The organism is Lysinibacillus sp. DFXJR4 (assembly GCF_057196045.1).
The window spans coordinates 396,240-440,688 of the sequence record NZ_JBXUNW010000002.1 but is presented as its reverse complement, the minus strand read 5'-3'; the positions used below and the strand labels follow the sequence as shown (position 1 = coordinate 440,688).

The 44,449-nt window shown below is 32.1% G+C and carries 41 protein-coding genes and 1 other annotated feature (1 of these 42 running past the window's edge); of the genes, 8 read left to right on the top strand and 33 right to left on the bottom strand.

Features of this window, described 5'->3' with window-relative positions:
* The first annotated feature begins 309 nt into the window (after nucleotides 1-309).
* Nucleotides 310-1,512, top strand: coding sequence for a transposase (locus AC2CGN_RS10205; RefSeq protein WP_484513672.1), 1,203 nt, complete (start codon nucleotides 310-312; stop codon nucleotides 1,510-1,512).
* 696 nt (nucleotides 1,513-2,208) lie between these two features.
* On the opposite strand, the gene AC2CGN_RS10200 is transcribed toward AC2CGN_RS10205, so the two are convergent.
* The 3 genes from AC2CGN_RS10200 to AC2CGN_RS10190 all read right to left on the bottom strand — a co-directional run bounded on the left by AC2CGN_RS10200 (nucleotide 2,209) and on the right by AC2CGN_RS10190 (nucleotide 5,986).
* Entirely contained in the window at nucleotides 2,209-3,120 is a 912-nt protein-coding gene (locus tag AC2CGN_RS10200) for a hypothetical protein (protein WP_484513671.1), read from the bottom strand.
* A gap of 242 nt (nucleotides 3,121-3,362) precedes the next feature.
* The gene (locus AC2CGN_RS10195) at nucleotides 3,363-4,589 is read right to left on the bottom strand and encodes a hypothetical protein (RefSeq protein WP_484513669.1); all 1,227 of its coding nucleotides are present in this window, start codon (nucleotides 4,587-4,589) and stop codon (nucleotides 3,363-3,365) included.
* A 14-nt stretch (nucleotides 4,590-4,603) separates the two neighbouring features.
* A complete protein-coding gene (locus AC2CGN_RS10190) occupies nucleotides 4,604-5,986 on the bottom strand; it encodes a hypothetical protein (RefSeq protein WP_484513667.1) in 1,383 nt (460 codons plus the stop codon).
* Nucleotides 5,987-6,322: 336 nt separating this feature from the next.
* On the opposite strand from AC2CGN_RS10190, the gene AC2CGN_RS10185 reads away from it, so the two are divergent.
* Complete coding sequence (locus AC2CGN_RS10185; protein ID WP_484513665.1) at nucleotides 6,323-11,338, top strand: sacsin N-terminal ATP-binding-like domain-containing protein; 5,016 nt, start codon at nucleotides 6,323-6,325, stop codon at nucleotides 11,336-11,338.
* A 211-nt stretch (nucleotides 11,339-11,549) separates the two neighbouring features.
* Here the strand turns inward: AC2CGN_RS10185 and AC2CGN_RS10180 are convergent, their stop codons facing one another.
* From AC2CGN_RS10180 to AC2CGN_RS10125, 12 genes are all read right to left on the bottom strand, one after another.
* The gene (locus AC2CGN_RS10180) at nucleotides 11,550-11,702 is read right to left on the bottom strand and encodes a hypothetical protein (RefSeq protein WP_484513663.1); all 153 of its coding nucleotides are present in this window, start codon (nucleotides 11,700-11,702) and stop codon (nucleotides 11,550-11,552) included.
* 188 nt (nucleotides 11,703-11,890) lie between these two features.
* A complete protein-coding gene (locus AC2CGN_RS10175) occupies nucleotides 11,891-12,769 on the bottom strand; it encodes an S-4TM family putative pore-forming effector (protein WP_484513661.1) in 879 nt (292 codons plus the stop codon).
* The gene (locus tag AC2CGN_RS10170) at nucleotides 12,762-13,763 is read right to left on the bottom strand and encodes a hypothetical protein (protein ID WP_484513659.1); all 1,002 of its coding nucleotides are present in this window, start codon (nucleotides 13,761-13,763) and stop codon (nucleotides 12,762-12,764) included. The genes AC2CGN_RS10175 and AC2CGN_RS10170 overlap by 8 nt, the downstream gene beginning before the upstream one ends.
* 930 nt (nucleotides 13,764-14,693) lie before the next feature.
* Nucleotides 14,694-15,530, bottom strand: coding sequence for a hypothetical protein (locus AC2CGN_RS10165; protein WP_484513657.1), 837 nt, complete (start codon nucleotides 15,528-15,530; stop codon nucleotides 14,694-14,696).
* 66 nt (nucleotides 15,531-15,596) lie between these two features.
* Nucleotides 15,597-15,722 (bottom strand): DUF1413 domain-containing protein, encoded by a 126-nt coding sequence (locus AC2CGN_RS10160; RefSeq protein ID WP_484513686.1) that lies wholly within the window; start codon nucleotides 15,720-15,722, stop codon nucleotides 15,597-15,599.
* A 279-nt stretch (nucleotides 15,723-16,001) separates the two neighbouring features.
* On the bottom strand, nucleotides 16,002-16,940 hold the full coding sequence (locus AC2CGN_RS10155) for a hypothetical protein (protein ID WP_484513655.1): 939 nt from the start codon (nucleotides 16,938-16,940) through the stop codon (nucleotides 16,002-16,004).
* A 212-nt stretch (nucleotides 16,941-17,152) separates the two neighbouring features.
* Nucleotides 17,153-18,115 (bottom strand): FRG domain-containing protein, encoded by a 963-nt coding sequence (locus AC2CGN_RS10150; RefSeq protein ID WP_484513654.1) that lies wholly within the window; start codon nucleotides 18,113-18,115, stop codon nucleotides 17,153-17,155.
* A 965-nt stretch (nucleotides 18,116-19,080) separates the two neighbouring features.
* Nucleotides 19,081-19,812 carry a hypothetical protein gene (locus tag AC2CGN_RS10145; RefSeq protein WP_484513652.1) on the bottom strand — a complete coding sequence of 244 codons (732 nt, stop codon included), beginning with the start codon at nucleotides 19,810-19,812 and terminating at the stop codon, nucleotides 19,081-19,083.
* The gene (locus AC2CGN_RS10140; protein WP_484513651.1) at nucleotides 19,805-21,475 is read right to left on the bottom strand and encodes a site-specific integrase; all 1,671 of its coding nucleotides are present in this window, start codon (nucleotides 21,473-21,475) and stop codon (nucleotides 19,805-19,807) included. The genes AC2CGN_RS10145 and AC2CGN_RS10140 overlap by 8 nt, the downstream gene beginning before the upstream one ends.
* A 5-nt stretch (nucleotides 21,476-21,480) precedes the next feature.
* A complete protein-coding gene (locus tag AC2CGN_RS10135) occupies nucleotides 21,481-24,156 on the bottom strand; it encodes a hypothetical protein (protein WP_484513649.1) in 2,676 nt (891 codons plus the stop codon).
* 3 nt (nucleotides 24,157-24,159) lie between these two features.
* Nucleotides 24,160-25,425, bottom strand: a complete 1,266-nt coding sequence (locus tag AC2CGN_RS10130; RefSeq protein ID WP_484513647.1) for a hypothetical protein — start codon at nucleotides 25,423-25,425, stop codon at nucleotides 24,160-24,162.
* A gap of 84 nt (nucleotides 25,426-25,509) precedes the next feature.
* Complete coding sequence (locus tag AC2CGN_RS10125; protein ID WP_484513645.1) at nucleotides 25,510-26,199, bottom strand: ATPase, T2SS/T4P/T4SS family; 690 nt, start codon at nucleotides 26,197-26,199, stop codon at nucleotides 25,510-25,512.
* A gap of 299 nt (nucleotides 26,200-26,498) precedes the next feature.
* On the opposite strand from AC2CGN_RS10125, the gene AC2CGN_RS10120 reads away from it, so the two are divergent.
* Entirely contained in the window at nucleotides 26,499-27,236 is a 738-nt protein-coding gene (locus AC2CGN_RS10120) for a helix-turn-helix transcriptional regulator (RefSeq protein WP_429982407.1), read from the top strand.
* Between the two features lie 117 nt (nucleotides 27,237-27,353).
* On the top strand, nucleotides 27,354-27,596 hold the full coding sequence (locus tag AC2CGN_RS10115; protein WP_024361272.1) for a DUF2626 family protein: 243 nt from the start codon (nucleotides 27,354-27,356) through the stop codon (nucleotides 27,594-27,596).
* Nucleotides 27,597-27,706: 110 nt separating this feature from the next.
* Here the strand turns inward: AC2CGN_RS10115 and yidC are convergent, their stop codons facing one another.
* The 3 genes from yidC to AC2CGN_RS10100 form a co-directional block, all read right to left on the bottom strand.
* On the bottom strand, nucleotides 27,707-28,357 hold the full coding sequence (gene yidC, locus AC2CGN_RS10110) for a membrane protein insertase YidC (RefSeq protein WP_484513642.1): 651 nt from the start codon (nucleotides 28,355-28,357) through the stop codon (nucleotides 27,707-27,709).
* A 30-nt stretch (nucleotides 28,358-28,387) separates the two neighbouring features.
* Nucleotides 28,388-28,624 carry a hypothetical protein gene (locus tag AC2CGN_RS10105; RefSeq protein ID WP_286927262.1) on the bottom strand — a complete coding sequence of 79 codons (237 nt, stop codon included), beginning with the start codon at nucleotides 28,622-28,624 and terminating at the stop codon, nucleotides 28,388-28,390.
* Between the two features lie 340 nt (nucleotides 28,625-28,964).
* Complete coding sequence (locus tag AC2CGN_RS10100; protein WP_286927263.1) at nucleotides 28,965-29,609, bottom strand: MBL fold metallo-hydrolase; 645 nt, start codon at nucleotides 29,607-29,609, stop codon at nucleotides 28,965-28,967.
* A 169-nt stretch (nucleotides 29,610-29,778) separates the two neighbouring features.
* On the opposite strand from AC2CGN_RS10100, the gene AC2CGN_RS10095 reads away from it, so the two are divergent.
* A complete protein-coding gene (locus AC2CGN_RS10095; RefSeq protein WP_031416957.1) occupies nucleotides 29,779-29,958 on the top strand; it encodes a DUF2759 domain-containing protein in 180 nt (59 codons plus the stop codon).
* Between the two features lie 152 nt (nucleotides 29,959-30,110).
* Here AC2CGN_RS10095 and AC2CGN_RS10090 read toward each other — a convergent pair whose 3' ends face one another.
* The 6 genes from AC2CGN_RS10090 to AC2CGN_RS10065 all read right to left on the bottom strand — a co-directional run bounded on the left by AC2CGN_RS10090 (nucleotide 30,111) and on the right by AC2CGN_RS10065 (nucleotide 34,026).
* The gene (locus AC2CGN_RS10090) at nucleotides 30,111-30,365 is read right to left on the bottom strand and encodes a hypothetical protein (RefSeq protein WP_484513640.1); all 255 of its coding nucleotides are present in this window, start codon (nucleotides 30,363-30,365) and stop codon (nucleotides 30,111-30,113) included.
* Between the two features lie 238 nt (nucleotides 30,366-30,603).
* Nucleotides 30,604-32,499: an LTA synthase family protein gene (locus tag AC2CGN_RS10085; RefSeq protein ID WP_429987676.1), complete on the bottom strand. Its 1,896-nt coding sequence runs from the start codon at nucleotides 32,497-32,499 to the stop codon at nucleotides 30,604-30,606.
* A gap of 276 nt (nucleotides 32,500-32,775) precedes the next feature.
* Entirely contained in the window at nucleotides 32,776-32,988 is a 213-nt protein-coding gene (locus AC2CGN_RS10080; RefSeq protein WP_283868673.1) for a YqgQ family protein, read from the bottom strand.
* 1 nt (nucleotide 32,989) lies between these two features.
* Nucleotides 32,990-33,574, bottom strand: coding sequence for a 5-formyltetrahydrofolate cyclo-ligase (locus AC2CGN_RS10075; protein WP_484513638.1), 585 nt, complete (start codon nucleotides 33,572-33,574; stop codon nucleotides 32,990-32,992).
* A gap of 65 nt (nucleotides 33,575-33,639) precedes the next feature.
* Entirely contained in the window at nucleotides 33,640-33,789 is a 150-nt protein-coding gene (gene rpmG / locus AC2CGN_RS10070) for a 50S ribosomal protein L33 (RefSeq protein WP_008408521.1), read from the bottom strand.
* A 102-nt stretch (nucleotides 33,790-33,891) separates the two neighbouring features.
* A complete protein-coding gene (locus AC2CGN_RS10065) occupies nucleotides 33,892-34,026 on the bottom strand; it encodes a hypothetical protein (protein ID WP_429985676.1) in 135 nt (44 codons plus the stop codon).
* Nucleotides 34,027-34,213: 187 nt separating this feature from the next.
* Between AC2CGN_RS10065 and AC2CGN_RS10060 the strand changes: the two genes are divergently transcribed.
* Nucleotides 34,214-34,636 carry a hypothetical protein gene (locus AC2CGN_RS10060; protein ID WP_484513636.1) on the top strand — a complete coding sequence of 141 codons (423 nt, stop codon included), beginning with the start codon at nucleotides 34,214-34,216 and terminating at the stop codon, nucleotides 34,634-34,636.
* Nucleotides 34,637-34,639: 3 nt separating this feature from the next.
* The gene (locus AC2CGN_RS10055) at nucleotides 34,640-35,125 is read left to right on the top strand and encodes a hypothetical protein (RefSeq protein ID WP_429982414.1); all 486 of its coding nucleotides are present in this window, start codon (nucleotides 34,640-34,642) and stop codon (nucleotides 35,123-35,125) included.
* Nucleotides 35,126-35,174: 49 nt separating this feature from the next.
* Here the strand turns inward: AC2CGN_RS10055 and AC2CGN_RS10050 are convergent, their stop codons facing one another.
* The 9 genes from AC2CGN_RS10050 to AC2CGN_RS10010 form a co-directional block, all read right to left on the bottom strand.
* Entirely contained in the window at nucleotides 35,175-35,747 is a 573-nt protein-coding gene (locus tag AC2CGN_RS10050) for an anthranilate synthase component II (RefSeq protein WP_484513634.1), read from the bottom strand.
* Nucleotides 35,744-37,129, bottom strand: coding sequence for an anthranilate synthase component I (gene trpE, locus AC2CGN_RS10045; protein ID WP_429982416.1), 1,386 nt, complete (start codon nucleotides 37,127-37,129; stop codon nucleotides 35,744-35,746). Before trpE ends, AC2CGN_RS10050 begins: the two co-directional genes overlap by 4 nt.
* 165 nt (nucleotides 37,130-37,294) lie before the next feature.
* Nucleotides 37,295-37,501: a binding site (T-box leader), on the bottom strand.
* Nucleotides 37,502-37,540: 39 nt separating this feature from the next.
* Nucleotides 37,541-38,614: a mechanosensitive ion channel family protein gene (locus AC2CGN_RS10040; RefSeq protein WP_484513632.1), complete on the bottom strand. Its 1,074-nt coding sequence runs from the start codon at nucleotides 38,612-38,614 to the stop codon at nucleotides 37,541-37,543.
* A gap of 71 nt (nucleotides 38,615-38,685) precedes the next feature.
* Entirely contained in the window at nucleotides 38,686-39,558 is an 873-nt protein-coding gene (locus tag AC2CGN_RS10035) for a vWA domain-containing protein (protein WP_484513631.1), read from the bottom strand.
* A gap of 172 nt (nucleotides 39,559-39,730) precedes the next feature.
* Entirely contained in the window at nucleotides 39,731-40,390 is a 660-nt protein-coding gene (phoU, locus tag AC2CGN_RS10030) for a phosphate signaling complex protein PhoU (protein WP_427541653.1), read from the bottom strand.
* A 13-nt stretch (nucleotides 40,391-40,403) separates the two neighbouring features.
* Complete coding sequence (pstB, locus tag AC2CGN_RS10025) at nucleotides 40,404-41,237, bottom strand: phosphate ABC transporter ATP-binding protein PstB (RefSeq protein WP_286927280.1); 834 nt, start codon at nucleotides 41,235-41,237, stop codon at nucleotides 40,404-40,406.
* 12 nt (nucleotides 41,238-41,249) lie between these two features.
* On the bottom strand, nucleotides 41,250-42,128 hold the full coding sequence (pstA, locus tag AC2CGN_RS10020) for a phosphate ABC transporter permease PstA (RefSeq protein WP_054771004.1): 879 nt from the start codon (nucleotides 42,126-42,128) through the stop codon (nucleotides 41,250-41,252).
* A 7-nt stretch (nucleotides 42,129-42,135) separates the two neighbouring features.
* Nucleotides 42,136-43,083, bottom strand: coding sequence for a phosphate ABC transporter permease subunit PstC (gene pstC / locus AC2CGN_RS10015; protein ID WP_286927281.1), 948 nt, complete (start codon nucleotides 43,081-43,083; stop codon nucleotides 42,136-42,138).
* Nucleotides 43,084-43,147: 64 nt separating this feature from the next.
* Entirely contained in the window at nucleotides 43,148-44,122 is a 975-nt protein-coding gene (locus tag AC2CGN_RS10010) for a PstS family phosphate ABC transporter substrate-binding protein (protein WP_286927282.1), read from the bottom strand.
* Nucleotides 44,123-44,351: 229 nt separating this feature from the next.
* Between AC2CGN_RS10010 and AC2CGN_RS10005 the strand changes: the two genes are divergently transcribed.
* Nucleotides 44,352-44,449: the 5' portion of a hypothetical protein gene (locus AC2CGN_RS10005; RefSeq protein ID WP_286927283.1), read on the top strand. The gene runs 97 nt beyond the window's last position; 98 of the gene's 195 nt are visible here — the first part of the coding sequence; it begins with the start codon at nucleotides 44,352-44,354; its stop codon lies beyond the right edge, outside the window.

Sequence of the window (44,449 nt, the reverse complement as noted above, 5' to 3'; positions counted from 1 at the left end):
ATCTGTTTCAGCAAATGATATTTGAGCGTGTATCAATATTCCTAAAAAACACATGTAAATAATAACTCTTAAATAATTCATGATTCATCACCCCTCGAATAGTTATTATTCAAAAAGAAGGGGGCTTTTATGCTAACCTTTATAACAATCTGGCCCGTTTGAGGAATACTGACTTTTTATAAAAACCCTTTAGTCTAAGCGTATCTAAAGGGGTATAACTTCGCCCTTTTTTATAAATATCGCGACTTTGTTTTAAACATCGTGTCTTTTTTATAAACATCGCAACTTTATTTCAAAGCCACACCGATCATGTTGGTGAAAATCTTATTGATTCAGTATTTAGAAGGCTTTCGTTCAGTTCATTTTACGTGTAAGCAAGTGAAGCAACACACAACGTATCGCTGGTTTTTAGGCATTTCTCCTACAGAAAAAATTCCAGATCACTCAACCATCTCTAAGTTTCTTTCGCAACGTCTGCAGGGTGTGACGTTTTGGGAGGAACTTTTTCAACATTGTCTTCTTTCCATTCACGATGAAGGATTTATTGCGAACGAAACATGGGTGGCAGATGAAACGGAATTAAAAGCGAATGCCAATAAACGGGTGCGTAACGTACAGATTGAAGAGAAAATCATAGAAGAAAAAGAGGATGATTTAACGCTTATTAATGAACACCGTGCGCGTCATGGGAAGAAATTTCTTATGACAAAAGAGCCAAAGGTAGAAGAAAAGCGAACAAATAGTAGCCTTGTGGATCCGGAAGCACGTTTGTCTGCTAAACATGATGAACGTGGGCGCTTTGCGTATTTTGAGCACCGTATTGTGGATTCGTTACATAACTTTATTATTGCGACAGATGTCACAGCTGCGAATGTACCAGGGCATCGTAAATTAGTAGGACAAGTGGATCAATTAAAGCAATTATTTGGGCAATACGCGAAGGAAATAGCGCTCGACTCAGGTTATTACAATGCCCCTCTTGCCCGAAGATTGTTTGAAAGGAAATTCTTCGTTTATATGTCTTATCGACGATTCGCAACGAAGGACCACCCGAATTGTCGCCGTTATCAGTTTAAACAGGTGAATGAGGATCTCTATGCCTGTCCATGTGGTGTACCATTTTATTATAAAACAACGAATCGACAGGGCTATCACGAATTCAAACCACCAAAAGGAAGTTGTCAATTCTGCCCTTTTGTAAAAAGGGAAAACGAAGACCGTGTGTTACGAATTTCGATTCACCAAGAAATTTATAATCAATTACGAGGGCAACGCTTGTCCTATCGGGGGAAAATCCTTCGTTCTGTACGTCCAGCCACTGTCGAACTTAGCTTCGCACATAGTAAAGAACTCCACGATTTACGCTATGCGCGATACCGTGGAGTCCAAAAAGTAAAAAGACAAGTTTTGATGACAGCCATCATACAAAACTTGAAAAAGTGGACCAAACTCCGCTCACTCAAGCAAATTGGTCTACACCTAACACATGAAATTATAGAAGAATCTGTTTAAAAAAACAAATAGAATCATAAAAATGCCATAAAAAATTTGTGACATTTTCATTGACATAATCCTATTTCAACACTATGATAGCTTGTTATTTTTATAATCACAAGCTATTTTCACATTTTTTAGATAATACCACCCTTTTTAATGATAATCCCATAGTTCACACTATTAATCATTTAAATTATTGATGTTAAAAGGGAGTCTGAATGGTGATAACAAAAGTTAATAAGATTTTAAATCGAATAGATTGGAAGCATATGATGATTAATCTTCCAACAAATAGAATTGATGAAATCAAAGGATCGAAGATCGGATATCAATTCCAGTCTTTTAATTGAAAATTCATAAACATCAAAATGATATTCCTCATCAAGTTTATTTACCAATCCATAGTCTTTTAAAGAAGGAGTAAAATTAACTTGTAAAAATCAAATTGACTTAATGCCTGCTATCAAATTTTTAAGCTTATCTTCCTTACTACAATCTATAAATGAATTCGTGTGAACTAAGGTTCTCAGAAGAGGTATTTCAAAACTTTTTCGTTCAAAAGGATTAGTATTTATAATAGCAGCCCTAAATTGCAAATTCATCCAATGGCGATTTAATATAACCTGCTTGTTTTAATACTTTATAGTTCGGCTGTTAATCACTTGTTCAACAGTTTTTAATAACGTCCCACCTCTTTTTTCTACTTAGATTTCAATCATTCTTTTCTGTATGTAATATCGAATATAAATAATAATGGATTATGTATGAAAATGCTCCAATTAGAAATACCATTAATATAAATTGATCACTATTAATTATTGCTTCAGCTATACTTTTTTTTTCATCTTCAGAAACAAATCCTTTTTTCTCTCCTACATAAATTGTATCTGTAAATACATAGACTGTGACTATAGCAATTAAAATGTTTATAGTTGCTGAGAAATTATCTTTTTTTTTCTTTACTAATTCTAAAACAGCTTGTTTTCTTTTTTTAATGATTGTATCAATACCTCTTTCAGATATATTTGTAAATACAATAGTTAGTAATATAGATAAAATCATTCCAATGTTGAATAAATTTCTTTCTAATTCTATTGGTGGTTTATAAAATAATAGTAATATTAGTACTCCAACATAAATAATACTCAAGATAAATACATATTCTAAATTTCTTTTTGCTGCATCCGTCCCCTTACTATTCTTTTTAAATAGTATAATAAATGAAATTAATCCTAATATAGATAAAATAGCTATTAACATAACTTTAAAATTCTCTGCTGATATTAATTGTATAGTTAAAAATACAACCAATATAATCCACATTGAATTTACTACATACTTCAATAAATTTATTAAAGTTATTAAAAAAACATCGATATCACTATATCCCTTTACAATAGACGTTGAGTATTCAATACACCCTAATAATAAATTAATACACGCACAAATAATTACCAATAGTAAAATAGTGTACGTAACTTCACCAAATAAAGGTAGTAGAAAATCATATATTTTTGCGAAATTATAACTCCCTAACATTATAAAAAAAACTAACAATAAAATAGTAACTACCGAGAAACTAAGCTTTATATACTCTTTTATTGATTCAATTTTCTTCTCCATATATTTTCCTCTTAATTTAATATAATACTATCATTTATATTTTAATGTATTTAAATTAGTTAAACCTAATATTTAATTTCCTATCCTTTGAAGCTAAAAAACGCACCTCCAATCGTTACTTTATATCTAACAATTGACAATGCACTTCATTCTAGTAACTCTATACCTTTTTTAATTATTTGCTAAAATTAAAGGGATTATTATTATATACATCTTTTAGTACCTGTAAGATGTATAGTTGGTCATGTTTTATCTTTTTCTATTGATTTTAACATTTCAAACATAACTTTTGCCCTGTTACTATCGTTTATGAATAAATTAAACCTTACTAGTTCATCTAACTTTGAAGTCATTAAACTTGCATTAGTTTTTACAATACTTTTTTCTAAACTAATTCTATACTTTTTGGGTAACATACTATAAATCCCTCTAAATAAATTTTCCGTATTTTCATCCCAAAAGTATATACCTTTATTGCCTTCAATAAACTCTCTCATTTTTTTTAATATAGCATCATACAAACTATTTTTGTATGATTTGTAGCCATGTGATTTTCTTTTAATGGACTTTATAATAAATAACAAATTGTAAATATCATCAAGAGTTTTTATCTTACTAGATTTTATTTCTTTGACAAGAAAATTTGTCAAATTAATCTTCATCATTTCTTTAGTTAAAAACGCCGGTATACTCTTAGCTCTTTTATTTGTAAGAAAATAATTAATTAACAATTCTCCTTGAAATTGTAATGGGATATTTTTAAATACTCTCTTAAAACTTTCAACTTTATTATTTATATCAATCTTTTCTTTCTTTGTTTCCAAAGTCGTCGTCGATAAGAGCTGTTCAATGGGATGTATTAATAAATAAAAGCCTATATTTCTTCTTAATGCATTTGTTTCATCATTTAATAGCTTAGTTAATAATACTTCACTTGTAATCCAGTTCCTCTCCCCATGTAAGTAATTTAATAGCAGTAGATCCGTATGATCTTTAATCAAAATTGATTCAAATTTACCAACATCCTCTTTAATTAAAATTGATACTGTTATAAACAAATCTATGATTTCCCAACGTTTAGGAGCTGGAAATCTTTCTATAAATTCATATTTATTCTCAAAAGTATTATCGTTCCAGCTAATTTGAAATTTAAATGTATCAGATTTTCCATCTAATAATTTTATTAATCCTCCATATAACAAATTAATCAATTTATATTTTCTTAATAACTCTCTTACTTCTTCATCACAATCTAAATTCCTACGAATTAATGCAAGAGTAACTATTAGTACAGCCTTATTCTTATCCACAAATTTTCTATGTTCAATTGCTTTTGATAATTCAAATATCACATTTTTATTAGATTTTCTTCTCAGCAATGAATTCAAGTGAGATTCGATGTTAATCTCTTTATTCTCCCAATTATTAAGTAGCCCATCAGCTAATTTTTGAAGTAATATATTATCCATTGTATTTTTACTCCTTAAATAATACACTGTCCCACTATGTTTCCATCATTTAAATAATTGTCTAGTTTATATAAAATACTCTTAGTAGATGTATGGTTGATGTAATTTATACAGAAGTGATTGCTATCAACTGAATTTAAAGAGGTTCCTATCGTCAATCCAGAAAATTGATTATCATTTAACTCACCAAAAATAAATCTATCATGTATAGGCGATTTCGTTTCTATAAAAGTCCAATTTAACATTTTATTCTCCAAAGTTTTGTATAAAATAGAATCTTGTAAAACTGCTGCTTTGATAGAATTATAATTATATGCTTTATCTTCTTTACAGTAATAAATAATGTTAATCTTATTAATTGGAAGTTCATTAAAAATCCTTAACCAATCTAGGGTTTTATTAAATCTACTCTTATCTGTAAAGTAAGGATCATAAATCCAAATTTCTTTAAAAGGCTTATTTAAGAAATTTGTAATTATTTTTAGAGCTGTATTTGTTTCACCCGGTTTAATAAACGTAATATTACCATCTTCTTGTGTATTCTTTATCTGTCTTGACATTTCAAAATTAGATTTTTTGTATAGTTCTTCTATAAAATTGCGTTCCTCACCAATTATTGACTCAGATAAAGAAGGTTCACTTGGTATTTCAAAGTTTGATGATAAATGATTTAATTTCACATTTTTAGGTTTATTAACCACACCCATACTTAAATGGAGTGATTCCATATAAGCAATATCATAATTTAAATATAGCAATTCATTATTTCCATAGACTTCAATATCGAAAGAAATCCAATCAACATTCGGATTAATCTCTAATTCCAGTACTCCATTTTCACATGACTCTTTATGCGTATGAACTATTAACCCATTACGTTTAAATCTTATAATAACTTCAGAATTCACTTCTAGGTTTTTTATAGTTATTCCGTTTTTAACATTTTTCAACAAATCGATCCCCATCGGTTCATATACGAATGTGTCACCATAAAAAATCGGATTCTTATTTAAATCTATACCAGTATATTTTTTTACAAATTCATTTATCAATACTATGGTCTCTATTGGTAACCTAAACTCAAATTTATTTTCCAATGTTCTAATAATTTTTCTAGGTTTTATTCCTGAAACATACCTTGTAACTCTTGCACATACTCTACCGGAATAGATATTTAAATTATCTTTTGGTGTTAGAAAGCCTTCTTCTACAGCTATTATTGAATCTAAATCTCTTATTATATCATCGTTAACTATGAATTGCTCAAAGACTAAATTATATCGATTAACCTTTTCTTTAATAACTTTTCTTTCATACGAGCAACCTTCATCTTCAATTCCCCTATGTAGAGCGGTAATAATTATTTCACCCGCATATGACACTCTATTAATTATCATATTATCACCCAATACTAATTTTATTTTAAAAATACATACTCAGCGGAATAAGTAAATTTTATTCCATTAATGAGAAAAATATCAAGCGTTTAAGATTTCATTAAAGAACAATCGATATAAAGTAATGGACCCTTTAAATACAAGGCCAGCTGTTATTGAAATAAATATACATACCTTTAGTCATACATACGCCAAAGGGAATTATCCAATATTTAGTGGATAAATGTTATATATTAGGTTATTATTACTTTATAAATGCGTTAATCTAACATAATACGACATCATATATAATACATTTAAAATATCTTAAAGGATAGAAGTGAAAGGCTGATAAAAATGAATCTAAAAACAGATATTGAGCAAATCTTTTCAAACAACACTAATTATACAAATCCTAGTCAAGCAGTTAATCAAGCGAGTTCTCTTAATGCACTCTCTGGAGACTTGTATACAGATTCTAAGAGGTTTATTTATGAACTTTTACAAAATGCAGATGACTCTTCTCAAAAAGGAGAGCCAATTAAAGTATGGATAAAAATTTTTGACGAAATTTTAGTTATCGCTCACTCAGGAAAACCCTTTACTTCTCGTGACCTTCAAGGAATATGCAACGTTAACAATGGCACAAAAAAATCAGACTTCACAAAAACAGGTTATAAAGGTATTGGCTTTAAATCGGTGTTTGGACAATCGGATAAAGTTACAATTTATACAAAAGATGAATATTTCAGATTTGATTCTTCCTATCCTTTTGAATGGAAATGGTTAGATTCAAAGGAAGTTTGGGAAAAGAATAATGATAGAGCATTCCAGTTCCCTTGGCAAATAATCCCTATATATACAGAGCGTGAAGAAATACCAATCCCTATCAATCAGTTCCTGAAACAAATCAATGCAAATGTTGCTACAATAATTCATATGACTAATGTAACTGAAACGATTCAAGCGACACATAATCTATCTCAGAATTTAAATATGTTTTTATTCTTAAAAAATATCTCTGAAATTAATTTTGATTTAACAGAGTTAGTTACTATTGAAATTAATCGTAGTGGAAATGATAGAATCACTTTAAAAAAGGGAAACAATTCAGAAACTGAATGGCTGATTAATACCGTCAATTTATCAATTCCTACTGAATTAAAGGCTGTCTTACAAGAGGAACGCAATATCCCTGAGAAACTTTTAAACGCTAATACTATAGAAATGTCATTGGCAGCTAAATTAGATAGTGAAGGTATTACGAAACTTTCTCGTCAAGAAAAACTTCTATATTCTTATTTACCAACTGAAGAATCAAAATACCCCTTCCCTGTTCTTGTTAATACAAGTTTTTTAACTAGTTCAAATCGAGAGTCACTTCATGTTGATTCTAAATGGAATCAATGGATTTTTAAAATGATTGCCATGGAAATTTTCAAGTGGATTTCAAAATTAGTAACTAGCGAGTTTCAGTTCCAAGCTTATAAATTAATACCTGACGAAATACACTCAAATGCATTAGCAAACGCATTTAACGAAGGAAGAAAAGATGCTCTTAATACCATCCCCTTTGTGGTTTCAAAAGAAGGAGAATTAATTAAAATTTCTGAAACAATAGTAGATTTTTCATTATTGTCTGAAAAAACATTTATAGGTGCAGATTCTATTAAAAACTTTGTTATTCAAAATAAAGTAAAAGAAAACGGAGCTTTAAAAAAATTCGCTAAAAGCACTAGCAACTTTACTAAATTTAGAGAACTTGGTTGCTCATATTTTGAATGGGAAGATTTAAACTCTTTTCTAACTTCGAAACATTTTTTAAAATCACATACAATCACACTTAATATTGAACTTATAAAATATTTTAAAGAGTTATGTGAATCAGAAGAGATTTCAATTAATTTCATTAGAAATCTCCCATTTATTTGGGATCATAAGAATGTTTTAAATTATCCTCCTCATGTTTGTTTCCCAACAGTTGAAGATGAAAATTGGAACAACCCAAGTAATCAATTATCATTTTTACATCAAGATTTACAAATTTGGTTGATTGAAAATCCAGAGATAAGACATTGGCTTGAGAGTATTGGAGTTAAGGAAAAGACTGATATCACATTTATATACCAGACTATTATTCCTAAAATCGATACTTACATATCATCTGAAAACGCATTGCAGGCAATTAAAGATTTATTTAGTTTATACAAAAAAGAAACTCTTAAAGAAGATTTGTTAAAAAAATTATCTAAATTAAAACTCCTTACTCAAAAAGGATCCTTAATTCCAGCGAATGAGTGTTTTCTATCAAACTATTTTAAACCCAGATTACAAATCGAAAAAATAATAGACAATGATATTTTTGTAAATGAATCCTACTGTACAAATATTTTAGAGAAAGACGAATGGAAACGTTTTCTAAAATTATTAGGAGTTCAAGAAGGAATATCAACTGAAAATTATTCACAGAGACATGAAAAATTTCATTTTATTAATAATGGATTTAAAAATGCATATTTTGAAAGTGAAGACCAAAAATTCTCTCCTTATGTTAATACTTTTAGATCCGAAGCTTTTAGGAATTTAACAACTCTGAACTACATCCAATATACAGAAAACAATCCTGAGTTTGCTTCTAAATTTTGGTGCGATTATATAGAAAACTACTCTCCAGATAAAGTCAAAGCTCTAGCAACTGCTTATTGGGGAAGGCGTGGAATGGAGGGGCAGAATACAGGAAGTACGGTCGAAAACTATGTTTCATGGTTTATTAAAAATATTAAATGTATCCCCACTCTCTCTAGAGAATGTAAAACTTCATCTACTGTATTACTTAATACAGTAGATATAAAATCGATTTCAGGAAAATATTTGCCTGTGTTTAACGGTCCCGAATTATCTCCTGATTGGAAATCTTTTTTTAATTTCCGAACAACACTTGAATTACAAGACTACCTAACATTACTTAGTGGAATCTATTTAGATGTCATGGAAGACAGAAATATAGAAGATGATAATTTAAAAAGAGTTCAAGATATATATACAGCATTGTTAAATCAGTGCGCAAATTGGAGTAATGAAGAAATATTAATAGTTGAAGAATGGACCAATACTGGGCTTCTATTAAATACTAAAAATCAATTTACTGAATGCTCGAATTTAAAATACTTTTTAGATGGTAACGAATCAATTTTTCAAGATCAATATAGTTTTATTAAGCTGAATACTATAAATAAAAACCATCCAGACCTTGAAAAACTATTAACTCACTTTAAAGTAAAATTATTAAGGCAAAGTGAATTTGAATTAATTCATAATCAAGTAGAAGAATGTTCAATTTTAAAAAATAAATTAAATATTATTATTCCTTATTTTAAAATTTGGATTGAAAATGAAGAGAATGATGCCACGACAATAAAGAATTTAGAGAACTTACAAGTTAAAATTGAAGCTTTGCAAATATATCAAGCTGAAGATCTCAAGATTACATACAAGGGAATTGAATTTATTAAAAGTGTAAATATTCATTTTAACGAAAACAATTTATTTGTAACCAATCCGTGGGATTCAAACAGTGTTTTATTAAAACTATCAGAAGTTCTATGTCGTTATTTTGAGTTAGTTGGACACGATAAAAAGCTAGATTTTTTACTTAGATCTAATGATATCGAGATTCAAAATTATTTTGAAAATGAAGAACTTAGTATACCTCAGGAACTCTTAGAACTCAGACATACATTTGAAACAGAAGTACAAAATATAAAATCTTTTGCAGATATTAAAAATGCTATTGATGAAAAAAATATATCTCCAGAATTCTTTCACTTATCAACAAGTGATTACAATCTATTGAAGTACATTGAACCACTAATTTCAAGAGCAGTAACCAATGTTATTGAATATCTCAATAAACTACCAGCATATGACTGTTCAAATTACTATATGATTGCTGATAGTATCATCGGTGGTATCGTTAAAAACGGAAATCAAATCACTATTGTTGCGAGACCATCAGATAATAATCAAGTATTAATATATTATACTTCTGAGTTCGACGTACTTGAATATGTAGATGCTGAATTATGGTGTGAAGATGGCGTTAATACACCTATACAAATAACTTTCGGACACCTTTTAAAAGAAACAGAAATTAATAGAATTCCTATACGGAACATTAATATTGAGAAAACAGAGTTAGAATCGTTGATTAATGAACCCAAATCTGAAATATTAGAATTTAATGCAATACCATATGTTCCACAAAAAATTGCAAAAATTATTTCTTCTTTTGCTAACACCAATGGAGGAACATTAATTTTCGGCCTTAAAGAAAGCTCCCCCAAAATAAATGAAATTGTAGGACTTAGCCATGATTTTAAGGTTGTTGAAATTACCAAAAAAGCAATTTCTTTACTTTCACCAATCCCAGAGATTTCTTATGACTGGTTTAAAAAAGATGATAAATCCATTTTTAAAATCAAAATAAAAAAAGCAGAAAATAATATATTATTTGAGGACAAAAAGTATATCAGAGAAGGAATTAATAGTTTCTTCGAAGAAGACTTATCAGAGTATAAACCTATATTAAATAATCCCCAATTTAAAAAAACTATAGCAATTATTATTGCACTAGAAACATATGCACCTAGACAAGATAATCAAATACGAGAAGTAAAATACGCGAATAATGATGCGTGTAGATTTAAAGAATTGTTAATTAAATCAATGAACGTAGATGAAAATGACATTTACATGATTAGAAATGAAGAAGCTTTAAAAAGTACTCTAGAATATGAATTTAAAAATTTATTTTATTCTCTAACAGAAAAAGATCGCTTAATTTTTTATTATGTAGGACATGGTTTTCATGATGGCGTTACAAATTACCTATCAACATACGATATGCACCAGTATAATATTGCGGCTACTGCAGTTTCGTTACGTAAAATTCTACTTGATCCATTACGTGAGTCTAAATGCAATAATGCACTTATTTTTATAGATGCTTGTGCGCAAACTTTCCAAGATGACAATATGCGTAGTCAGATTAACAATATTAATGACGAAGAATTAATATTACTTACAAATGAATTCCCTAACTATTCAATTTTCCTTTCTTGTCATCCAGGACAAAAATCTTATTCAAGCGATATATTGAAAAATGGAATTTGGACTCACCATTTAGTTACAGCAATCAGTGGCGCTGTAGGTGAAGTAATACACAGCAATAAATATATTACTGACAGATTATTAACGGACTATCTTTCTAGTAAAGTATCTGCATACACAAAAGAAGAACTTGGATATATTCAACATCCTAAAGCAATTTTAGACTCAAGCTATGAAAATATTATTATAAAAATTAAAAACTAATAATTAATTCTAACAGGGGATATCAAGGTTCAGAACTACGGACTATAAAGTGGACAGTTTAATAAAAAGGGAGTGCCGTACTATGCGGTAATCAGATGACTTCGCTTTGCGGCCGGAGTCATCTTTTTTAACGTCCATTGTTTTTACGATAATCTATTCAAATGACTAAAAAATGATTCTATTGGGGCATTATCTAGGCAATTCCACTGCACTAAGCAATTTCATTAATATTCCTTATTTTTTCCATTGCTGTTCTCACAATTACTTTTTTAGTTTTTTCGGACTCTAGTTCTTGAACCGCAGCCTCCAGTAACTCCACCGCGTCTTCTTTATCTAAAGTAGAAATAGATGGATCTGCAAACAAAGCTTGAGTGTACTCTTGTGCAATGTCTTTTACTGCCTGACATCAGCTTCATTGTAAACTTGATTAGCAGTAATTGTGGCTTGTCCTTCAGCATACAACTATATTTTAACCCCGTCCTAAATTTAGAACGGGGTTATGCTAAATAACTTTATTGTCTTTTTACACAATAAACGGAGGATTTTTGTTTATTATTTATCGCTATGTGCTTCATTTGTCTCTTTTGCTATTTTGTCATACAGATTTCTCTTCAACCAGTAAATTTTATCAGATATCATATTCACGTTAGAACGTGCTAAAAAAATAATATCTTGGTAACCCCTGATGTTATTTACTATGCCGTCATCAGTTTTTGAATAATTTTCAATATCTGCTGTAACTTTCGATAAAATTTTTTCTAATGATTCATGTCGCTGCTTATGCCCGATTGCTGTCTCATATAAGTGCAGAATCAAAGGAAAGGATGGAACTAAAAAAGAAATAATCAATGTTTGAGTAGGTAATTCCATAAAGAAGCAAATACCGAATATAATTCCAATATACAAACCAAGAATAATGTATAATATCCATTTATAAAGCTTCCTTAGTTCTATATCCCAAATAATACTTGTTTTTTGAGCCAATAAAACATTAAAAAAATGATCAGAACTTTTTAAGCCAGGGTACCAATCTTTAAGATTTCCCTCTTTTTCCTGTGACTTTTCATTCAACTTTCTTATCCGTTCAATAGGAATCTTCTCACCGACTAAAAGGTTATTCCAAGAAATGTTGAATAAATCCACATCAAATTTTTCCTGGATTTTTGCTGCATCTTTCACCATTCTTTTTTCAATTTCTATAAAGAAAACCCTGTTAAGAACCAGCCAAATTGCAGCTACGAAAGCTAATACTTCCTTAAAATTAGGAAAATAGTTTAAACTTAAAATACCTACAATAGGAAGCATTACTGTTATACAGACTCTAAAAGATCTTAAAATCTTAGCTCTGCCATACAGATACCGCATGGCCGCCAAAAGACGCAATGATTCAGGTTCATTTTGTTTTACATTAATAGGAATAATTTTATTCATAGTCAGGGAACTCACTTCCAAAAACTTTTTTCCATTCGTCATGGGCTGCTTTATGGTCACCTTTAGCCACGAAATCAATAGCATTTTGTGCATATGAACAAGCTTTTGTAGCTGCTTCAGAGAATTTTTGTCTGGTTTCAAAAGGAAGTGTATTTAAATCCCCTTGTATTTCTTTGGGATCATAACAACTAGAATAGATGCTATTGCTTAAATAATAGAAAACATCTCTTAAAGTAAACTGGTCAGTTACAGATACCTCGTTAGAATCAAAGTAATTTAAAACTAAATTTTCTATAAGGTAAGAGCCAATGCCCGGAACAATCGGTCTTTTTTGCCAATACTTTATAAGCCTTATGATCCTTAATACTTTCCCGTCCCTCTTTTGATTTATCTCAGTTGCTCTTTTAGCATCTACTCGCGGATCAGTTTTTTTCCATTTACCATTACCATCGGGAATCAGATAAAATGTCTTTTGAAGGCTATCTGGAGCTGTTATAAAAGCCGGAACTATATCAAAATTCCAATCATAGCTAGTTAGTTTAAGCGTTATAGCTTCTTGATTACGTTTAATATCTGCAGCAGAATACTGTGGGACATTTTGTAAAGAGCTTTTTAACTTATTTAAAAGCTTAATCGAGTTTAAGGTATAGTCATCATTTGTCAAACGCCTTAAATTGGTTGCCTTCTCAGGAACGGAAATAGTAATTTCATCGTTATTAAAAGTTGTGTTATAAGTACTTCCGTTTCCTGTAAATACTATAATAAAATCAATGTCATCCAACGGGCGAATTTTTGTCTTTCTTGCGAATGACCCCATTTGCACGTTGTTTTCTTTGGTGTAAATTTCCGGAAAGTTTTCATCGTTATTTTCGAATTTTTCAATTTTTTCAACCAACCAATTTCGACTACTTCTTGCTGTTCCCAGCCTAGTCGAATCTAAATCAACACAGTTCTTAGAAAAATCGCTAATAGATGTAAATATGCTTTTCGCCACTGAATTATCTCCCTATTTAAAATAAATTATAACAATGCTCACCCTTTTTCGCTAACTTTTACCATCATATTACATTTCCAATATAAAAATATAATCATATCAAGTCAGATTCTAAGATTATTAATCTTTTCCGAGAAGTTATATTCTAATTATTTTTAACCTAAAGGTGACATTAATAAGAGAGACCCTTTAAAAAGGATAGGCTTCCTAGCTATTCTTGTCCCCAATTGATATGTAATGAACTCTAGTTCTTTAAAAGTTTTATCTTCATCTTCAATACCTTATAATAGGTGGTAAAATCGAAAATTGATGTACAACTTCCAAATTCGTTCCAAACTCATTTTTTTCAAAATAATCGATTAATAAATATGCATATAAATTGAAAAGACTGTCTATTAAAGTTCTTACATCTTCTTCAGTTATCTCTCTTGTAAATTGGGTATGAGTACACTTCGAACCCATTTTATTAATAGCTTTTATCGCATTTAATAGTAGGGGATTATTTTTTTCTTTAATTCTTGATATAATTCTTTCATTACCTAATGTAACTTTGGCTTTTTAGGAAGGCTTAATATTCTTCTCACCATGACTTCTGCATATTGTCTGCGATTTCCCCTCCTTGAAGCACCTTCAAGATAAAAAGCATCATTTATTAAATCATTGACTAGTGCCTCGTAAGTTCATTATTAAATCTAGTCATTATAGTTGCTCCTTTCTAAGTTTCCATGATGTAAATAGTTAACAGTAAAAGACTGCCCTACAAATCTCAAATTTTCCAAACCCATTGGCATACATATATCCTATAAACTATCCTTGTCACTAATAGATTAGTCAAATGCTGTTCCACTTCGTCTTCCGGAATAGGTTCTGAACCATAAAATATATTATTGGATACAATTCTTACCTTTTGTATCTGAAATTGCCCCCACACTATTCCTTTTTTAAAGCTGGTAAAACCATCTCCAAATACTCATGCCAATAATCATTATCGCCTTCCATGTCATGAAGCCAATAGTACATTAACAGTATTTCAAATTCCTGCTTCCTTCCTTTAGTAAAGGATTTTTTCGGCATCTTTCTATACAGAGAATCCAGATTAAAAAGATTACTTTTTTGCTTGTAATCATAATCGTACTTTCTCCAGGTGTTATTACTTTTCTTTCTATGAGTTGTAGGCCAAATGTCTTCATTTTCAAAAAAGCGGTTTATCCAACCATAAGCAAATGCAAGAAGATTAACCTGATGTTTTGCCCATGTCTTATCAATCCAATCAGTGATTTCTTCTGATATTGAGGGTATTCCGAAATTAAACTTTTGCTCGCTCTCCACTCTGTGATAATCCCTTATTAAAAGAAAAAGCATTTCGGTTTGATCCTTAAGAAATGGTAACTTTTTAATGAGCTGTGAATAGCAATCATATGATGCATTTCTAAATTCACTTTCCGCATTATACAGAAAGAAAAACTCGTTCTCCTTCGTAACTTTCCCAACATGTTTGTGTATTTGTCTCCCATATTCATTGTAAACGCTGACAAGCCACTCCCTAACTTCAGGCCCATACTCCTTAAGTTGTTTACGATACTTCTGTAGCTTTTCACTTTGCAGAATTGTTTTTTCTTCAGCTTCCGTGATATTCAGATAGTTGGTGAAATACTCGAATACATAATCAACACAAATTTTCATATTTTGAGTACGTGCGTCAATATCAAATTCATTAAGCTTATCTTCTTTTTTCCTTCGGGAGATATAATCCTCTATACTTAGCATTCAAGCACCGCCTCTAATATTTGGTTTGGCTATCTATAGTAAGGTTTTCAAGAATTCATTACAGCATTAAATATTAATCTTTTTATACCTCTGCTGATTTGATGAAGTTTTTTCAATTGCTATTAATTGGCCATCCAGCTTATTTACATAGTTAAATAAAGTTCCAAGCAGAAGTCGATCCTTTCTTGGTATTCTGTTCTATACATAGCCATTGAACAAGGAGGCTATTACGATGACAAGATACAATTTTTTTTGATTACTAAGGCTTAATGGCTTTTTCAAGAGGACTATATGGCATCTCATCAATAACTTAAAAAAATAACAGCAAAAGCAGACGACACATTATAGGTGCGATACTAGCACTTCTAAACCGTCTGCTTTTCTACTTCAATCTAAAAATTAAGCTAACTCCAACCAAACAACAGCTTTACAATGCATACTGCCAGTTACTTTTTATTTTTTAGGAGAGTCTTAATGTATTAATTTTAGCTTTAATTTTTTTATTTTTAATTTACAAAATCCCCTTATGCCTCCTTTCCAAGTTTTAACCTTAGGAAATATATGAGCGATTTCATAGAATGATTTTTTGCTGTTTTCATCACATTCAGACCAATACTTAGGATTTATTGCTATGTTATGATCAAACGCCACTGCAATTTTCTCTATATAGGCAATGAATTTTTTTTCATTACTTTTAGATAATTTTTTCAGTCTAGAGCAAAGTCTCTTGCTACTAAAGGAAAACCCTCCCTTTAAGTATGATAATAATATTATTGTCTCGTTATTTACAGGGAAAATATTCATCGAAATATTTCTTCCCATTCCAAGATTTCCTGACCAACAAGTGATGAATTCACATTTTCTATTTAATCTAATAATTTCTGTTTCCACCCCACTCCAATTTTTTTCCTCTATCAATTTTTTGTAGTTCTCAAATATTTTTCCACTTATTTGCAGGTGTCCTTTTGCAACTATGTTTAATTTGTCATCAACAATTTCATTAAACTCTGGATTATCTTTTAATAAATGTTCTGAATATGAAAATACAAATGCTCTAAATGAAAATTGAAATACCTGCTTCTTATTTTTTTCGTCGAATTTGTTTCCGTTTTCAATTTCATCAAACAAATAGTTGTCGTGCTTCTGGCAAAACATACGAAATTTATTAGCATTTCTGATGTTTCTTTTTTCTAATTTCCCACCACTTTTCGAATAACTTCTATTTTCAAAATCAAAAACCAAAACTTGATTATTACTCGAAATTCTGCTTAAATAGTTTCCTTTTGGGATTAAATGATTTTCTGCAGTATTATGCTTTTTACTTTTTTCACACTCAAATATTAAACCTTCACACAAACACTTGTTATTATTTCTAATGTTTTTAACTTTAGCGTAATTATCCTTCGCCACAAATTCATCTCATTTCATCCTTATTTTTCACCTTCTAACCTACATATACGAAAAAAATAAACTCTTAACTAACAAACTCCCTACTGATTTTACATTTTTAATTCCATGTTGCAAACAACTTCAACATGCAATAAGTGCTGAGCGTGGACAAATATAAAAAGATGTACCTTCACTTTAAAATACATTAAATTATACTTGAAAATTTCCATTAACTAAAAAATAGTAGGTGAAGGTATTCCTTTATACTTCAGTTTTAATCGTTTTATTTCATCTACAAATGCACTTGAAGCTTTACCTCTTATATCTTTTGAGAGAAAATCTAAATTTGAATCACCATAAATAGAATTATCATCTATACCTAAAGTGTCTAAAATCATATTTAATTCTTTATATACTCCATAAGGTATAAAAATTTTATGTATCAATTCTTGTGCTACTGGTTGTAAATCAATCGGCCATACCATTCTTCCATGAATCGTAAAATTACCTGATTGCCTACATATACGTCTATCAATAGCTGAACTTGTAACGCAACAAGGTAACATTCTATTCTCTTCATATTTTTCCAATAAATGTTCGTGTTTCAAAATATCTAAGGGATAATCTATAGGTTCCCCCGTTTCTTTATTTATAAATTCAGAAAATATGCTATTTATTTTTCCAGGATTAATCACAAAAATTGCAGCCCCTAAATCACTAAAATGATTCTGTTTAAAATTTTCTATTGAATTCTCTATTGAGTTACTCTCTATTAATTCTTCCCTCGGCTTAGAAAAATGTAATGCTACCAATGGATCTGTGCTCCAGTCTAAAAACAAAGTAGGTAAACCATAATGCTGTGCCAAAGCCATCCATTCGAGATTATTCTTAGGAGTAATCCTTAATTCCTTTTGCGCCAATTCTTTAAACTCTTCTAACATTTTATTTGGATTTGAGTACAAAACTCTGGTTCCTCTAGTATGAAAGTTATTTTCTAAAGGTCTAGGTTCAAAATGTTCACCAAATTGATTAGCTACCTCCCAACCATTTCTAATAGCACTAGGTAATAATCTATAAGATGCATTCGCTTGTCCTCGAAACCAAACTGTATCCTCTTGTTCCCGAATTGACTTTATAGCAACCATAAAATCATCAAAATCTCTTACAATGTAATTATTAAATGAACTATTGCTCATTAAATTTATCCCCCTCAAATTACTTTACAGATAATTTTTGTATTTATTTTAATTTTTCACTCAACAAATTCAACCCACCACTTTATGCCTTATCTAAAAGCGTTCCTTTGATTTTTTCACTTGTCTCTATATATAATTTTCTCATAAAATTTGTCATCACTATTTTTGCATACTTATCTTGTATATAACTACCTAATGGCTTTAATTCTTTACTTTCATAGTACTCTTTTCTTCCAGATTATATCTAACTCTCAATTGAAGATTCTTTTTCGGAAATCAGAACCATTAATACCAAAAAATGTAGTATTAGTTAAAGTTTAACACCGACAGAGATTACAGAGATATCCTGTAATCTCTTCTTTTTTACCTTCTTATTTGAATCTACTCATAAATAATTATTCCCCAAGTTCCCCTTTACTTATCCTTCAATAAACCTAATGCTTTTTGTTAAACCCCATACAAAAAAAAGCTGCCCTAAGAAAACTCTTACCTTCAAACTACTTTAGCTCGCTTCATTCATAAAGCAGAAGGCCATATTAGAGGTCCATTATGATACTTCTAAACTGTCTGCTTTTTATGTTTAAACAAATATTAAATTAAATATTCCTAGGACACACCCTAATAAAGCTTTATGTGAAAAAGCATGCTTAAATTTAGTTTAGTCATCTAATTTAATCCACTCATAGGCATTTACAATGTGCAGAATATATGCGCATGTGGGTGCTGATCGGTTTAATCAAAATGATTAGTCTACTTAGAACCAAACATTTTATTATCTGATTTCCGAATAAAATCATTTAAATAAAAAGGCCTCTTTTATTAATTATATCTAAATATTCTAAATATGGATGGCAGGTGTCGCTATCTTTTTACCATCACCATATAAAATTTAAATCATAGAGTCACTTAGTAATAAACATAAAATACAGATTGAGCCTTATACATTTGCTTTAAATTATCTATTTTTATATTTCATCTTGTAGTAATTTTTTTATCCTAGATTCTTCAAATTTTACTACCTTTTCATTTTCAACTGTCAATTTGTTAAAAAATTCATTTAAGTATAACTCAAAAAATTTTGTTATCTCTACTTCTTCATCAAACAATTTATTAAAAGAAAATTGAAGAACAGGACTTTCTTTAAAATTAGTACTTTTAGTTATATTAAATAGTGAATCATTAGAAATATGGCTAGCTAAAGTCCATGAAAAAATGATTTTCTGATATTCAATCAATTTTTCTTTAAGTGATTCAATTTCATTTCTCAATTTTAACTTATCTTCTTCTATTCGGGAAATTTTCCTATTCAATACAATGACTTTTTCAGCTTGTTTTTCATTTATTTTCAAAGAACTAATTAATTGTTTTTTTATTTTCTTATCAATATTTATCAATAGTTTATCAACTATTTGCTCTGTATTTACTATCTTGCTTAGCTGATCATTTGTATTTTTTATAGAATTTACATATAGATGATTCGCTTTAACAATAGCTTCAGTTCCTTGCCTCCCAGGTTTTCTCCAAAAATCTTCACTATATTTATTCTTTATAGTTCCATTTTCAAAAAGTTCGATTGCGTATCTGTAAATTTCCAATGGTTTAAGTAATCCTGGGGAATACTCACTGGTAAAATTGTATAATATCATATTAATCTCTTCAAATGGATACACTTTGATCTTTCTTCCTCTTTTACTCATCTATGATACCCCCTTTTGTTTTAAGTTTGTTTAAGTCAATAAACTTCGAAATTGTTGAATCAAATTTTCTTGCCATATTGTTTAACTTTATTTTCTCGTTTCTTATTGATAAGTCAAAATTGGTATTATTAACACCTAAATTTGAATAAATCTCAGAATAAAGTTTTTCAAATGATGAAATAATTTCCAAAGCTTCATCTCTTTTTTGATTTATTTTCTCTTCTAACAATCCCTTCTTTAATTCAAATTCTTCAACTGTAATTCTCCAATATTCACAAACCCAACATTCTTCAACTCTACAATTCATTTCAGGATCAGTACAATATCCATAATCTAATTGTGTTTTGTGATCAGTCCTCACTGGCTTTAATACAAATTCATTTATAAAATTGAAGTCTATAGATTTTTTTGATTCAACAATTTTGTTATTAGAGAATAGAGCAATAACCTCTAAATCAAGAAAATTATTAAGATGACTAAAATAGTGTTCCTGTGACCTTAGTGATGAATGCCCACCAATTCTTGCAACTTCTACTGGATGGTAGCCCTGTCTTTTTAAATTAATAAAAGCAAGATGCCTAGTATCATTAGGTAGCAATTGCCTTTCAATAGAGAAATTTTCTGAACTATCTCTATTTAATCTAAAATTATATTTTCCATATACTATTTCTTCGTAAAATAATGCTAGTAAATTATTTAGTCTATTTAAATTAAAGTCAAATCTCTTAATATTAAAAATACGTGATTTGGTAGCTTTTAAAATTGATTTAAAACATATAAAAGTATTAGACTTATTCGTTTCTTTTGTTAATTTTAGATATTGCTTCATTTCTAAATATAACTCTTTTGGAATTGAAATTTCTGATAGTGGGTCAAATTCTCTAACATTTTGGTTTGCTTTTACCCTAATAATCTTTAAATAATAAATTTCACCTTTAGAATATATACAATCTTTTCTTAACTTCGCAAATTCAGATGTTCGCATAGGAATAATTATAGTTAACCTCCACCAAAAATATATTGGAAGCCATTTCTTTAATGTTATTAAATCCAAATCTTGTTTAAAATAATCATTAATTACATTATCAAAAATTAAAATATCTTTAGTTTTAGGGAGTTTTCTAACTCCATGGCTATTGTTATATGTTTTAGAAAAATGATTAATGAGAGAATAAACCTCGGTTGAATCCCCTTGGAAATAATCCCAAAAGTAATCCATTAAGTTTCCAACGGAATTACAAATCTCATTTTTAGAAGATATAGATAAGTTATTAAATTTAACTTGTAAATTTTCTAATTTAAACTCTGTGAACTTATTAGTTAATTTTGCAAATTTAATCAACCCATTAAAGTAAGAAATAATTGTAGTAGAAGAAAAACTACCCATTAAACTTGATACCCAACATTTTAATATTATTTTATTTTTTTTATCAAAATTAACATTCAATTCTATTTCATTAAATAGCTTTTCAAATTTAATTTTTCTATTATTATCTCTTAAATATTGATCTAAATGCCAAATATCATCTTCAAATTGGAACAAAGGAACATCATAATTATTCTGATATTCATCTAAAATTTCCTTAGCTTGCTCAATTGAATTCATTTCATCAAAATGATATTCATTAAACTCATCAAGTTCACTTCTTAATATGCTTATCATTTTATTTACTCCTTATATGTTAATGGATCAGGTAACTTAATTAACTCCTTTGCATATTCTTCAAATGATTGTTCCAATAACAATTCAATAAGTTCCTTTCCATATGTTTTTGAACCTTGAATGATTTTATCCAAATCCAGGAGTATTAAATTATAAATTTTCTTTAATTCTCCTATTTGATATTCTGAATTTATTAGTGCATTTTTATAATTTAAGATATTCCTTCCCATTCGATTAATAATAGTAACAAGTTCGTACCAATTAGGTATAGCAAAAGGGCATTTATTGCAATCATAATTAATATTTAAACAATGATTGAAAAGACATTGATAGTTGTGGTCTTTAATAAATGCTAAACCCAGTGAAAGTTGTTTAAGTTTTTCATCAATTTGCTCTCTATTCAAAGAATCAATATAATTTTTAGACTCTCTTCGTTGCTGCTGTATAAATGTGATCTTATTTAATAATAATTCGATTTGAGATACTCCTCCAAATAACTCTTTAACATGGTAAATAAACTGAATTTTTTCATCTTCATTACATTCTTTATTTGAATTTTTATTTTTGTTATACAACTCTGTATAAACGTAACCAAAAGAACCAATTTCAAACAATTGATTAACAACCATATCAAAATGCTTTTGAGGAATAGATATATAAAACTTAGTAGTTTCGATAGTAACATGACCTCTTAAATGTCGAGCAACATTTATCAAATCAAGATTACCATTTTTATTTAAAACAGTATTTATTAGGGTAAGAACTGTTTTAGTCATCTTTCTGGATTCAAATAGAAATTTATTATTAGAAAAATCTTTAAAAAAGTACCTATTTATCACTTTATTAGGAAGATTAGCTGCAGTACTAAAAGTAATTAATTTTCCAGTATCTATATTGTTCATACTTGCTATAAATTCACAATAAAGAACACAATAAGAAAATGACAGTGCTAACATTTCAGAACAATAGAAAGGGGATTCTTCTAAATTCTTATTATGTTTATACCATTTCACTTGATACATCTTTACAATATATCGTGCTTGTTTTTTATCAATATTAATACTCTCTAATTGCTCTATTGTATGAACATCAAGATAAGTTAAAACACTTTCATTAGATTTCGGAAAATTAATTACCTCTCTTTTCCTAAAGCCATTATTTAAATGTATTAATATGTATAGCCAATAAGAGGTATAATCTTTATAGACAGAAGATTTTCCTATTAATTGCTCCTTAATAATTTGCAATGCTCGTTCTTTATGGTAATTATAATCTGATATAAAGTGGCATAATTGAATATACTCCTCTAAGTCATATATAGCTTTATCTTTTTCACTTTTTCTAATACTAACTCCTAAATTATCAGTACTGATTATCCTATTTTTTCTTTCAATTAATACTTCATTGAATTCCCCTATAAATCTGAATATCACATCTCTATAATTTCTATAAATTTTTTCGTTAAAAATTCTTAATCTTAATTCTTTTTCTGTAAAGTCAAATAACTCTCTAGAATCATTAGTAATTTCGTCCATTAAAAGTGTGATTTTTGCGTACATACTAATGTTATTTATTAAAGTCTCATGGGTTGCACTACTTTGCTCAATTAGTCTTAACAAATATTTATGCCAATAAAACATAGTTATTGTATTATTATTTTCAAACTTGTAATCATAAATATCTAAAAAATCATAAAGCAAATTAATATAATCAGTAGAAGTAATTTTTAGTAAATTCGAAATCCTATTCTCTCTCTCTAAATTATTCTTGTGATCAATTACTTTGCTTTTATCATATAAAATGGCTTTATTCTTAAATTCTTTTGTTTTAGCTATAATAGGTATTGCTATTTTTCGGAATTTCGAGATTTTTTCAGGTACTTTTGATCCTAATTCTTTTTCAAAAATTTCTCTTAAATCATCTAAGCTATAAAAGTTTTCCCTAAGATAGCTTAATACTTTTTTTTGCTCTTTCAGTAAAAAATCCATATCTTTATTTCGTATATAATTTTTTTTATATTTACCTCTATACGAATCTATTTTATAAATATGTAATACTATTGAAAAATTTTTTTTAGAATCACTTAGATCTAACTTCACTCTTGCATCTTCAAAACTTACATCGTCAGTTGAGCTTTTAATAATCAAATTATTCACATTATTAAAATCATTTCTATTAATGTACATGTAATTAAATTTAGGATAAATATCAATAATTTCTACATTTTCTTCCTTTAGCTCTTTGAAAAAATTTCCTTCTAAAGCATGGAAATTTTGTTGCTCAAACAACTCTTTAAATTTAATGTATTTATGTTTAAACAATTCGTAATCCCTCTTAGCTATATATTTGTGTGGTTGATTTAAGGGGATATATTGATGTTTAGTTACTTTAATACCTAGTTTATTAAAAAATGCTGCTATGTCTCTAATTTGTTTTGCATATGGTTTTATAGCAAACTCTTCTATTGCAAGTGCCTTTAGGGATATATGTTCTTCAAAAAAAGAATCTAACTCTTTTATATAAACTTTTATATCTTCAACACAATAATATAAAGCATTGTTTTTAATATTTGTTCTTACAACATCTTTTTTAGCCAATTCCTCTAATTTTCGTTTATTTAAAAAATAACCTGCAAATAATTTATTTTCTTTTATATAATTAAAACTTATATATTCTTGCAAATATTATTCCTCCAGCCAATTCTCTTGCGAATTTTTAATAATAGATTCTAGTTCGTTAATAGCTGTTTTTGTTTTTATAATAATGTTATTTTCCTCAATATAGTCATTGGCAGAATCTAAAGATTTGTCACCTCTATATAAAGCAACTTCCGAGGGTAACAACTTTAAATTAAATACAAGAATATTTGTAAAGATACCTCTTCCTATATGTGTAGACCAGGGTTTAGAAATCAGATATTTATAATCACTTATGCTATTATTTAAAACTATTTCTAAAAATTTATCTTTTACATTATTAAACTTTTTTCTATATGTTTGTGCTCTTATTGGTTTTCCGTTTTTAGAAGAAATAATTAAAGCTGCTTGGCTTTTATTTTTAGATATTCGTTTCATATGTTTTTTATACAATCTGTCGACAATCTCAACTCTAAAAATAATTTGTTCTCTCTCAAACTTTACCTGCTCTCCATTCAAGTTAGAATTACCTGAGAATAACTCTTCCCAATTATCGAATATTTCCACTAACAAAGGTGTATATTCGGCATATACTTCTTCTTTAAGACTATCTTTTTTTAAATTTAATACCTCTCCTAACCTTAAGCCCCCATAAAATTGTAAAGCTACTCCAAAAGCTATATCTGGCTCATTTAATTCTGCAACTTGTAAAAATAGATTTACCAAATCTAATTTCCCAGGACCAAAATTATGTAATCTTGTTTTTATAGTTCTGCTTTTAATTCGCTTAGGCTTATTAACACCTAAATCTAATCTATGAAATGGGCTTCTTAATATTTCCATTCTTTTATTATTAATAATTACATTTTTGGTTTTAAATTCAATTTTCTCATTTAATATTTGCATAGAGGATACCCAATAATAAAAATTCATTAATAAGTTTTCAGCAAAGTGAAAATTGCTTCCTTGAATTTCTTTAGATTTAACTCTAGCTGATAATATTTTTAAATATCCGGCACCATGCTCTAATTTAAGTCCTGACAATCCTTCAAATTTCAGATTTACGTATAAAACATCATTTTCTTCAATACGTTTCATAATGAAATTTAAAAATTTTTTCAACTCTTCTGCATACCTTTTTTGACTATTCAAAGAGAGATTCCCATAGTTAATGTCAATAAATATACTTATAAAATGTGGAATAATTAGTCCATTTTTATTAACTGTACATATGAAGGTTGAATACACTTCTTTATAATCTTTAGATGAATAATCAATAATTCTTTCTTGCCTAACAACAAACCTTTTTTGCATATTATTTCCTCCCATATCCCTGTGTAATATATCTCACAATTATAACCCTTAATAATTTAGAAGGTTGCAATTATTATATATAAATCAACATTTATTAAAAATAATTATTCCCCCCATATTATTATATATAACATCAGGTGAGTGGCGTAAAATGGCCTTTAAGCCTGCAGCATATGTAACACCAGCTCGTTCATTTACTTGAATTTGAAGAAGATTCGCTTGATTATTTTCTACAGGATCTTCCAAGGAGATAACATGACGATGTAATTCTGTTGAGCAATAATGAATGAGTGAATATAGCGAAGTTGATTTTCCAGACCCGGTTGCCCCTGTGAAGCATAGGAGCCCTTGTCGATGTTTCACAAGCTCCATTAAGATGTTCGCTGCGAATTTGGAATAACATAAAGAAGTAAGTGGAAAAGCATGGTTTTGTAGAAGAAGTCGGATAATCAGACTTTCTTTTAAAAACACTGAGGGAAGTGTAGATACCCGGAAGGCATATGGATCTTTCTCCATTGATTTCTGAAAGGAGCCGCTTTGGGGTTTGCGACGCTCACTAATATCTAAGGCTGCTAAAAATTTATAAAAGGAAATCATTCGTTCTGCTAGATCGTTCGGTAGCTCACCAGCCTGAAGTAGCTTATCGTATTTCCGAAAATAAAGACGATACCGTTCCATTTCAGGTACTAATAATAAATCTGATGCACCGAAATGATAAGCCCTTAGTAAAAGTTGCTCACATTTTTGTTCGACAACTGTTTCGAAATTCTGCACATTTGCACCTCTCTTCTAGTTCATTCGAATATGACCGCCCTATTCGTTATTTCCTAGTATAGTTACGAATGCGCCACGAGAAAAGCCCTTTTCTCAAAATAAAATTTTGCTGTTAAAACGCCTATCAAATTAGTTTTTTGGTATAAAAATGTGGATAACTTGCAAATTTCCACTAAAAAAGAACATCCCCACATGAAAAAGTTAATATTTATGCCGAAAGGAACTGTATCTTTTTCAATAATACAATATAATAGAATCAACATGATTATTTTACTAACACTTGGTAGACTAAATAATATTTGAAAAATTCAATTGAGGTGAAGCAAATGATCCATCCATTAAAGATTACTAGTACATTAGCCGATGAAACTAGATACTCGATTTATGAGTACATATTGAAAGAGAGAAAAACAGTAACGGTCCAAAATATTGCTGATAAATTCGGCATTCATCCCAACGTTGCACGTCTGCACTTAACAAAACTTTCAGAAATTAATATAATTACTGCTGATTTTGCTAAGACAGGTAAGGGAGGGCGACCTGGCCGTGTATATAAGGCTTCCGAAAAAGGAGTATCATTAACATTCCCAAGGCGTGATGAGGATCGACTATTGAAGTGGGCTATACAATTAATTCAGGAATTTGGTCCATCTGCTTTAACAAAATGTATGGACATCAGCTATCAAGATGGATTCCAGCAGATGAAAAATTATGTAAGTGCTGAGTTAAAATTAAATAATACCCTTTCCTTCGACCAAAAGCTTCAACTATTATCAGACAATGCTGCATTAATTGGCTATATTCCACAAATACAGCAAACAGAGCATGGCAAAAAGGTGATATTCTCCATATTTAATTGTCCGTTCCAGGAACAGCTTACTACCCATTCAGAAATTGTATGTTCTTTACATGAATCCTATTTAAAGGGTCAGTTAGATGCATTATTTTCTAGTAATGAATTTGTACAGATTGAAAGTATGATACATAATTGTGATTTATGTAAATATGAAATAAACGTGACAGAAATAGATCGCTAATTTAAAATTCCATTTGTTTGTCACAAAGAAGGAGAAGTTCCAGTTTACAGACACCTTTCATATCATTTATAATGAGTAAGAGATTATTGTGTCGTGGGCAAAAGGAGGGGAAATTTCATGGATAATATGTATAAAGTTATGGCATTCTGGACAGGTATTTTTGCAGTTATGTTCTACCTTGGTGGTATGAACGAGGTATCGCTATTATTCGTAGGTAATACAGGTTTATTCTTATTATTAGGCTTCTTAAACCTTTCAGAACGTATGTACATGTACATTTTCGGAGCATATTTAACTGTATTCTTCGCTGGCTTCACGTACTATACAACATTTATTCACGTACCTGGTGGCGGTCATTAATACAGAGAAAATCGCGTGTCTCATTTAAAATATGAGGCACGCTTTTTTTGTCTCTATCTCTTTTATGAGCATAATAAAATCCCCCTTTAGAGATGAGGGGGATTAATATTTTATGAAGTTAGTTTAGGTTTGTATTGATTAAACACAATTGTTTGTACAATCATCCAAATAGAGGACACGGTCCAATAGAATGGGATGGCTGACGGCATGAAAAGAGATGAGAATACTATCATAACAGGCATGATCCCTATCATCATTTTCATTTGTGGATTACTATTTTTTGCTAGCTTAAATGATACATACATTTGAATCATCATCGCTAACCCTGCAACAGCTGCCATAAAAATATCTGCAGACCCAAGATTAAACCATAGTAAGCTCTCATGCATAATAGCATTGTTTTTAGAGATGGTTAAATACAAGCCAGTTAAAATCGGAAATTGTATAAGCGCTGTTAGGCATCCCGTTTTCATTCCTGAAAAGTTTTCCATCATTAATCGAGACATTTGCAATTGATACTCTTTACGTTCTTCATCTGTTTTAGCTTGGCTTAACTTTGTTTGGAGCGCTAATAATTGCTCCTTATTTCCTTGGGTAGTTTGCGTGACCACCTGTTGGGATTTAAAAGACTTGAAATTTGGATACATTAAAATTAAACGTGTAAGCACCGTCAGAAGTACGATTGCAAAAACATAGCTCCCTGTAAAATGAAAAAAAGCCTCTAACAAAATTGTCAATGGTTGTGTTAATAATTCAAGCATTAATGATTATCTCCCCTTTTATAATTTTTCTTATAAAAGGGATACTAATTCCTCATCATTATCGGATTTACTGTAAATTACTTTTCTCAGCCATTTATTAAGTGTAATATGAGATAAATATATCTTCGTTTCAAAATTAACATTGACTGTTAAATCAATTGTTACTTCAAAATTCGTATCAAAAACAGAAATTTTATCAAATATAGTATAAATATATACTTTAATAAACGGACTATGTTGAATTAAATAATTAAAATCAGTAAGCAACGATAAAAGTAAAATTAATTCCATTTACATCACCTATTTTTATTTTAACACAAGTAGATGAAATTGTTTAATTTATCTTTATTCAGCTGAATACTCCCAACTCTATAGGGTGGGGAGATGAATGTTGTTTTTTCTTATTTAGTGGATGTACAAACGCCCGCTGAATCAAGATAAAGCCTCTGGCGGATGTCACGGATTTTGAAGAGGAGCATTTCGAGCTCGAAAAAAATCCAGACGCATTGTTTATCTATGCGAAAGCAAAGCGACAGCTACAAATGTTTTCTGTAGCGAAAGCAAAGCGGCAGCTACAATTATGCTGAGGCTAATTGATCTACCATTTTTAAAATCCATTTAAAAATGGGTTTGTTTCCATCTCTGCTCCGACCGTCGTGTAATTACCATGGCCTGGATAAACAATCATATCCTCTGGTAACGTTAATAATTTATCATGGATGGATGCCAAAAGCACCTTAGTTGAACCACCAATTAGATCAGTTCTTCCTACACCTTGTTCAAATAGCGTATCTCCTACAATGGCAAAGCCATCATTTTCAAATATATAGGAAATACTGCCAGGTGAGTGTCCTGGTGTAAAAATTGCTTTAAAAACAAAATTATTCATTTCAAATAGACGCTCTTCTTTTATTATATTTTCTTCATTCGGTACAGCCACAACATAATCTGGTAAGGCAGCATATTTGCTAGAGCCATTCTTTGATGGATCCCCTAACCAGCTAACTTCCTTTTCATGGATCCAAACGGGAATATTAAAAGCTTCACGGACAGCATCCACTGCACCAATATGATCAAAATGTGCATGTGTTAAAAAAATAGCCAATGGTGTTAAACCATTACTGCGTATCGCTTTAATTATTCGCTGTGCTTCCTCTCCTGGATCAAATATTAAGCATTCCTTCTCTTTATTCGATACGATATAACAATTCGTTTGGACAGGTCCAAGTGAATAACTTCGTACGTTCATCATTGTCATCACCTCAACTTCCTATTATACAGCCTTTGCCGCAATTTGACGATAAATGTTCATAGTTTACGCTATTTTAGTTCTCGACAAAAACAGGTAGAACGTTTACAATTAAGGAGGAATATTGTTTACGACATTCATTTTCTGATGTCGAAAGGAGTGTCAATTTTTAATGAACTTATTAATGGTTATTTTTGGTCTAGTAGCTATTTTAGCTGTAGTTGGTACATTCCAAGCAATTAAAGAAAAGAACCTTTTAAGTGTTGTTTTCAACTTATTAAGTGCTGTAGTATTCGGTTGGTTCGTCATTATGACAATCGTTCATAGTGGTTACCCACCAAAATTACACTAAAATCTAGACGGAAACAAGGGCAGTCTCACTACGAGGCTGCTCTTTTTCTATGTATGAGAGATACATCCTCTTTTAACCGAGCGGATTTTCCACTTACCTGAGCGATTTCTTTCGCCACTTGAGCGGATCTCCCGCTCACCTGAGCGACTTTTTCACTGCCCGAGCGTTTTTCTCCTTAACCGAGCAGTTTTCTTGGCTACCCGAGCGGATTTTCCCACCACCTGAGCGATTTCACCTTCTACCTGAGCGATTTCTTTCGCCGCCTGAGCGTATCTCCCACTCACCTGAGCAATTTTACGCGCTACCTGAGCGTTTCTTCCTTTCACCTGAGCGATTTTTTTCACTGCCCGAGCGTATATCTCCTTGACCTGAGCAGTTTTCGTGGCTACCCGATCGGATTTTTCCACACCCGATCGATTTCACCCGCTACCTGAGCGTTTCTTCCCTTCATCCGAGCGTGTTTCCTCACCACCTGAGCGATTTCACCCAATACCTGAGCAGTTTCTATCCTCACCCGAGCGGATATCACTTATCTGGGCAGTTTACCCGCTATCCTAGAGAAATTTCTTCTGCTCTACCCGAACAGCAGTCTTTTCCAAACTTAAACAAAAAAGAGATCTCCATAAATAGAGATCCCTCTTTCAGTTATTTCACAGCTTCTTGTTTCAAATTACCAGTTTTTTCATCATAGAATCGAAGCAAGTCACCGTTAATGATGGCATCGGAATTTTCTAATTCCATTGTAGCACGATCAGCGTATGGCTGGCATGGCTCGCCATCAATCTCTTCACCAGTAGCTTTGTCATAGCAAGCTTCTCCAGCATAAACATATTTATCTGTTATAAATCGACCATCGCGGAATATAACAAAGTCTTCATGCTCTGGTGAGAATAGATCTGCGCCCATTTGCATATCTTTTGATGTTTCAACGCCAAGAAGGTGTAAGATTGTTGGACGTAGATCCATTTGTCCAGCTACCTCAGTCATTTCTTTACCATCGCCAGCTCCAGGGATATGGATGAATAAAGGTACTTCTTGTAGTATTGCATTATCAAATGGTGTGATGCTTTCTTTTCCTAGATACTGTGCCATCGCCTTGTTGTGGTTTTCTGAAATACCGTAATGGTCACCATACATCACGATAATAGAGTTATCATATACACCTTGATCTTTTAAACTTTGGAAGAAGTCTTTCAGTGCTTCATCCATATAACGAACTGTTTGGAAGTAGCGATTTAATGTACCTGAATTTGAAGTATATTCAGGTATCATGATATCATCTGGGTCCAATGTGAACGGATAATGGTTCGTTAATGTAATTAGTCGAGAATAGAATGGCTGTGGCATATCTTTCATTAATGCTGCAGATTGCTCTACGAATGGGATATCTTTCATTCCCCAGTTAACAGCTTCCCCTTCTCCAATAGTATATGAATCTATATCATAGAATTTATCGATATTTAAAGATTGATACATGATATCACGGTTCCAGAATGATTTATTATTTGGATGCATGACATTTGTAAAGTAGCCGTTTTCTCCAAGACGATCTGCCATTGAGTTGTACGTATTTCCACCATGTGTGAAGAATACAGCACCACGACCTAAGCCGAACAATGAGTTTTCTAAGATAAACTCTGAATCAGATGTTTTACCTAAGCCTGTTTGGTGATAGAAATTACTGAAATAAAAAGTATCTTTATCTTTTGTTAAAGAATTTAAGAACGGTGTAATTTCATGACCATCCATCTGATTATTAATGACGAAGTTTTGTAAAGATTCCATTGACACAACAATTAAGTTACGCCCTTTGTATTTACCAAACATTTCTGGGTTAATGGCTGCCTGGTTAGAGCGAATATAGTTATTCACCTCTACTAGTTCACTACCATCTGCTAACGCACGTTGAGCAGAAGATTTTGATTGAATATAAATATCATATAAGTGATAGTTGTACGTACCAATATTTTTTACAAGTAACTCGCGGTCAAAGCTACGTGTTAACAGTTGTGGGCGCTCTGTTTCTGCTAGTCCTAAGTTTAAGAAAGACATAGCAATTGCTAAAACGAAGAACGCACGACGGAATTCCACGTTAACTTTTACTGCTTCTTTCATTCTAGGTAGATATTTATTAGCTAAAATTAGAATAAGTACATCAACAAAATACAACAGATCCCATGGGTTTACAATTGCTGCTACAGAAGTTCCTAAATCACTGAAATTACTTGTCTGGAATAATACCGGTAATGTAATAAAGTCATTGTAGAAACGATAGAATGCCACATTTCCATATAAGACAATTGATAAAAGAACACTGACAGTAATAATATATCGGTTTTTAGCCTTTGCTGATTTAAAGAATAATGCTAATCCATAAGCAAAGAGTAAGAAACTTAATGGATTAATAAACAAGATAAATTGTTGCATCGCATTTTCAATTTTCATCTCAAAACTTGTGTGATAAACAATGACCGTTTTTATCCAAGTTGCTACAATTGCTAGTATCATAAATGAATGTTTAGGCCACTTAATTGATTTCATTCCTAACATCCTCCCTACTTTCTTACCCAAAAAAATAATAATTTTTAACATTTGTTACTGAAACAAAATATATCTTAATCTTTTTTTTACAGATAATCAACAGATATATTTTTTTAAAAACTTTTATCCTTACTCCTATGCGCTGGATACTTATATATACGTTTTGCATTGTTAAAAGTTTCATAAAATCATAAAAACAGTGGAAAGCCACTGTTTCTTTGAATATTACAAACATGTTACACTATTTTTACAATACCCAAATTCGTAATCTTTCAATCAAGATTGATTATTTTCTTTCATACGAAGTTTTGTAGTTTCTTGTCGAATTAGTAACAATGCCATTTGGTAATCTTTACTATCTAGCACATTTGCTTTATACAACTCACGAATTTCATCCTCCATTAGCATTAAATCCCCAATAGGATCACGTGTGTAAATATAAGTGCCGTATGTTTTCAATAATTCATAAATATCTAACATTTTATCCATTTTAATTCGCTCCTCGTTGTGCAACACAATCTATACGTATTGTGGGCGTCACAATGATATCAACTGGGCAATCATGTGCTTCTGTAGGAACACGATCAACTAGCTGCTCATCAAATAGCAATGATATGAGCTTACCCTTTTTATAGTTTAATACATAGCGGTCATAATAACCACCGCCATAGCCTATTCGATAGCCATATTGGTCAAAAGCAACACCTGGAACAAGTAGGACATTCATCTCATTTGCGTCAACAAACTCACATTTTTCTAGAATTGGCTCACGTAAATGCATATATACAGTTTCAAGCTGTTCAAAAGAATTAATAACGTAAAATGTCATTTCTCTTGTTTTTGGGTTACATTTTGGAACAGCAACTTTTTTACCAAGCTTCCATAATTCGTCTATCAGATGAATTGTGTCGACTTCTGGTTTATTGGAAATGGTAATACCAATCGTTTTTGCTTCTATTATATATGGTTCCTGTAGCACTTTTTTTACTATAGCTAAAGACTGCTCATGATAAGCTTCCTCACTCATAGTTGCAAGCGCTTCCTTTATCCTGTTTCGCAATATTGATTTATCCATGATAAGCCACCCCCTAGTAAAATGTAGAAAGCCAAAACCACTTGTGGTTTTGGCTTAATGAGCGATTACTTAGTTTCACGGTGAAGAGTGTATTTCTTCTCGCGAGAGCAATATTTTTTAAGTTCAAGACGCTCTGGATTGTTACGCTTGTTCTTTTTAGAAATGTAGTTACGTTCGCCGCAATCTGTGCAAGCTAAAGTAATGTTTACGCGCATCATTAACCCTCCCACTCTATATCAAGAATTTAAATTTGAGCATGATTTATACGACTAACCCATTATAACACAAACTGAAAAAAAATCTACCTTCATTTCATATTAAGTTTGCATATGGTAAAATACCTTATAAAGTGAAACTTCAATCGGTGGGTTTTTCCTCATCCCACCTGATTGCTGTAGAGGAACACAAGCTAAGTACTCCTCATCCTGCGGAAATGCTTGTGTGACCAACATCTTGTTGGCCTCAATCGGGATTTACGGTCAGTAATCTCTCACTTATATTTTTTGTTTCACTTAAATCTTGGAGTGGGAATCTTGTATCTGATGCTTCGCTTTCAGTACAGATAACTGACTGCCTGTTTATGCGGGATAATTACATACTTTTAATGGGGTGAAACTAGTGGATTTATCCATCATACTTATGAGCGTAGGTATTGTTCTTATCATTGTATCGTTCTTTTTCAAAAATAGTGCAAAAAAAGTCGAACAGGATGTGGAAGAATTATCGATCTCAATTTTCCAGGAAACCAACAAATTGAAACGACGACTTAAAATTGTCGAAGAGGAGCTACTGCTTGAGCCCGAGTTTCAGGTTAAAACACCGTCAGCAATAAATAACTCAGTATCCAATCAAAAGGTTCAACAGGTCATGCAAGCTGTGCAACAAGCAGCTCAAGTATCCAAAAATGGACAAGTAGCTGCCAAAACAAAACCCATTCATCAAATTATTGTAAGTCAGGTGCTTGAACTTAATAAGCAAGGAATGTCCATAGCAGATATAAGTATTCGCTCTAATTTAACTGAGGAACAAGTCCGACAAGTGATTGCAAACGGAGGTCGTTAATTGATGAATAATTCTGCAATCCGTGCATTTGGCATTGCCTTATTTCTTGTAGGAGCTTTGATAGCTTTAGCCACTCGTTTCGATTTCAGCATCGGTCTTCCGACAAAGGCCTCCACAAATGGAGAGCAAGTAATGGAACTTCAAAAAAAGCTTGCACAAGCAAATCAAGAAATTGCTTCGTTAAAGGAGCAAATAAAACAGGCTCCTAAGGAAAATACTGAGAAGCCTAAGCCATCTGAATCTATAAATAAATCTGTAGACAGCACTAACAATACGGCTACCATGACGCTTCAAATTTATAGTGGCATGGCCCCATATACGGTGGCAAAAAAGCTGGAAGATGGCGGTATCATTGACAATAGTGTGGAGATGGAGCTCTTACTTGCCAATGCAAAATACGCACGAAGCTTACAAATAGGTTCCTATGAGGTCAATTCCTCGATGTCCTTAGAGGAAATTGCAAGGCTAATTACAGGAAAAAAACAATAAATAGGAAAAGGGGCTGTCAATATTAGAGTGACAGCCTTTTCTATTTACTTTATGAAATATGATTTAAGAAGGCTTGCATCATGAGACTGCCCTCTTCTGAACCGATGGATTCTGGATGGAATTGCAGACCAAAAAGCGGATAATTTTTGTGTTGCATTGCCATAATTTCGCCATCATCACTTGCGGTAGCTAAAATTTTAAAGTCCTCATGTAGAGTACTCCTCTCAATAATAAGCGAATGATAGCGCATGACCTCAACTTCACCGTCTAATTGTGCAAATAATCCTGCTTTTTTATATTGAAGTGTAGATAGCTTACCATGCATAATATTTTTAGCCTGCACAATATTGCTTCCGAAAGCCTGACCAATAGCTTGGTGTCCAAGACAAATACCTAAAATCGGAAACTTTTTATAAAGCTCTTCTACTACTTCCACTGTTATACCTGCATCTGTTGGCGTTCCTGGACCAGGGGATAAAATAATCGCCTCTGGCCGCATGCTCTCAATATCAGCTACAGTAAGCTCGTCATTTCGTACAACTGTTACTTCCTTTCCAAGTATTGATATTTGCTGATATAGATTATATGTGAAAGAATCGTAGTTATCGATTAGTAGAATCATTTTTTTACCTCCAATAGTGCGCGAGCTTTATTCAATGTTTCTTCGTATTCAGACAATGGTACAGAGTCATACACAATACCTGCGCCAGCCTGAACATGGGCACTTTGATCCTTAATAATCATCGTACGAATGGCCAGTGCCAAATCCATATCCCCAGTTGTAGAAATATAGCCAACTGCTCCAGCATAAACACCACGCTTCACAGGCTCTAGCTCATTGATAAGCTGCATAGCACGAATTTTCGGTGCACCTGATACTGTACCTGCTGGCAGACAGGCACGGAGAACATCTAAAACATGCACATCCTCACGTAATTCTCCGATAACCTCTGAAACGATATGCATAACATGCTTATAGCGTTCAATATTCATATACTTTACAAGTTTTACAGTTCCAATTTTTGAAATTCGCCCTAAATCATTACGACCTAAATCTACTAACATCCGATGTTCAGCAATTTCTTTTTCATCATTTAATAAGCCCTCTGCAATAGCATGATCCTGGTCCTCTGTTTGACCTCTAGGCTTTGTGCCCGCGATTGGATTTGTCGTTACTTTACGATCTTTTACCTTCACTAAACTTTCTGGGGATGTTCCCAAAATAGTGTATGTTCCATAGTCCATATAGAACATATAAGGCGAGGGATTAGATGTGCGTAATTGACGATATAAGGCAAATGGATTTCCAGTAAAGGATGAGGTAAAGCGTTGGGATAAAACAATTTGAAATATATCACCCTTAAGAATATGCTGTTTCGCACGTTCAACTAATGCGATAAATTGTTCTTTTGCAAGTATCGGCTTGAAATTTAGCTCTCCAAGCTGCATCTCTTTAAACGTCGCTCCAGCGTATAGTTGCTCTTCAATCCGGGTGATCTCCTCTTCCATTTCCTCAAGGGAACGCCCGTCAGCAAATAAATCAATAGCTGCCAATGTAATCTCCTGCTTTAAATGATCGAACACAATAAACGTATCATAGAAAAAGATATGGACGTCTGGCATTTCTAAATCATCCTGTAAGTATTCACCTATTCTCTCAGTATAAAAAGCAGTTTCATATCCAAAGAAACCAATGGCACCCCCAAAAAAGGCAAAGGGATAGTGCTCTTGATGGAACGGCATGACCTGCTTTAATTTTGCAAGTACATTCTCGCTTCCCTTTTCTATATGAAGATCTCTGGTAAAAGTATAACCATCCCTATCACCAAATAATTCTGCAATTGGGTTAACGGCGATAAATGAGTATCGACCGCTCTCCTCGTGCTTGGCAGACGATTCGAATAGCATTTTATGCTTTCCTTCAAGTGATTGATAGACGGAAATAGGCGTCATCATATCCCCTTGCAATACCTTCATGGTATACGTTCTAAGCTCAACTGTCATAATTCTCTCTCCTTCTCTAGGCTCTACTCTTCTACACCTTAAAACATAGCTTAATTGTATCCGGATTTTTTCGAGCTCACTCGAAAAGCCCCTCTTCAGCATTCAACCACCCACTTTAGAGATGAGGGATTTTTGCTGATTCAAGAAAAAAAGGCCTTTCCATCACAAAAGGACGGAAAAGCCGTGGTGCCACCTTCATTGGTCTCCTGAAAGACCCACTCTAAGCCTTATAACGTAGGCAGACGCTAATCCATACTTTTTTCAGGATTAGAGCTCCGAAGTCCATTCACCATTCATTTGCACTAGTTTCCACCAACCACTAGCTCTCTATAACAAATAATAATAGCTACTACTCTTCATCAAAGCTGATTACTCACCTACATTGTAAACCAAAAAAACTAACAATTCAAATTATTTTTTAGTCCCAAACCATTCTTCATCTGCTGGATTTATTAATACAATTTGAAGTTCCTCAACGATTTGACGAATTGCAAATAAAATATCCTGACGTACATCTAACATGATAGCTGTGTCATTACTTGCCACATAAAAACGCACAAGGACACGATAATAGCTCGGATAAAATTCATCGATAAAGACATGAATCATTTCCTTTTCAGTCTTATTATGCAAATAAATTTCTTTTTGAATGGCACTTAAGGCACCTCGTATGGATTCTTCCTCATTTTCAGTAGAAACATATAAAAAATGCTCACATTTTCTTTTTTCTCGTCTTGAGAAATTATAGATTGGACGATTGACCAAATAAGAATTCGGTACATATACAAGTCCTTTATCACCTGTTTGAATCAACGTACTGCGAAGATTAATATCCTCAATGGTTCCCTCAATTTTTTGGTCCTCTGTTGCAATCCAATCGCCAATTTTAAAGGGGTTATCCAAAGCAACTGACATTCCACCAAAAACATGTGCTAGCGTATCACGAATACCAAAGGCAATTGCTACACCAGTTAAACCAATACCTGTTAAAAACCCATTTAAGTTAAAGTCCCAAAAGGAAGCAATGGTAAACATAGCAAAAATCATGATGAGCACTTTTCCTATCCGAAGAAAAAATGGTAATAGGACATTCGCTTCCTCTTCACCATTTAGTGGCAAAGGTTGTTTTGTATAAAAGTTCAAAACATCGTATACCCCTTTGAAAGCGAAGAAAACAATAATCGACAACACAAAATTTTTGGACGCTTTATGTGTGAATAATGGTACATCTATTAAATAGGATAAGCTGATTACGATAACGGAAGCCATAAATGCGTAGCGAATCGCCTTATTAAATTGTGCCAGCACCGTTGCCTGAAAATTGCGCTGTCGATTTTCTAAAAATACAACAATACGATTAATAATTTTCTTTATAACAAAATACTGAAAAAGCCATCCAATACCGCAGAGAGCGATAGCTATAATTACATCCATCCACGTTGGAACTGTAACACTGGGTGGTATTAACCATTTCAATAAATCCATATTTTTCTCCTCTAATTACTATGTATATGCACACAATAAGAGCCAATCACTTTGAAGATCAGCTCTTATCGTTATTGAATAGCATCATCCGCAAAGATGGCCTTATTGGCAAACCAAAATTGTTGCTCATTAAAATTATGCTCATGCATAGCGATAACTGAAAATTCTGCGTGATATTTCTTTTTCATTTCCTCTAGCATTGTTTTAGTTTGCTTTCCAACTAGATGCTTACCATCAATAGGCCTTCCTTCAGTGAAGATAATAATATCTGCTTCACCGCAATGTTGATTTTCCTGCAGCAAGCCTTTAACAAAATGTAATACGGGCAGTATTGCAGCTTCTCCCTTTGCTTTGTATTCCATAAAATCCTTAAAATCAGATAAATTCAAATGACCATTTTCAAAGCGATAGTGTACATGAATTTGATAGTCGTAGGGGACAATATACAAATCTCTTTGCTCACGATGTGCACTCATAAATAATGGTAAAATCATACTTTTACAAAGCTCTGTATAGGCTTCCATCCCCGTTGTTTGTTCAAGACAGATAATGATTGGACCAGGATCTTTTTTATAATCATTAAAAGGAACATATAGGATATTCCCTTTTTTTCTTGTTTGATGCTTTAGCTTTTGGCGTCTTACTTCCTCCCACTTTTGCTCATAATATAAGCGCTGTTCTTTTCCATTGGCTAATCGCTCCGCTTGCTCAATCGTTGGTATATTTTCTTGAATTTCTTGCATGATATCTGCCAATTCAAGTGCAAATGCTGCCATATTTCGTAATGCTTCACTTTTGTAAAAATAATCAATAAAATAATGTTGTTCCTTGTCACTTAATTCTTCTAAATGTAAGTTTTCATATAGAAAGCGTAAATAATCACGTTGCTCTGACGTGATTTCAATAGCAAATTTTTCTATGAGTGAATCTACAGCGTCTTTCACGAAGCAGCACCTCCTTCGCCCTTTTATTTAAATAATGTCTATAGTATAACCAAAATAATTTTTTGACAATACAAATCCACCCAAATATTTGACGCAAATTTGGTAAACATGTTGCTGCTATCACCTTTATTTGCATAAAAAAAGAAGAGCTTGTTGCTGGCTCTTCTCTTCATTAATTATTTAATTCATAATGTTTGCCTTTAACTAAGTAAAATAAATGTTCTGCAATATTTGTGGCATGATCCGCTGAGCGCTCTAAATAGCGGCACACAAAAGTTAAGTGCGTGATTTGAGAAATATGAGCTGGATTTTCAGCCCCTGCACGAAGTAAAAGCGTGATTGTCGCGCCATATAAATCATCGATATAATCATCTAATTCTGCAATTTCTTTTGCATGAACCGTATCTTCCTCAGTAAAGGCTTTAATAACACTCTCCAGCATTTCTACTGTTTTATTGCACATCGTTTGCAAATTCGTAGTAGAAAAAACTAGTGGCTCTTTTCCAATGCGAATTGTCTCTTTGGCGATATTAACCGCATAATCTCCAACTCTTTCCATATCCGAAGCAGCTTTTACTAATACCATCAGACGACGTAAATCGGTAGCTACGGGCTGCTGCTTGGCAATCAGTAAAATTACATGATCATTAATAGCTTCCTCAAGTCGATTAATTACTAAATCATCTTCAAGTATTTTCAGAGATTTCTCTAAATCCTGCTCTATTAATGCCTGAAAAGCTAATTTTAAGGCATTGATACTACTTGTAGCAATCTCGACAAATTGTGCTTGCACTTCTTTTAATTCCTGTTCAAAACGTTCACGTACAACCATTCTTGCCTCCTCCTTAACCGAAACGACCTGATATATAATCTTCAGTACGTTGATCTGCAGGTGTCTGGAAGATAACGTCTGTTTTATCGTATTCAACAACCTCTCCACTTAAGAAAAATGCTGTACGATCAGAAATTCGCGCCGCTTGCTGCATATTATGTGTAACAATGACGATCGAGTAGTCCTTTTTCAGTTCTTGAACAAGTTCCTCCACTTTTAATGTTGAAATAGGGTCAAGTGCAGATGTAGGCTCATCCATTAAAATAACATCTGGTTCAATCGCTAAACAACGAGCAATACAAATACGTTGTTGCTGACCTCCCGACAAACCATATGCATTTTGATTTAAACGGTCCTTTACCTCATCCCAAATAGCCGCACCACGTAATGATTTTTCTACAATTTCGTCAAGAATCTTTTTATTTTTAATACCATGGATACGGGGACCATAGGCAATATTATCATAAATGGATTTTGGGAATGGGTTTGGCTTTTGGAAGACCATCCCTACACGAGTACGTAATTCCTCCACTGTATAGCTTTTGTCTAAAATATTACGCTCACGATAGACAATTTCTCCAGATGTGCGAACAATCGGCACTAACTCTACCATTCGATTTAACGTTTTTAAATAGGTAGATTTACCACAACCTGATGGACCAATGATAGCAGTCACTTCATTTTCATAGATGCTTAAATTGACATCTTTTAAGCCATGATGATCTCCATACCATAAGTTTAAATGACGAGTATCATATACTATATTTTTAGCAACATCAGCCGAAAGCTTTGGCGCCGTTTGAATCGATTTGACAACTGATTTTTCCTCTTTAAAATCTAGTACCATAAGGTCACCTCATTAATAACGTTTTTGGAATTTATTTCGAATAAAGATTGCAATAGAGTTCATCAATAAAAGCACTGACATCAAGACTAAAATACCGGCTGCCGCCACATATTGAAATGCCTCTTGAGGACGTTTTGCCCAATCATAAATTTGCATAGGTAAAGCTGTGAATTGACTTAATAAACCATTAGGTAAAAATTGTAAAATTACAGGAATCCCTAAAACAACAAGTGGCGCTGTTTCACCAATAGCTCGAGACAATGCTAAAATACTCCCTGTTAGAATTCCTGGAATGGCAGCTGGTAATACGACACGCACAATCGTTTGCCATTTCGTTGCTCCCATCCCATAGGATGCTTCCCGTTGTTCGCTTGGTACTGCACGAATGGCTTCCTGTGCTGCCACAATGATAACAGGTAAAATTAATAAGCTCATTGTTAAACCAGCTGCTAAAACACTTTTACCTAATCCCAACATACGAACAAAAATTGTTAATCCCAATAAACCAAAAACGATGGAAGGTACACCTGCTAAGTTAGAGATATTCATGCGAATAAAGTCATTTAGTTTATTTTTTTTAGCATACTCTTCTAAATAGATTGCTGTTCCAACACCTAAAATAATGGATACGGGTGCAACCACACCCATCAACCAAAGAGAACCAATTAAAGCAGCCTTGATACCAGCTTTATCAGCAAAGCGTGATGCATAATTTTTCAAGAAATCGAAAGTTAAATAATCAATACCTTGTGTGACAATTCGATAAAGTAAAATGGCTAAAGTCACTAAGGCAAATGTAGTTGCTAAAAGGAAAAATACCTTCCAAACTTTATTAAATGTAATACGCTTTGTCATTCGTTTCATGACGACCTTGTCATCAATATAGCGCATGCTCATGCTAGTAAACCTCCCTAAAGCGTTTCGATATATAATGAGCAAGTAAATTCATCACTAATGTAAAGATGAATAATGTGAATCCAACTGAATAGATCGAGTAATAAATCGTTGTACCATAACCAGCATCACCTGTCGCAACTTGTACAATATAAGCTGTCATGGTTTGAATAGAATCGGTCACATCTAAATCAAATTTTGGTGTAGAACCACCTGCAAGCGAAACAATCATCGTTTCACCAATTGCCCGGGAAATAGCTAGTACAACTGAAGCAACTATACCTGATAATGCCGCTGGTAATACAACTTTAATGGCAACCTCAAATTTTGTTGCACCTAGAGCCAAAGCACCTTCACGCATACTATTTGGAACAGAGGACATAGCATCCTCAGAAAGTGATGTAATCATTGGTAAAATCATAATCCCAACTACGATTCCTGGACTCAGTGCATTAAATAGTTTTAACCCAGGAATAATTTGCTGTAGCATTGGTGTGACGAATGTTAATGCAAAGAATCCATAAACGATTGTTGGAACACCTGCTAATACCTCTAAAATAGGCTTTACAGTACGTCTTATTTTTTCACTTGCATATTCACTTAAATAGATAGCTGAAGCAATGCCAAATGGTACTGCAACAATTATGGAAATCAGTGTCACTTTCAATGTACCAGCGATTAAAGGTAAAATCCCAAATAACGGTTCCTTTCCTGAAAAAGGTAGCCACTGTGTACCAAAAAGGAAATCCGTAATCGACACGCGTTTAAAGAATTCGAACGTTTCAAAAATTAGTGTGAAAACAATGCCGAATGTTGTTAATATAGAGATAAGAGCTGCAGAAAATAATAGAGTTGGCATTGCTTTTTCCACTATTTTCTTCGTTTTATGATTGCGCGAATTTGCAATTAATTGCTGCACAGATGTTGTCTTATTTTCCTTTTGAGAAACCATTGGGAACTCCTTTCAAATAAGAGAGGGAAAGAGCATACATCTCTTTCCCTCTATGCATGTCTTCTTATTTTAAGCCTTCTAATGTTTTTAAAGCTTCTGTATATTGTTCTTCAGGAAGACTAACATAGCCAACTGCATTTGCCATATCTCCACCATGTTCAAGCGTAAATTTAATGAAATCATATGCCGCTTCATTGTCTTTCATTGCACTATTTTTCACATAAACAAATAGTGGACGTGACAAAGGTGCATATTCACCAGTTTCAATCGTATCATTTGTTGGCTCAATACCATTTACTTTGACAATGTTTAATTTATCTTTATTTTCCAAGTAGTACGCATAGCCAAAGAAACCAATAGCATTTTTATCACCTGCAATACCTTGAACTAGCATGTTATCATCCTCTGATAATGTTGCTGAACTTGCTAGATCTGCTCCATCTAACACTACTTCGTCAAAGTAATCGTACGTACCTGAGTCAGTACCTGGTGAGTAGTACACGATTTTTTCATTTGGCCATGATGGATCAATGTCAGACCATTTTTTAGGTGTTCCATCTTCAATCCAAATTTTCTTTAATTGATCTACCGTTAAATCCTTCGCCCAATCGTTTTCAGGATTCACGACTACTGAAATACCATCATATGCTAAAGGAAGCTCTGTATAAGCAATTCCTGCTTGTTCCAATTTTGCTTTCTCTTCATCTTTTACATGACGAGATGCGTTAGAAAAGTCTGTCTCACCTGCGATGAATTTTTCAAAACCACCACCTGTACCAGAAACACCTACCGATACTTTGACATCTGGTTGAGTTCCTGCATACTCTTCAACAACTGCTTCAATAATTGGTGCTACTGTTGATGAACCATCCCCAGCTACAGCCCCTTGCAGTTTTTTGTCAGCAGTGTCTTGTTCTGAGCTTGCTGGCGTTTTTGTTTCTGCGTTGTTACCATTTTGCGCAGAGTCACTGCCACATGCACCAAGCATTAAAGCTGAACCCATTACCGCTGTCATCGTTAAGTACTTCCACTTTTTCATCTCATTTGCCTCCGTCATTAACTTTTTTATAGTTGTTTGTCTTACAATCTTTACTATAATGTTTGATTGTTGAATTCGTATAAACAGTTCGTAAAAGAGACGTAAAGGAATGTAATGCTTTGTAAACGATTGTAAAGAAGAATTTACAATTGCAATTACTTGCTTCCTTATAAAAAGATGCTATAATAAGCAATTGTGTCATGAATTAATAGAAGAGGAGTTTGACTTTGTGATTAAGCATGTAAAAGTACAAAATGCCGATTACTTTAAAACATATCTAACACTCGTAATGGAACATCGAGAATTCTCTTTACAGGAAGCTGTTGA

Coding starts and splice junctions, on each gene's coding strand:
- AC2CGN_RS10175 (WP_484513661.1), bottom strand. CDS start 12,769: ATGAATAAAATTATTCCTATTAATGTAAAACAAAATGAACCTGAATCA.
- AC2CGN_RS10195 (WP_484513669.1), bottom strand. CDS start 4,589: ATGGATAATATATTACTTCAAAAATTAGCTGATGGGCTACTTAATAAT.
- yidC (WP_484513642.1), bottom strand. CDS start 28,357: ATGCTTGAATTATTAACACAACCATTGACAATTTTGTTAGAGGCTTTT.
- AC2CGN_RS10040 (WP_484513632.1), bottom strand. CDS start 38,614: ATGGATTTATTGAAATGGTTAATACCACCCAGTGTTACAGTTCCAACG.
- AC2CGN_RS10200 (WP_484513671.1), bottom strand. CDS start 3,120: ATGGAGAAGAAAATTGAATCAATAAAAGAGTATATAAAGCTTAGTTTC.
- AC2CGN_RS10205 (WP_484513672.1), top strand. CDS start 310: ATGTTGGTGAAAATCTTATTGATTCAGTATTTAGAAGGCTTTCGTTCA.
- AC2CGN_RS10075 (WP_484513638.1), bottom strand. CDS start 33,574: ATGGATAAATCAATATTGCGAAACAGGATAAAGGAAGCGCTTGCAACT.
- AC2CGN_RS10190 (WP_484513667.1), bottom strand. CDS start 5,986: ATGATAATTAATAGAGTGTCATATGCGGGTGAAATAATTATTACCGCT.
- pstC (WP_286927281.1), bottom strand. CDS start 43,083: ATGGTTTCTCAAAAGGAAAATAAGACAACATCTGTGCAGCAATTAATT.
- AC2CGN_RS10080 (WP_283868673.1), bottom strand. CDS start 32,988: ATGGATAAAATGTTAGATATTTATGAATTATTGAAAACATACGGCACT.
- AC2CGN_RS10115 (WP_024361272.1), top strand. CDS start 27,354: ATGGATAATATGTATAAAGTTATGGCATTCTGGACAGGTATTTTTGCA.
- pstA (WP_054771004.1), bottom strand. CDS start 42,128: ATGCGCTATATTGATGACAAGGTCGTCATGAAACGAATGACAAAGCGT.
- AC2CGN_RS10010 (WP_286927282.1), bottom strand. CDS start 44,122: ATGAAAAAGTGGAAGTACTTAACGATGACAGCGGTAATGGGTTCAGCT.
- rpmG (WP_008408521.1), bottom strand. CDS start 33,789: ATGCGCGTAAACATTACTTTAGCTTGCACAGATTGCGGCGAACGTAAC.
- AC2CGN_RS10140 (WP_484513651.1), bottom strand. CDS start 21,475: ATGATAAGCATATTAAGAAGTGAACTTGATGAGTTTAATGAATATCAT.
- phoU (WP_427541653.1), bottom strand. CDS start 40,390: ATGGTTGTACGTGAACGTTTTGAACAGGAATTAAAAGAAGTGCAAGCA.
- AC2CGN_RS10095 (WP_031416957.1), top strand. CDS start 29,779: ATGAACTTATTAATGGTTATTTTTGGTCTAGTAGCTATTTTAGCTGTA.
- AC2CGN_RS10055 (WP_429982414.1), top strand. CDS start 34,640: ATGAATAATTCTGCAATCCGTGCATTTGGCATTGCCTTATTTCTTGTA.
- AC2CGN_RS10150 (WP_484513654.1), bottom strand. CDS start 18,115: ATGAGCAATAGTTCATTTAATAATTACATTGTAAGAGATTTTGATGAT.
- AC2CGN_RS10060 (WP_484513636.1), top strand. CDS start 34,214: ATGAGCGTAGGTATTGTTCTTATCATTGTATCGTTCTTTTTCAAAAAT.
- AC2CGN_RS10100 (WP_286927263.1), bottom strand. CDS start 29,609: ATGATGAACGTACGAAGTTATTCACTTGGACCTGTCCAAACGAATTGT.
- AC2CGN_RS10085 (WP_429987676.1), bottom strand. CDS start 32,499: ATGAAATCAATTAAGTGGCCTAAACATTCATTTATGATACTAGCAATT.
- AC2CGN_RS10165 (WP_484513657.1), bottom strand. CDS start 15,530: ATGCTAAGTATAGAGGATTATATCTCCCGAAGGAAAAAAGAAGATAAG.
- AC2CGN_RS10185 (WP_484513665.1), top strand. CDS start 6,323: ATGAATCTAAAAACAGATATTGAGCAAATCTTTTCAAACAACACTAAT.
- AC2CGN_RS10130 (WP_484513647.1), bottom strand. CDS start 25,425: ATGCAAAAAAGGTTTGTTGTTAGGCAAGAAAGAATTATTGATTATTCA.
- pstB (WP_286927280.1), bottom strand. CDS start 41,237: ATGGTACTAGATTTTAAAGAGGAAAAATCAGTTGTCAAATCGATTCAA.
- AC2CGN_RS10145 (WP_484513652.1), bottom strand. CDS start 19,812: ATGAGTAAAAGAGGAAGAAAGATCAAAGTGTATCCATTTGAAGAGATT.
- trpE (WP_429982416.1), bottom strand. CDS start 37,129: ATGACAGTTGAGCTTAGAACGTATACCATGAAGGTATTGCAAGGGGAT.
- AC2CGN_RS10050 (WP_484513634.1), bottom strand. CDS start 35,747: ATGATTCTACTAATCGATAACTACGATTCTTTCACATATAATCTATAT.
- AC2CGN_RS10065 (WP_429985676.1), bottom strand. CDS start 34,026: ATGTTGGTCACACAAGCATTTCCGCAGGATGAGGAGTACTTAGCTTGT.